General features: G+C 54.4%; 56 protein-coding genes, 3 tRNA genes and 1 pseudogene. 27 read left to right on the forward strand and 33 right to left on the reverse strand.

Features of this window, described 5'->3' with window-relative positions:
- Positions 1 to 532: 532 nt before the first annotated feature.
- Positions 533 to 1,285: a spore cortex-lytic enzyme gene (sleB, locus tag G340_RS0115525; protein ID WP_020074561.1), complete on the forward strand. Its 753-nt coding sequence runs from the start codon at positions 533 to 535 to the stop codon at positions 1,283 to 1,285.
- 258 nt (positions 1,286 to 1,543) lie between these two features.
- Here sleB and G340_RS0115530 read toward each other — a convergent pair whose 3' ends face one another.
- Positions 1,544 to 2,065, reverse strand: coding sequence for a hypothetical protein (locus G340_RS0115530; protein WP_326522427.1), 522 nt, complete (start codon positions 2,063 to 2,065; stop codon positions 1,544 to 1,546).
- Between the two features lie 899 nt (positions 2,066 to 2,964).
- Here G340_RS0115530 and G340_RS0115540 point away from each other — a divergent pair.
- Positions 2,965 to 3,549, forward strand: coding sequence for an MSCRAMM family protein (locus G340_RS0115540; RefSeq protein WP_020074564.1), 585 nt, complete (start codon positions 2,965 to 2,967; stop codon positions 3,547 to 3,549).
- Between the two features lie 41 nt (positions 3,550 to 3,590).
- On the opposite strand, the gene G340_RS0115545 is transcribed toward G340_RS0115540, so the two are convergent.
- The 6 genes from G340_RS0115545 to G340_RS0115570 form a co-directional block, all read right to left on the reverse strand.
- Positions 3,591 to 4,016: an EamA family transporter gene (locus tag G340_RS0115545; RefSeq protein ID WP_020074565.1), complete on the reverse strand. Its 426-nt coding sequence runs from the start codon at positions 4,014 to 4,016 to the stop codon at positions 3,591 to 3,593.
- A 141-nt stretch (positions 4,017 to 4,157) separates the two neighbouring features.
- A complete protein-coding gene (locus G340_RS18130) occupies positions 4,158 to 4,319 on the reverse strand; it encodes a hypothetical protein (protein ID WP_020074566.1) in 162 nt (53 codons plus the stop codon).
- 176 nt (positions 4,320 to 4,495) lie between these two features.
- A complete protein-coding gene (locus tag G340_RS0115555) occupies positions 4,496 to 5,011 on the reverse strand; it encodes a hypothetical protein (protein ID WP_020074567.1) in 516 nt (171 codons plus the stop codon).
- 4 nt (positions 5,012 to 5,015) lie between these two features.
- Positions 5,016 to 5,684: an alpha/beta fold hydrolase gene (locus G340_RS0115560; protein ID WP_177309682.1), complete on the reverse strand. Its 669-nt coding sequence runs from the start codon at positions 5,682 to 5,684 to the stop codon at positions 5,016 to 5,018.
- A 114-nt stretch (positions 5,685 to 5,798) separates the two neighbouring features.
- Positions 5,799 to 6,392 carry a TetR/AcrR family transcriptional regulator gene (locus G340_RS0115565; RefSeq protein ID WP_020074569.1) on the reverse strand — a complete coding sequence of 198 codons (594 nt, stop codon included), beginning with the start codon at positions 6,390 to 6,392 and terminating at the stop codon, positions 5,799 to 5,801.
- Positions 6,393 to 6,573: 181 nt separating this feature from the next.
- Positions 6,574 to 7,248, reverse strand: a complete 675-nt coding sequence (locus tag G340_RS0115570; RefSeq protein WP_020074570.1) for a cyclic nucleotide-binding domain-containing protein — start codon at positions 7,246 to 7,248, stop codon at positions 6,574 to 6,576.
- Between the two features lie 95 nt (positions 7,249 to 7,343).
- Here G340_RS0115570 and G340_RS0115575 point away from each other — a divergent pair, with 95 nt between their 5' ends.
- Both G340_RS0115575 and G340_RS0115580 read left to right on the forward strand, forming a co-directional pair.
- Entirely contained in the window at positions 7,344 to 7,766 is a 423-nt protein-coding gene (locus G340_RS0115575) for a DMT family transporter (protein ID WP_020074571.1), read from the forward strand.
- Between the two features lie 16 nt (positions 7,767 to 7,782).
- Complete coding sequence (locus tag G340_RS0115580; RefSeq protein ID WP_020074572.1) at positions 7,783 to 8,244, forward strand: DMT family transporter; 462 nt, start codon at positions 7,783 to 7,785, stop codon at positions 8,242 to 8,244.
- A 208-nt stretch (positions 8,245 to 8,452) separates the two neighbouring features.
- On the opposite strand, the gene G340_RS0115585 is transcribed toward G340_RS0115580, so the two are convergent.
- From G340_RS0115585 to G340_RS0115630, 11 genes are all read right to left on the reverse strand, one after another.
- The gene (locus G340_RS0115585) at positions 8,453 to 9,040 is read right to left on the reverse strand and encodes a hypothetical protein (protein WP_027104039.1); all 588 of its coding nucleotides are present in this window, start codon (positions 9,038 to 9,040) and stop codon (positions 8,453 to 8,455) included.
- Positions 9,030 to 9,686, reverse strand: coding sequence for an RNA polymerase sigma factor (locus tag G340_RS0115590; protein WP_326522428.1), 657 nt, complete (start codon positions 9,684 to 9,686; stop codon positions 9,030 to 9,032). Before G340_RS0115590 ends, G340_RS0115585 begins: the two co-directional genes overlap by 11 nt.
- Positions 9,687 to 9,866: 180 nt before the next feature.
- Positions 9,867 to 10,160 (reverse strand): hypothetical protein, encoded by a 294-nt coding sequence (locus G340_RS17660; RefSeq protein WP_326522429.1) that lies wholly within the window; start codon positions 10,158 to 10,160, stop codon positions 9,867 to 9,869.
- A 186-nt stretch (positions 10,161 to 10,346) separates the two neighbouring features.
- Positions 10,347 to 10,829 carry a GNAT family N-acetyltransferase gene (locus tag G340_RS0115595; RefSeq protein ID WP_020074575.1) on the reverse strand — a complete coding sequence of 161 codons (483 nt, stop codon included), beginning with the start codon at positions 10,827 to 10,829 and terminating at the stop codon, positions 10,347 to 10,349.
- A 101-nt stretch (positions 10,830 to 10,930) separates the two neighbouring features.
- Positions 10,931 to 11,007, reverse strand: a tRNA-Val gene (locus G340_RS0115600).
- Positions 11,008 to 11,050: 43 nt separating this feature from the next.
- Positions 11,051 to 11,125 (reverse strand) — tRNA-Glu (locus tag G340_RS0115605).
- 2 nt (positions 11,126 to 11,127) lie between these two features.
- Positions 11,128 to 11,204, reverse strand: a tRNA-Met gene (locus G340_RS0115610).
- 98 nt (positions 11,205 to 11,302) lie between these two features.
- Positions 11,303 to 12,031, reverse strand: a complete 729-nt coding sequence (locus G340_RS0115615; RefSeq protein WP_020074576.1) for an acyl-[acyl-carrier-protein] thioesterase — start codon at positions 12,029 to 12,031, stop codon at positions 11,303 to 11,305.
- Positions 12,032 to 12,151: 120 nt separating this feature from the next.
- On the reverse strand, positions 12,152 to 13,444 hold the full coding sequence (gene serS / locus G340_RS0115620) for a serine--tRNA ligase (protein WP_020074577.1): 1,293 nt from the start codon (positions 13,442 to 13,444) through the stop codon (positions 12,152 to 12,154).
- A gap of 46 nt (positions 13,445 to 13,490) precedes the next feature.
- Positions 13,491 to 14,354 carry a ParB/RepB/Spo0J family partition protein gene (locus G340_RS0115625; RefSeq protein ID WP_020074578.1) on the reverse strand — a complete coding sequence of 288 codons (864 nt, stop codon included), beginning with the start codon at positions 14,352 to 14,354 and terminating at the stop codon, positions 13,491 to 13,493.
- A complete protein-coding gene (locus tag G340_RS0115630; RefSeq protein WP_020074579.1) occupies positions 14,351 to 15,133 on the reverse strand; it encodes a ParA family protein in 783 nt (260 codons plus the stop codon). Before G340_RS0115630 ends, G340_RS0115625 begins: the two co-directional genes overlap by 4 nt.
- A 222-nt stretch (positions 15,134 to 15,355) precedes the next feature.
- Between G340_RS0115630 and G340_RS0115640 the strand changes: the two genes are divergently transcribed.
- Complete coding sequence (locus tag G340_RS0115640) at positions 15,356 to 15,787, forward strand: hypothetical protein (protein ID WP_154653248.1); 432 nt, start codon at positions 15,356 to 15,358, stop codon at positions 15,785 to 15,787.
- 555 nt (positions 15,788 to 16,342) lie between these two features.
- On the opposite strand, the gene G340_RS0115645 is transcribed toward G340_RS0115640, so the two are convergent.
- The 9 genes from G340_RS0115645 to rpmH form a co-directional block, all read right to left on the reverse strand.
- Positions 16,343 to 17,167, reverse strand: coding sequence for a ParB/RepB/Spo0J family partition protein (locus G340_RS0115645; protein WP_020074582.1), 825 nt, complete (start codon positions 17,165 to 17,167; stop codon positions 16,343 to 16,345).
- A gap of 109 nt (positions 17,168 to 17,276) precedes the next feature.
- Complete coding sequence (gene rsmG, locus G340_RS0115650; protein WP_020074583.1) at positions 17,277 to 17,990, reverse strand: 16S rRNA (guanine(527)-N(7))-methyltransferase RsmG; 714 nt, start codon at positions 17,988 to 17,990, stop codon at positions 17,277 to 17,279.
- Positions 17,987 to 19,873, reverse strand: coding sequence for a tRNA uridine-5-carboxymethylaminomethyl(34) synthesis enzyme MnmG (mnmG, locus tag G340_RS0115655; protein ID WP_020074584.1), 1,887 nt, complete (start codon positions 19,871 to 19,873; stop codon positions 17,987 to 17,989). Before mnmG ends, rsmG begins: the two co-directional genes overlap by 4 nt.
- A 108-nt stretch (positions 19,874 to 19,981) precedes the next feature.
- Positions 19,982 to 21,367, reverse strand: a complete 1,386-nt coding sequence (gene mnmE / locus G340_RS0115660) for a tRNA uridine-5-carboxymethylaminomethyl(34) synthesis GTPase MnmE (RefSeq protein ID WP_020074585.1) — start codon at positions 21,365 to 21,367, stop codon at positions 19,982 to 19,984.
- Positions 21,368 to 21,444: 77 nt separating this feature from the next.
- Positions 21,445 to 22,317 carry an RNA-binding cell elongation regulator Jag/EloR gene (jag, locus tag G340_RS0115665; RefSeq protein WP_020074586.1) on the reverse strand — a complete coding sequence of 291 codons (873 nt, stop codon included), beginning with the start codon at positions 22,315 to 22,317 and terminating at the stop codon, positions 21,445 to 21,447.
- Positions 22,318 to 22,350: 33 nt separating this feature from the next.
- Positions 22,351 to 23,463: a YidC/Oxa1 family membrane protein insertase gene (locus tag G340_RS0115670; RefSeq protein WP_020074587.1), complete on the reverse strand. Its 1,113-nt coding sequence runs from the start codon at positions 23,461 to 23,463 to the stop codon at positions 22,351 to 22,353.
- 116 nt (positions 23,464 to 23,579) lie between these two features.
- Positions 23,580 to 23,837 carry a membrane protein insertion efficiency factor YidD gene (gene yidD, locus G340_RS0115675; RefSeq protein ID WP_020074588.1) on the reverse strand — a complete coding sequence of 86 codons (258 nt, stop codon included), beginning with the start codon at positions 23,835 to 23,837 and terminating at the stop codon, positions 23,580 to 23,582.
- A complete protein-coding gene (gene rnpA / locus G340_RS0115680) occupies positions 23,834 to 24,169 on the reverse strand; it encodes a ribonuclease P protein component (RefSeq protein ID WP_020074589.1) in 336 nt (111 codons plus the stop codon). Before rnpA ends, yidD begins: the two co-directional genes overlap by 4 nt.
- Before the next feature lie 82 nt (positions 24,170 to 24,251).
- Positions 24,252 to 24,386 carry a 50S ribosomal protein L34 gene (rpmH, locus tag G340_RS0115685; protein WP_020074590.1) on the reverse strand — a complete coding sequence of 45 codons (135 nt, stop codon included), beginning with the start codon at positions 24,384 to 24,386 and terminating at the stop codon, positions 24,252 to 24,254.
- Positions 24,387 to 25,020: 634 nt separating this feature from the next.
- On the opposite strand from rpmH, the gene dnaA reads away from it, so the two are divergent.
- The 12 genes and pseudogenes from dnaA to G340_RS17165 all read left to right on the forward strand — a co-directional run bounded on the left by dnaA (position 25,021) and on the right by G340_RS17165 (position 37,083).
- Positions 25,021 to 26,334 carry a chromosomal replication initiator protein DnaA gene (dnaA, locus tag G340_RS0115695; protein WP_027104041.1) on the forward strand — a complete coding sequence of 438 codons (1,314 nt, stop codon included), beginning with the start codon at positions 25,021 to 25,023 and terminating at the stop codon, positions 26,332 to 26,334.
- 339 nt (positions 26,335 to 26,673) lie between these two features.
- Complete coding sequence (dnaN, locus tag G340_RS0115700) at positions 26,674 to 27,780, forward strand: DNA polymerase III subunit beta (protein WP_020074593.1); 1,107 nt, start codon at positions 26,674 to 26,676, stop codon at positions 27,778 to 27,780.
- Positions 27,781 to 27,796: 16 nt separating this feature from the next.
- Positions 27,797 to 28,009, forward strand: a complete 213-nt coding sequence (locus tag G340_RS0115705) for an RNA-binding S4 domain-containing protein (RefSeq protein ID WP_020074594.1) — start codon at positions 27,797 to 27,799, stop codon at positions 28,007 to 28,009.
- Positions 28,006 to 29,109, forward strand: a complete 1,104-nt coding sequence (gene recF, locus G340_RS0115710) for a DNA replication/repair protein RecF (protein ID WP_020074595.1) — start codon at positions 28,006 to 28,008, stop codon at positions 29,107 to 29,109. Before G340_RS0115705 ends, recF begins: the two co-directional genes overlap by 4 nt.
- 11 nt (positions 29,110 to 29,120) lie before the next feature.
- The gene (remB, locus tag G340_RS0115715; protein ID WP_020074596.1) at positions 29,121 to 29,393 is read left to right on the forward strand and encodes an extracellular matrix regulator RemB; all 273 of its coding nucleotides are present in this window, start codon (positions 29,121 to 29,123) and stop codon (positions 29,391 to 29,393) included.
- A 48-nt stretch (positions 29,394 to 29,441) separates the two neighbouring features.
- Positions 29,442 to 29,852: a hypothetical protein gene (locus tag G340_RS0115720; protein ID WP_020074597.1), complete on the forward strand. Its 411-nt coding sequence runs from the start codon at positions 29,442 to 29,444 to the stop codon at positions 29,850 to 29,852.
- A gap of 36 nt (positions 29,853 to 29,888) precedes the next feature.
- A complete protein-coding gene (gene gyrB, locus G340_RS0115725; protein WP_020074598.1) occupies positions 29,889 to 31,832 on the forward strand; it encodes a DNA topoisomerase (ATP-hydrolyzing) subunit B in 1,944 nt (647 codons plus the stop codon).
- A 56-nt stretch (positions 31,833 to 31,888) separates the two neighbouring features.
- The gene (locus G340_RS0115730; RefSeq protein WP_020074599.1) at positions 31,889 to 32,527 is read left to right on the forward strand and encodes a hypothetical protein; all 639 of its coding nucleotides are present in this window, start codon (positions 31,889 to 31,891) and stop codon (positions 32,525 to 32,527) included.
- Between the two features lie 50 nt (positions 32,528 to 32,577).
- Positions 32,578 to 33,156 (forward strand): YcxB family protein, encoded by a 579-nt coding sequence (locus G340_RS0115735; RefSeq protein ID WP_020074600.1) that lies wholly within the window; start codon positions 32,578 to 32,580, stop codon positions 33,154 to 33,156.
- Entirely contained in the window at positions 33,153 to 33,713 is a 561-nt protein-coding gene (locus G340_RS0115740) for a YcxB family protein (protein ID WP_020074601.1), read from the forward strand. Before G340_RS0115735 ends, G340_RS0115740 begins: the two co-directional genes overlap by 4 nt.
- Complete coding sequence (gyrA, locus tag G340_RS0115745; RefSeq protein ID WP_020074602.1) at positions 33,714 to 36,263, forward strand: DNA gyrase subunit A; 2,550 nt, start codon at positions 33,714 to 33,716, stop codon at positions 36,261 to 36,263. It begins immediately after the preceding gene.
- Between the two features lie 401 nt (positions 36,264 to 36,664).
- Positions 36,665 to 37,083: pseudogene (locus G340_RS17165) on the forward strand (YjdF family protein).
- 36 nt (positions 37,084 to 37,119) lie between these two features.
- Here the strand turns inward: G340_RS17165 and G340_RS0115760 are convergent.
- Positions 37,120 to 37,845: a DUF3870 domain-containing protein gene (locus tag G340_RS0115760; protein ID WP_020074605.1), complete on the reverse strand. Its 726-nt coding sequence runs from the start codon at positions 37,843 to 37,845 to the stop codon at positions 37,120 to 37,122.
- Between the two features lie 766 nt (positions 37,846 to 38,611).
- On the opposite strand from G340_RS0115760, the gene G340_RS0115765 reads away from it, so the two are divergent.
- The 3 genes from G340_RS0115765 (at position 38,612) to G340_RS0115775 (ending at position 43,146) form a co-directional block, all read left to right on the forward strand.
- Positions 38,612 to 40,204 (forward strand): N-acyl-D-amino-acid deacylase family protein, encoded by a 1,593-nt coding sequence (locus tag G340_RS0115765; protein ID WP_020074606.1) that lies wholly within the window; start codon positions 38,612 to 38,614, stop codon positions 40,202 to 40,204.
- A 191-nt stretch (positions 40,205 to 40,395) separates the two neighbouring features.
- Complete coding sequence (locus tag G340_RS0115770) at positions 40,396 to 41,727, forward strand: TRAP transporter large permease subunit (RefSeq protein ID WP_020074607.1); 1,332 nt, start codon at positions 40,396 to 40,398, stop codon at positions 41,725 to 41,727.
- Between the two features lie 273 nt (positions 41,728 to 42,000).
- Positions 42,001 to 43,146, forward strand: a complete 1,146-nt coding sequence (locus G340_RS0115775; RefSeq protein WP_020074608.1) for an aldo/keto reductase — start codon at positions 42,001 to 42,003, stop codon at positions 43,144 to 43,146.
- Between the two features lie 222 nt (positions 43,147 to 43,368).
- Here G340_RS0115775 and G340_RS0115780 read toward each other — a convergent pair whose 3' ends face one another.
- On the reverse strand, positions 43,369 to 43,932 hold the full coding sequence (locus G340_RS0115780) for an NUDIX hydrolase (RefSeq protein WP_020074609.1): 564 nt from the start codon (positions 43,930 to 43,932) through the stop codon (positions 43,369 to 43,371).
- 348 nt (positions 43,933 to 44,280) lie between these two features.
- Between G340_RS0115780 and G340_RS0115790 the strand changes: the two genes are divergently transcribed.
- From G340_RS0115790 to G340_RS18545, 3 genes are all read left to right on the forward strand, one after another.
- A complete protein-coding gene (locus G340_RS0115790) occupies positions 44,281 to 45,123 on the forward strand; it encodes a M14 family metallopeptidase (RefSeq protein ID WP_020074611.1) in 843 nt (280 codons plus the stop codon).
- Between the two features lie 82 nt (positions 45,124 to 45,205).
- Entirely contained in the window at positions 45,206 to 45,364 is a 159-nt protein-coding gene (locus G340_RS18540; protein ID WP_326522430.1) for a hypothetical protein, read from the forward strand.
- 163 nt (positions 45,365 to 45,527) lie between these two features.
- Complete coding sequence (locus tag G340_RS18545) at positions 45,528 to 45,944, forward strand: lysozyme inhibitor LprI family protein (protein ID WP_326522431.1); 417 nt, start codon at positions 45,528 to 45,530, stop codon at positions 45,942 to 45,944.
- Positions 45,945 to 46,194: 250 nt separating this feature from the next.
- On the opposite strand, the gene G340_RS0115800 is transcribed toward G340_RS18545, so the two are convergent.
- From G340_RS0115800 to G340_RS0115815, 4 genes are read right to left on the reverse strand one after another with little or no spacing between them, the layout of a single operon-like run.
- Positions 46,195 to 47,667 carry a DUF4340 domain-containing protein gene (locus G340_RS0115800; RefSeq protein WP_020074613.1) on the reverse strand — a complete coding sequence of 491 codons (1,473 nt, stop codon included), beginning with the start codon at positions 47,665 to 47,667 and terminating at the stop codon, positions 46,195 to 46,197.
- 1 nt (position 47,668) lies between these two features.
- Positions 47,669 to 49,399: a Gldg family protein gene (locus G340_RS0115805; RefSeq protein ID WP_020074614.1), complete on the reverse strand. Its 1,731-nt coding sequence runs from the start codon at positions 49,397 to 49,399 to the stop codon at positions 47,669 to 47,671.
- 16 nt (positions 49,400 to 49,415) lie between these two features.
- On the reverse strand, positions 49,416 to 50,120 hold the full coding sequence (locus G340_RS0115810) for an ABC transporter permease (protein WP_020074615.1): 705 nt from the start codon (positions 50,118 to 50,120) through the stop codon (positions 49,416 to 49,418).
- Positions 50,117 to 51,082 (reverse strand): ABC transporter ATP-binding protein, encoded by a 966-nt coding sequence (locus G340_RS0115815; RefSeq protein ID WP_020074616.1) that lies wholly within the window; start codon positions 51,080 to 51,082, stop codon positions 50,117 to 50,119. Before G340_RS0115815 ends, G340_RS0115810 begins: the two co-directional genes overlap by 4 nt.
- A 338-nt stretch (positions 51,083 to 51,420) precedes the next feature.
- On the opposite strand from G340_RS0115815, the gene G340_RS0115820 reads away from it, so the two are divergent.
- From G340_RS0115820 to G340_RS0115835, 4 genes are all read left to right on the forward strand, one after another.
- Positions 51,421 to 52,695: a DUF1015 domain-containing protein gene (locus tag G340_RS0115820; RefSeq protein ID WP_020074617.1), complete on the forward strand. Its 1,275-nt coding sequence runs from the start codon at positions 51,421 to 51,423 to the stop codon at positions 52,693 to 52,695.
- Positions 52,696 to 52,838: 143 nt separating this feature from the next.
- Entirely contained in the window at positions 52,839 to 53,285 is a 447-nt protein-coding gene (locus G340_RS0115825; RefSeq protein WP_326522432.1) for a winged helix-turn-helix transcriptional regulator, read from the forward strand.
- Positions 53,286 to 53,317: 32 nt separating this feature from the next.
- The gene (locus G340_RS0115830) at positions 53,318 to 53,776 is read left to right on the forward strand and encodes a GNAT family N-acetyltransferase (RefSeq protein WP_326522433.1); all 459 of its coding nucleotides are present in this window, start codon (positions 53,318 to 53,320) and stop codon (positions 53,774 to 53,776) included.
- A gap of 163 nt (positions 53,777 to 53,939) precedes the next feature.
- A complete protein-coding gene (locus tag G340_RS0115835) occupies positions 53,940 to 56,330 on the forward strand; it encodes an anaerobic ribonucleoside triphosphate reductase (RefSeq protein ID WP_020074620.1) in 2,391 nt (796 codons plus the stop codon).
- The last annotated feature ends 19 nt before the right edge of the window (positions 56,331 to 56,349 follow it).

A 56,349-nucleotide genomic window follows, 5' to 3' on the forward strand; every position in this document is an offset into this window, starting at 1 on the left:
CCAGCGTTCGTCCTGAGCCAGGATCAAACTCTCTAAAATATGGTATTAAAACGGCTTGAAGCCGGTCTAAACTATTTTAGAGCATTTTATCTGCTCAATAGTACGCTTTCGCGTTTCTCAGTTTTTATAGAGTTCTGAAAACTCTTATCCGGAAGTACTCACTTCTCGTTTCCAAGAAGCTTTCTCTCAAAAATTACGGGTTCCTTCTTGTCTTTCTCGTTGTTTAATTTTCAAGGTCCTGTCCGATTCTACCGGGCTTTTCGGCCTTTCGTTTCGTGCGCCGTTTCGTAAGGCGCTTGACTATAATACCAAACCATTCCTCTATTGTCAATGCTTTTTTTGAAGTTTTTTCGGTTTTTTTTAAAAATATCTCTTTTTCGACTTGTTTTTTCAGGTTTTAAGCCATTTTTCGACCTTTTCAGGCGAAAAGGAGTTTTACTGTTTCTGAAGAAAGCTTCTTTCGCCGCCGAATAAATCCGTTCTGTATGGGAATTCTTTTCTCAAGGACTGATAGAATGGATTGTGATAACTGATGAAGCATGCCCAAGAAAGAGAGTATAAGGAATTTGGAAAATACATCTGGCGCATTCTAATGATCCTGCTCGTAAATCTGCTGATGATCTCCATTGTCAGCGGCGTAGGCGAGCAGGCCATGATACGCCTGCGTGGAGGCACCTCTCTCGAAACGCTTTCGAGAGTCGGTTCGCGCGGTAACGAGGTCAAGCAGATTCAAACCAAGCTGAAAAACTGGGGCTATTACTCCGGCAGTGTGGATGGGATCTACGGCGAACAGACGAAGCAGGCCGTCATCAAGTTTCAAAAAAAGAACAGACTGACGGCAGACGGCGTCGCCGGGCCGCAAACCCTCAAAGCGATGGGGATCACCACCTCCTCTTCCTCAGGAAGCGCTGGCGGCGGGCAGGGGCAGTATAGCAGCGGCGACGTCGACCTTCTCGCACGCATCATCTCCGCGGAATCGCGCGGTGAACCTTACGCGGGCCAGGTTGCTGTGGGTGCGGTAATCCTCAACCGCATTTCGCACCCTTCGTTCCCCAACACGCTTGCGGGCGTGATCTATCAGCCGGGTGCGTTCTCGTGCCTGAACGACGGCGGCATCAACGCGCCGGTAGCAGATTCTGCCTATAAGGCCGCGCGCGACGCGATCAACGGCTCCGACCCGTCCGGCGGAGCGATATACTATTATAATCCCGCCAAATCGACAAGCAAGTGGATTTTCTCTCGCAAGGTCATTACAACGATCGGCAAGCACCGCTTTGCAATATAAGCTATATATAATAGTATATCAGAAGATCCTCAAAGGCCGGAGTTGTTTCTTTCACAATTCGTTCCCCATTTAATATTTTTGACGGTAACGACGCATTCCCCGGCGCAGAATTTTCACCGCCTCAAGCTGTTGAATTTCAGTATAAAAAAACAATACCTTTACTCTAAAGATGCGATATTACCAAACAGCAAGAGAAATTAAAATAACAGACGCCTCCGTTGTAGTGGAGGCGTCTGTTATTTTAGCACCTATATTGGATTACTTCTGAAAATTCAAAAAAATCTGTTTGACCTCTTCCGCGCGCTTCTCGTGAACCTCTCCGGTCTGCGTGTCGGAATAAACCATCAGGTAATCGCCGTTCAAAGTGGCGGGAACCTGCTTCTCCATAATGGTGAAAGTGCCCTTCTCCTTCACATCTGCCAGAACTTTCTGTGCGGCTTCATTTTGATCGGAAGGATCGTACCGATACAATTCCAGCGTAATGTTATCTTTGCCCTCAAAGCTGCCGCGGTACCTGACGCCTTCCTTGGCGCCAATCAAGCCTGCTTCCATGGAGATGGGCTCACCTTCCGCCACTCCCTTGGCCATCATATACTGCTGCAGGCCTTTCAGGGAGTTTTCATACTTTACCTCAGCCTGGCTGCTCTGCGCCGGCTGAGAAGACGACGCCGCTGCCTGAGACGCCGCCGCCTTGCTGGCCATGTATTCCGCACTGCCAACATCGCCCGCGCCGCATCCCGCAAAAGAAACCGCCATAACCCCGGCGGTTACAATAGCCATCCATTTTTTCATAGGGGATTAACCTCTCTTTTTGTCTATTTACAATGATTATAACAGGATAAAATCCAGAAAATTCCGTTTTGCCGTAATCTTTAAAAAGATCCGAAAGCCTGTCCTGTTTCCATATTCTCCCGGCCGCCGAAAGCGTTGCTTTTCATTGCAGCGTAAGGTTATTATGACAGAACAAAGCCAAGAAGATTCCGCTTTCTCAAAATCCTTTTTTTCAAGACGTAATAGATGTATTATACCGTATCTCTCGAAAAAAAGCAACCGGGCAGCTTGCCCCTCTGCCGCCTGCCCGGCAAAGCCGCGGCCACATATTCCCCGTCTGTCTGCCGCATTTCAAATGAAAAAATCTTGTAAAACAACTTGTCTGTTTGAGATGATATGCAAATTTTAGCTGCGGTATTCGTTGAAAAAAATAAGAGATTTGCTCTGATTTTGAATTCTGCGGGAAGATATAGCCGCACACGCCGCCAAAAGAGCACATATACTGAAACGGAGGTAGTGCTCCCGAAATCAAGAAAAAGGACTGTGCCTTATATGAACCACTGTCGAAATATCGGTTCCCTCAATTTGTATTGTTATACAGAACAGCTGCCGCTTTGCAGGGCCTGCATCTTTCTTACGGATTCCGCCGGAACCTGCGTCGGCAGCGGAATCACAAACAGTTGGGGAATGGTATGTCTCCCTTTTTACCATGACGGATTTTACCGGATTTGGGCAGCGGACAGCAGTCCCTTTCAACCTGTTGCGCAGGGCTTGGGGATTTGCCTGAACACACTCTGCCCCAAGTGCCTGGCTTTCCCATTTCGCACAGCAGGGGAGGGTTCTTTGCTGATCACCCTGCGGGACAAAAACTACCCCGAATATACCTTACCAAAAGGAGTTTTTACTTTATGGCGGATATACTGATTGGCAGCGCCCTGACGAACGAAAACGGACTGGCCGCATTTACAGGTCTGCCGCCCGGAACCTACAAATACGTGCAGGCCAGCGCTCCAACAGGCTATACTCTGGATCCCACGGAATACACGATCACCATTTCCACTGCGACTCCCGTAGAGGAAGATCACACCAATTCGCCGACAGAGACAGGCACCATCACGGTGACGAAGCACGTTGCGGGATTCCCCAATTTTGTGCTGCCGGGTGCAACCTTTAAGCTGGCGGACAGCAACGACAAGCCCCTGGTTTCTGTTTCTTCTCCCACAGACAGCAACGGAGCCATTTCGTTCCCGAACGTGATGACCATTACCGGCACACCTCAGACGTATCACCTGACGGAGGTAGCCGCTCCTGCCGGGTACGAGCCGAATACCACAGAATTTAACGTTGAGGTAGACGTTGGTCAGACTGCGGAACAGAATGTTCCCAATACGCCGTCTGTTCAGGGTGCTCTCGACATTACCCTTACCGATGCAAACTATACGGAATATGGCCTGCAGGGATCAAACTACAACCTGTTTTTGGTCACTCCCTAAGCACAGCGAGAAGGGCCGGCGTTTTGCCGGCCCTTCCTGTTTTATTTGGCTATGAGGAAAATGCCCAGCACACAGACGCCCATCCCGACCAGCTGGCGGGCAGAGAAGCTCTCTTTGAAAAAGGCAAGGCCGACCACAAGCAGCACACACGCAAGCCCTGCGTTCGCCACCAGCGAGCCCATGCCCACCTTCCACCCTGCGCGGTACACAAGCAGATACCCCAGCTCCAGCGCTATAATCGCAAGCCCCAGCGCAAAGCTTGTCCAATTGACCTTATGTACCTCCTGCAGCAGATCTTTATTTTCTCCCACCAGAAAAAACAAAATCAATGAGCCGGCCGCGGCCGTCAGATAGGTAACGGTAAGAGAAGCCAGCGGCTCCACGGTGAGCGGGGTTGATTTTGCGCACACATGGTACAGCGCGTTCGCTCCGATCACCATGAAAATCGGCCAAATATAATTCCACATACATCCTCCTGAAAAAATCGCAAACAAGAAAGATCCTTGTTTGCGATAGGGCTTCAAACGCTTTTCATTTGTTTTGGTCTCTATGAGGTTCTCATTCACAAAGTGTCGGGAAAAAGAGCCCCCCGCCCCCCGCGGCAGATTTTATTCCTTGCCGTGTCTGGTAAGCGCCCAGGCCACCAGGGCAATGACTACGATGATGACTGCAACAGCCGCAATGGCCAAAATACCCAGCATACTCATACCTGTAGGTTCCGAAGACACGATAATAGAGGTTGGGCCGTCCGCACTTCCGATTACTCCCATGTCTGTCGTATCCTTTCTTTTTTTTATTTTATGATTGAAATGATACCATTTCCAGCCATCTTTGTAAAGAGTTCCGCCCGGGCACGGTGTGGGGCTTCGGCGCTTTCCCCCTTGCCAAACGCATCGTATTCTCAATCGCGTCTGAAAGAGATGTTTGAGAGCCGCTTGTTCCGCTCTTACCAGAGCGCGAATTTCAGGACTGCAAAATCGATGGCGGCAAAGGCAAGGGCAAACAGTGTCATATAAATGCACCCTTTCCCAAAACCGACCAGATGAAACCAATAATCCTTATACCCCTTGCAGCCCTCCGTGCCGGGCAAGATAAAGCTCTTCGGGGTAATCGTGCAGAACAGCAGCCAATCCATCACCAGAAGGTCCACCACATTCCAGGACATGCAGATGATCCACAGGTGCAAAAGCACCGTGCCGAACGACACCGGGGCGGCGGCGTAGTGAACCAGCCCCGCCGCGAGCAGCGTACCGATCAAAATGACATAGCAGAATACAGTAAACCGGATTCCGCTCCGGCGCTGTGCGGACGAAGGCTCCGGCAGGCGGGCTGCCGCACGGGCATCCGGCGGATAATCGTGCACCAGGAGCCAGGGATAGCGGTAGAATAAAAACAGCAGCATCATGATCCACAGAGCGGACCAGATTAAACCCTCGAAAACAGCGGACAGTACAGGCGACATCGCTTCATTCCTCCTTCAACAGCTTGGCAAATTCAAGCGGACTTTGCATTAAAAAACCGCAGTGGCCAAAGCCCGGCTTTACCACCAGGGAAAAATCCGGCCGATTCTCCAGATCCTTTTTCCGGTGCTGGTAATTGGGGTCCTCCCCGCCGTAAACCAGAATAATCTTTGTGCCGCCGCCCGGAATATGCCGCGGCAGCTGAGGGCCAAAGCATGTTTCACAGGAGCGGCGGATCGTACCGCGGGTGAGGCTTCGGCAGGAATGCCGCATTTCTGCACCGAATTCCCCGTAGTGCGCATCAAACACATTGGGGGCCTCCGGAGCGGCCTGCACCGCCTGAACCAGCTGCCAAAAGCTCTTCGTATTTTCCGCTGCCTGCACAGCACTCCAGCCAAAAGGCGGACTGTCCAGTACCAGACGGCGAATCGGGAGCCGGCGGCGCTGCCACAGCCCCCAGGCCAGCATGGCGCCCAATGAGCTGCCTGCCGCAGCGGCGAGCTCCCGAACCTGCTTTTCCTTTAAACAGGCCTCAACCCGCTCCAGCTCTTCCCCGGTGCCGGGGTACTCCGTTTTTTCGTCGGGGTCGTACCCGTCCAGTGTGGGGATCACCAGAAAATAATCCTGTGCCAGTGCCGGAATCAGAGCCTCAAACAATCTGCCTGTGGTAAACATGGTGTGCAGCAGCAATATGCATGGCTTTTCTTTGGATCCACAGGTGTTTATTCGCATGGTCGGCCTTCTCTCCTAGTTGGTTTCATGTAACGCAGGTGCAAAGAAAAGAACTTTTCACCTTTCCTCTGTAAAAACGCAGGAAAACAACAGCCCATACATTTTTTGGAGCGTACGCTCCAGCGCGTCGGCATGCAGCTGGGCCTGATTGATCTGGGCCAGCGCCATGATCTTCAGTAGATTTGCCACCAGATGTTCATCCAGATCGGCGCGCACTCCCTCCATTCTCCCGAACAGCCGCATCATCACCTGCGATTCGTGCCGAGCATCCGGAAAGCATTCCGGCGGCAGGGCGGCGCGCAGCTTTTCCTCCTCCTCGGCGGTCAAATACTGGTAGATGCTCCGTTCGCTGAAAATGATTTTTTTCAGGAATTCCTTTGCCTGCGGAATCGGCAGCTTTTCCCGCCCGGCCAAAAGCTGCTGAAAAGAATCCATCAGCTGCGCGCGCAGATATTCCATTATTTCATAGACAAAGCGTTCCTTACTCGGGAAAAAATGATAAAAGGTACTTTTGCCGAGGCCTACGGCAGCCGTCACCTTTTCTACCGACGTATGGGTCATGCCGTACTGCCGGATTAAATCGTAGCCCGCCTCCAGCATCTGAACCCGCACTTCTTCCCGCTCTTGCCAGTCGAATTTTTTCGGCGCCATGGGATCCTCCTTTCTCGGGACTATTTTTCGTAAATAAAATGACCATTATCTATATTTTGGTCGCAAAATGAGAATACCACCATTTCCCCAGCTTGTCAAGACAAACAAAAAAGGCTCCCCGCAGTGCGAAGAGCCCACCGATTTTCTATTCAAACCGGGCAGCAAATATGCGGGTGTGACCTTACTGGCGGTACACATTCCCCGCAATCTTTTCGAGAGCCTCGGTATTTGCCAGCCGGTAGCCGGCCTTTGTCTTTTGCAGCAGGCCCTTATCGCAGAGGCTGCGGAAGGTGCGCAGCAAGTGCCGCAGGCTGCAGCCGAGGGTTTCGGCCAGCAGCGTGTAATTGGCCGAAAAGACCCCGTTTTTCTGCATGACAAGCACATACCCCACCAGCCGCTGCTCCAGCGGGTACAGCAGGTTAATGGCAATATTCGCGTTGTTTCGTTCCGTTTTGGCACAGGTCTGGCGGCACACAAACTGCAAAAAGGAGTTGTCGGCCAACAGCTGCTCCCGCTGGTCCTGAACGAAAGCCGCAAGGCAGTATGTTTCGGTAAGCGCCTGCACATTCGTTTTGGCTACGGGGTCACCAAACAGCTCAAACTCCCCGATCACCTGAATGTCGTCGTAAAGGCACAGCAGCACAGTGCGGCCGTTCTCGAGCGTTTTGAATACCTTGCAGCTGCCGGCGAGCAAAATCAGAAAGCAGCCGGCCTGCTGGCCCTCCGTGTACAAAAGCTCCCCCGCATCGAACCGACATAAGCGAAAGCACCGAAACGCCGCGTCGGACAATTCCGACCGAACGCTGCGCACCTGCTCCATCAATTCCGGCTTTTGCCCAAGCTCCAGATACTTCATCGGATTTCTCCCCTTCTATGACATCTGTCATAACCGCTCCCGCGGATTCTGTGCAATAATAATACCATAAATCTAAGCGCGGAAGGGGCCTTTCGATGAACTTTTTCCTTTTGCTTGTGAGCGGCATCTGTTTGGGGCTGATGGTCAGCCTGAACGGAAGACTCGCCGCCGACTTTAATCTGTTCGAGGTCAGCTTTCTGGTTCACCTGATCGGGGCAGTGATGCTGCTGGCCGCCGCAAAGCTGTTTCAAAAAGAAAAAATTCAGCTTATGGGCGCCCCACGCTATGTGTATTTCGTGGGGTTTATGGGCGTTGCGGTCATCGTGATGACCAGCCTGAGCACCGCGTACATCGGCGCGGCCCTCACCATGGTGCTCTCCATCACCGCGCAGCTGGTGGGCTCCGCCGTTGTAGATCATTTTGGATGGTTCCGCGTTCCGGTCAACAAATTCAACTGGCGGCGGGTTCCCGCCTTTGCGGTGATCCTGACCGGTCTGCTCCTGATGATTTTCTCATAAAAGAAGGAGAAACTATATGCTGTTCTTTGTCCTGCTCGCCGCGGTCAACGGCTTTGTCACCGTTATCAATAAGATGATCAACCTGGAGGCAAAAAAATCCCTTGGCACAATCAACGGAACTCTCATCAATTATTTAGAGGCAACCCTGATTTCCCTTGTGATCGTCCTTCTGCTCGGCGACAGCCGTCTTGCCGACCTCTCTCACTGGTCCGCGGTTCCGCTGGTTCATCTGCTGGGCGGTGTCTTCGGCCTTGTGGCAATGGTGCTGACCGTAATCGCGATGGAACGGGTACGGGTTTCGTACTCAACCATCATCCTGCTGGCCGCCCAGTTGGGCACCGGCTTTGTTCTGGACGCCGTTGCGGCGGGAAAAGTCGTGCCTCTCAAGCTGATTGGCCTGCTCATTGTAATCGCCGGTATCTTCCTCGACCAGATGGCTACCGGTCGGAGTACGGAGACACTCCAGGAGCAGGAGTAAATACGAAAACAGCCGCCCGTTGGCACAGTAAACCTGCCGATAACAACAGGCTGAAAAGGACATGGCTTGCCATTCGGCAAGCCATGTCCTTTGTGTATTTCTCCAGCATCCGGCCTCGGCAGTTTCATATTGGGGCAGACGCTATGCGCTCTCATTCTGCACACGCGGGGAATCGTCAATGATGCGCAGCGCCATCGATGCCGATCCATCAGTTTCCATTGTCTGCGCTGATATAGCGGTTGGGACTGAAAGAATACCCGTCGCGGTATTTTACGGTCAAATACAATTCGTTCCCATCATGAATCAGTTTCACATAACACACACCGTTATCAAATTTATCTGTAATGTCAAGCGCCTGATCATAATAATAAACCCACACCGTACCGTCATCCTGATACGAAACATCGGGTTCATTCAGATGTTCCATTATTTCATCTTCGGTAAGAGGACGCTCTTTGCCGTCTGGCTCGATGGCGACGCCTCCGCCTCCTTCTTCCCGCACCGTTCCATCCTTTTTTTTCTGCGACAGATGGTATGAGCCGTCATCACGAATGTCCAGAATAGCGTCTGTTCGGTCGCCTTCAAACCATATCTGTACGGTTCTTTGAATTCCCCCGACATCCGCCGCATAAGCAACGGAGGCTGTGCCGAGCGCAAGAACAACCGCCAGACATATTGCCACCGCTTTCGGCAACTTAATTTTATGCATTGTATTCATTTGTTTTGCTCCTTTGTAGTAATCCGTAGAGGTATGAACAGCTGAAAACGCCCTTTGGTATCTTTCATTAAGATTCATTGTCCCATTCCTCCTTTAGCATTTCTTTTAAGAGCATTCTTCCTCTGCCAAGCTGACTTTTCACGGTGTTCTCACGCTTTTTCAATATGTCGGCGATTTCCCGAACGGAATATCCTTCGTAATAATACAGATGAATGGCAATCCGATACTTCTGCGGCAGCTGCATCACCGCTTCAAAAAGCCGGCTGTCCTCCGGTTCTTCAAAAACCAAAGTTTCCACATATTCTTCCAGCGTTTCTTTGTGCTTTCTCCAAAATGACAATGTGATATCCTTTGCCCGGTTAATCGTCACACGGATCAGCCACGCTTTCAAATTTGTTTCATCATCAAATTCTTTCTTGGACGAATGATATTTAATGAAAGTATCCTGAACCACGTCATCTGCATCGGCAGGGTTGCGACATATGTTGAATGCAATTCTGAAAAGCCGGTCGCCATACCTTTGCACCGTCTCTTCTGTTGACAATCTCATAAAATGCTCCTTATTGTTTGTCATGAAGGCCTTCAATAATATTACGATTGAGAATGCGGTTTGGTTGCATTTTATCACGACGGGCATAAAAAAAGTACACCAGCCTGAAATGAAAGCTGGTGTACCAATAGGTATGTGTGCTCCGGTATAACATAAAAAATCAGACTGAATCATTTTGCAAGCCACGTTAAATTGGGGTTGTATCCTATTTGTAAGATGTGCATTTGTGCGATCGCGTCCTCAAATAGTATCATCAAGAACTCCAATAAGTATGGTTCTTCCGGTAATGCTCATAATGAGCGCTCAAAATTGTGCCAAGGCTACTTATTTGCATGAATTAGGTTAGTCACACACCTAATTCTCAAAAGGATTACAGCCATCCATTACCTCTTGTATAACCACAACAGGGTCGGATATTAGTCCACATTTGTCATCCTCCGGATATGTCACAGCAACCGAAGGCTGATTTCCTGCATATGCTATCATACTTTGCATTGAGTCCCACTTTGTACACAAGAAGAAATGTGCATATTTACCCTGTTCAACAATTTTCAAATAAGCGCCTCTATTTCCGTTTAACGCCATAGTATCTTTCACGCCTGTCTCATATTCATATTTCTCAAATTCATTTCTATTTTGAATCGGCACAATCCCATGCCATTTCTTGAAATCATAATTCGCACTTTTCCTTTCAGTTGGATAAACAACGGGTAGCTTCCTTCATTTTAACATAGGTAAAACAAAAAGTCATACAGGAGTTGAAATCCTCATGTATGACTTTACTTTGTGTATCAGGTCAAAATAGATGTATCGCGTCCCCCTTTGTTATCAAAGTTATAACGCCAAATACAGGAAACAAGTGTCTGGCACCGGTGTTTCATAATAGGGAGGGGTTTCTATAAACCCCAAACTTTTATAAAGCCCTCTAGCGCTTTCCATCGAAAACAGCGTATCTAACACAATCGACTGATAGCCAATCGCTTTGGCCTCCTGAACCACCTGCTCTGCAAGCAATCTCCCAATATGAAGGCCCCGGAACTGTGTGCGGACATAAAGCCTTTTTATTTCTGCTTTTTGAGTATCCAGTTTGCGTAAACCGATGCAGCCAGCGGCCATTCCGTCCACATACGCAATGTACAACCTACCGTCCGGTTTAGCATACTTTCCGGGCAGACATAAATACTCCTCTGTGTAATTTTGATAGGATAAATCAATACCAAGCCAGGATGTGTATTCTTGAAAAAGCGCTTTGATATCCTTTAAATTACCATAACCTTCTTTTATTTCAATATCCTTAAGCAACCTCGTGTTGTACATGCGATCTAAAATTCAACTGATTTCATCGCTCAGTTTTTTTATTACAACATAAAAACAGGCTGAAACTGATACAATTTCGCATCAATTTCGACCTGTTTTTTTGGTGGACGCAGAGGGACTCGAACCCACGACCTCTCGCGTGTGAGGCGAACGCTCTAACCAGCTGAGCTATGCGTCCGAATAACGATTCCCCCGAAGGAATCGGGGGAATCCTGCTTGTGTGGTGACCCGGACGGGATTCGAACCCGTGAACCCGCCGTGAAAGGGCGGTGTCTTAACCACTTGACGACCGGGCCGCTGGTAGCGGCAAATGGACTTGAACCATCGACACTTCGGGTATGAACCGAATGCTCTAGCCAACTGAGCTATGCCGCCATAGAAACAACGCACAAGCGGAGCGTTATTAATTATATTATATACTTGTCCCTGTTGTCAATACAAAAATCGAAAATATATTTTTATATAGAAAAGAATCACTCCACCCGGCCCACATATTCAAAGCTGACGCCGCGCGGATTCACGCCGCGCATCAAAATCTGCCCGTCGCGCTCGTCGCGCTGAATCTGCAGCACCTCGCCCTCGCGGCTTTCCAGAACATAATGAATCTGGAACTCGCGCAGCGCGCGCCCGTGCATTCCGCCCGGAACGTAATCGCAGAAAATATCGCTGTAAACCGAGTTATTCACATGTCCGTTATAATCCAGATCAGAATATCTCACTTCTCGTTCCCCCACAACGGGCATTTCTTTTGGTAAATTCATGCGATCCAGCTTCTGCCCCGTATTGTCGCCTGCGCCAACCCCGTAATCCAGAAAAGCCTTTGGGCGCAGCAACCTGTGCTCCTGCGTGCTGACAACGACGGAGGCCTGCAAAACCTCCGCCAGATGCTCGTCGCCGCAGTAAAAATTAAAGCTGCGGTAAAACTGCACGCCGACCACCCCGCACGCGCGCGTGACTATAGTGACGGGGTCGTGCTGGCGCGGCCAGCGGTGTACCATTCCGCCTGCGCGGGTAAACACAAAAACAATTCCGTCGCCCTGCATCTTCTCGTGCGTCAGCCCGTAGCAGGCCAGGTGCAACTCACAGACCTCCTGACAGTAGCGCAGCATTGCAGACGGACGCAGGGTATTGTTCGCATCCATATCGTATGTTGTCAGTTTCACCTGCTGTGTGTATTCACTCAATTTTGCATTCAGACCCATCTCTACGCTCCTTTGAAAGAACCGCCCCGGAAGTGCTCCCGGGGCGGATAAAAAGTAACTGTTCCGCCCGTTTCTAAACGGTGATCGGTTCGTTTTACCGGCGGGATAAGGCGCCGCGGCTTATTCCGGGAATTTGATGACATCTACGCCCATGAACGGGCGCAGAACCTCCGGAATCGTGACGCTGCCGTCCTCATTCTGGTAATTTTCCAGAATCGCTGCAACGGTGCGGCCTACTGCCACGCCGGAGCCGTTCAGGGTATGCACCAGCTGTGCCTTGTCGCGCTGAGTTGCCTTAAAGCGAATCTGTGCGCGGCGCGCCTGAAAATCCTCAAAGTTCGAGCAGGAGGATATTTCCACATAGCGGTTGTAGGAGGGCATCCAGACCTCGATGTCGTAGGTTTTGGCGGCGGAGAAGCCCAAGTCGCCGGTGGAGAGACAAACCACACGGTACGGCAGGCCCAAAAGCTGCAAAACGCGCTCGGCGTCGTTTGTGAGGGATTCCAGCTCCTGATAGGAACTGGCGGGGTCGGCGAACTTGACCAGCTCCACCTTGTTGAATTGATGCTGACGGATCAGGCCGCGGGTATCGCGACCGGCGGAACCCGCCTCCGCACGGAAGCAGGCGGAATACGCGCAGTACTTGATCGGCAGGCTGGCGCCCTCCAGAATCTCGCTGCGGTGCATGTTCGTCACCGGCACCTCCGCAGTGGGAATCAAAAAGTAATCCTCGGCGGTATCTTTATTAATCACCTTGTATGCGTCCATCTCGAACTTCGGCAATTGGCCGGTGCCGGTCATGGACGCGCGGTTGACCATGAAGGGCGGGAACACCTCGGTGTACCCGTTTTCAATATGCGTATTCAAAAAGAAGTTGATAATAGCGCGCTCCAAGCGTGCGCCGAGCCCCTTATAAAAGTGGAAGCGCGCGCCCGTGACCTTGGCGGCCGTTTCGGGATCGAGAATTCCAAGCTCTTTGCCCAGGTCCCAGTGAGGTTTCGGTTCAAAATCGAACTGAGTGGGCTCGTGCCAGCGGCGCAGCTCTTTGTTCTCGGTATCGTCCTTACCCAAAGGCACATCCGCCGCCGGAATATTCGGCAGAGTCAGGAGCAGGCCGCGCTGCTTTTCCTCCAGCTCGCCAAGCTGTGCATCCTTTTCTTTGATCTGGTCGGAAAGCTGCTTGAGCCGGGCCATCAGCTCGGCAGTATCTTTCCCCTCTTTTCTCAAGATGGGGATCTGCTTGGTATCCGCATTCTGCTGGGCCTTCAGTGCTTCCGTTTCACCGGTGACGCGGCGGCGGTCCGTATCAATCTGCAAAATGGAATCGATCACCTGATCTGCATCCATATTTCTGCTTTTCATTGCCGCTTTGACTCGATCCGCATTTTCCCGGATTACTTTCATATCCAACATGTGAGTTCTTCTCCTTTATTTTTAGTGCGCGGGACGCCGTGCCGGTTCAGTCTGTGTGAAAGCGCAGACTGTTGACCAGATTCGCCAAATCCTCTTCGCCATAAAATTCAATTTGCAGGATTCCCTTGTTCTTACCGCCTTCCACCTTTACCTTGCGGCCCAGGTGGGTATTGAGTGCAAGCTCAACCTCCTCAAAATAACGGGGCTTCTTTTTCCCGGGCGGGGCCGGCTCCGCCTCCGCTTCATGTGACAGGAACTTCTTTACCATTTTTTCCAATTCCCTGACAGAAATACCATGCTTTACCGTCAGCTGCGCCATTTCGAGCATGTCCTGTGCCGATTCGATCGGCAGCAGCGTCCTCGCGTGCCCGGCGGAAAGCTTTCCCTGCGCAACCAGCTCGCGAACAGCCTGCGGCAGATTCAAAAGCCGCAGAGCGTTTGCCACGGCAGGCCGCGATTTGCCGACGATTTTCGCAATCTCCTCCTGCGTCAGACCGTAGGATTCCATCAGGGTCTGATATCCCTGCGCCTCTTCGAGCGCGGTCAAATCCTCGCGCTGCAAATTTTCGATCAGCGCGAGCTGCATCACCTGCTGGTCGGTCATTTCGCGCACCACGGCGGGCACTTCGGTCAGCCCAGCCATCCGCGCCGCGCGCCAGCGGCGTTCCCCCGCCACAATTTGGTAACCTCCGCTGACGAGCGGCCTGACCAGAAGCGGCTGCAAAATTCCGTGCTGAGAAATAGAATCTGCCAGCTCGGCCAAAGCGCCCTCGTCAAACTGCTTTCTGGGCTGCGAGCGGTTTGGCTCAATTTCCCGCAGAGGCAGCGCGATGGAGGAGTTCTGATTCTCCGTATCGTTTTCTGCAAAGATGGCGTCCAGGCCCTTTCCGAGACCGCCTCTTTTTTTCATTCCGTACGCCCCTCTCCCTGATTATTCTGAATGATTTCCAAAGCCAGCGCTTCATAGGCGGCGGAGCCCTTCGACGCGCGGTCGAAATACAGCACCGGCTTGCCAAAGCTCGGCGCTTCGGATAGCCGCACTGTGCGCGGCACAACGGTGGCGAATACCTTGCGGGGGAAATACCGCTTCACCTCATCCACAACCTGTTGGGTCAGGTTCAGGCGCCCGTCGTACATGGTGAGCAGTACGCCCTCAATATCGAGCTGTTCATTGTACTGCCGCTTGACGCGCCGCACAGAATTCATCAGCTGCGAAAGGCCCTCGAGTGCGTAATATTCGCACTGAACCGGCACCAGCAGCGTATCTGCAAGGCAAAGCGCATTTGTCGTGATGATTCCCAGCGAGGGAGGGCAATCCATAATGATGTAATCGTATTCTCCGCGCAGCGGCAAAATTGCGCGCCGCAGAACAGATTCCCGGTTTTTCATACTGACAAGCTCCAGCTCGGCCGCGGCCAAATCCATACTGGAGGGAATTAAATCCAGATTCTGAAAGCCTGTATGAATCAAAACCTCGCTTGGTTGTGCCTCATCCAAGAGGATTTCGTAAACGGTATTTTTCAGCTTGCGGCGGTCTACCCCCACACCGCTGGAGGAATTCCCCTGCGGATCGATATCGACCAAGAGTGTTTTCTTCCCCAAACTCCCAAGAGAAGCCGCCAAATTAACGGCGGTGGTTGTCTTCCCCACACCGCCCTTTTGGTTTGCGATCGCAATGATTTTTCCCATACCACTCGTTCCCCGCTTCTCTTACATGATTTATAAAATCGACACAGAAATCGGATGTCTCAGAACCGCTAAAAGGTCTTTCCTTCGGATACCGATGGTCTGTGCTCTATCAGCCGCCAAAAGCTGCACTGTGGAATATTATAGCACTCTTTTTTTATGAGATAAAGTGTTTTTGGGTAAAAAGTGCTTGTTTCACGTGGAACAACGGCTTGTTCTGCTGGTATGGGACGTTCTCCACATTTTCAACCGGTTTTCCACTTTGCTGTGGAAAACCGGTTGATGTTAAAAGAGTTTTTGTATGCTGCTTTCCCCGCAAGAAAAAGTGGAAAATTCTTGCAGTGTAAAGTGCACTCTATGGCACTCTGCTTTTATGTTGTAAATACTTCTGCTCCTGACTTAAAAAAATCGGGTATGTATTCCGGCCCATCTTTCGCTGCGGGGGATTTTTTCGGTGCGTTTTGTTTCTCAGGCCGAAGCAGCTATCTTCTTTTTATTTTCCGTATGAAAGTGCAAGTTTTCAGCGGATGCCTCCGCGTAGGATTCCGCTTGCACGGGCTTCCCCCTTGGCGGACGCTACCTTTCGTGAAAGAACGAAAAGCAGCAAAGGCCTTCCAAAGGACACCTTTGGAATTCGTGTTGGAAACGGCGCCCTAACTGTGAAAACGATATGTTACTGAAAAGGCGTTTTCATTGAAAACGCCCACTCTCCGAGTTAGTTCTGGAATCAGGCGCAGCTGTCTCGACTGTTGGCGGGCATTTTTAGAGTGCTCTCGTTGGCTCGCTGTTTTTTCGTGCGGCTTTGCCGCATTTTAGATTGTGAGTAACTTATTCTCTTTTGCGAAGCTTTTGAAAAAGCAAACCGAACAAAATCTAACGACTATTTCTATTTCGCTAAACGAAAACGGAATTCCATCTGTTTTCTCTTGTCAGGCGAATGGGCGCTTTTCATACAACTCTTATCCAGTCGTTTTAATGCGTTTTGGGGCCGTTCTCAAAAATGGATTTTCAAAAGGTCCTTGAGCGAATCTCAGCTTTCTATCTTTTTGTGGAAACACGCGCGAGTGAAAAGCCATACATGCGCCGCGTAAAAATACTTTCTAACGCCCAAACCCTTTCCCGAATACAGCAAACGGACGGAGCTTTCGCTCCGCCCGTTTGCTGTGGAAAATAAATAAGGGAATGGGGAAATTCCTTGTAAGCTGAATTCATTCAGGCAGGCCTGCGCTTATTCGCAACCACCTGCTCCTTCGGAATGCGCACCACATACTCGATAAACTCCTCTGTTTCGCGGTTCTGTTCTACCGCGTCGATTCCAGACTGGCGCATGGTGTCTACCGCGTGCCGAATTGTATTCAGAAACAGCCGTACATCCTTAATCACAAATGTGCGCTTGTTTTTCACTGTCTGCGGCTGTGTGCTGCACTCCATTTCATCATTCACGAGCTCTTCCGTTTGGCGAACGTTCAGATTCTCATTGATTATTTTATGCAGCAGCCGGGTGCGAACCTCTTCTCCTTCAATTCGCAGCAGCGCACGCGCGTGGCGCTCAGTCAGGCCCGCGTGAGAGATCATGGCGCGCTCGGTTTCTGAAAGGCGGAGCAGCCGGAGCTTGTTCGCAATTGCAGACTGGCTCTTCCCCAGCCGGGATGCCGCTTCCTCCTGCGTGACGCCCCACTCTTCGATCAACCGGCGGATTCCTTCGGCTTCTTCAAAGATTTGCAGATCCTGGCGCTGCAGATTTTCAAGAATGGCGTAAATTGCGGACTGCTGCTCATCGCACTCCACCAGAATGCACGGCGCGGTTTTCATCCCGGCCATAAAACAGGCGCGCAGCCGGCGCTCCCCGGCGATCAGCTCGTAACCGCCCGCCACCCTGCGTACCGTCAGCGGCTGCAGAAGACCGTTGGCCCTGATACTGTCGGAAAGCTCCTGCAGCTCCCGCGGCGCGAAAAAACGGCGCGGCTGTGACGGATTGGACCGGATTTGATTGAGTGGGATTTCATTTACCCGCTTCTTTTCCTGAAAGAAGAACAAAACGCCGCCCCCCTGCTTGTCTGTTTTTTTCAGAATAACACAGGAGGCGGCGAATGTTCTGTTGAATTATGACTTGTACAAATCATTTTTTTATCCGGATTTATGGCTGTTAAAGGGGAGATTTCGCAATTTTTGAGCCGTGGCGCGGATATTTGTCGGACGTAGCCGCTGTTTTGCGGCAAATAATAATATTCCGTTCGCTGCCGTCCGGCAAAGCAAACGACCGCGTACTCTCCGCGTGCGCGCCCAAAATCGAAATCGCTTTTTTTGCGGCAGCCGATTCCTCCGTGGCACCCGGGCCCTTCATTGCCGCAAAAACACCGCCGGGCCGCACAAACGGCAGGCAGTATTCACACAAAACCGGCAGTGGCGCAACAGCGCGCGCGCACGCCAAATCAAACTGCCCGCGCAGCTTCGGCTGACGCCCGCCCTCCTCCGCCCTCGCGTGAATCAGCTCGGCGGAAAGACCCAACGCGTCGCACACAGCCTGTAAAAAATTCAGACGCTTCTGCAGGCTGTCGAGCAGGGTCAGACGAACATCCGGCCGGTACAGCAGCAGGGGAATCCCAGGAAAGCCGGCGCCGGTTCCGACGTCGATCACCTTTGCCTGCTCGGGAATCTCAACGGCCTTCAGGAGCAACAGGCTGTCCAGAAAATGCTTTTCCACCACCTGCTGCAGTTCCGTGATGGCAGTCAGGTTCATTTTTTGATTCCATTCCAGCAGCAGCTCCATGTAAGTTTGAAAGGCCTTCGCCTGCTGCTCGTTGATGGAAAGCCCATATCGCGCGGCAAGCTCGATCAAATTCTGTTCTATATTCGTCACAGAACGGCTTCCTCCTTCCCTTCCTGCCGGGCCAGCCAGATCAGCAGCACCGAAATATCTGCCGGGCTCACGCCGGAAATACGGGAGGCCTGCCCTATGCTTGCCGGCCGGATTTTTTGCAGCTTTTCCCGTGCTTCAAGCCGAAGGCCGGTGATGCCGGTATAGTCCAGGCCCTTCGGGAGCAAGCGCTGCTCCAGCCGGCGCATTTCCGCAATATCGGTTTTCTGGCGGCGGATATATCCCTCATACTTGATCTCAATCTCCACATTTTCGAGCACGGCGGCAGGCAGCGAGGGCCGTCCGGAATCCACCGGGGCCAGTACCTCATAGTTCAGTTCCGGGCGGCGCAGCAGATCAATCAGGTGTACGCCGGTGGAAACCGGTGTTGTTCCACGTGAAACAAGAATCCGGTTCAACTCCTCCGTGGGAGAAAGCACCGTTTGCTCGGCGCGTTTTCGCTCCTGCTCCTTCATTGCCTGCTTTTTCTGAAAGCGCGCAAAGCGCTCGTCGCTGATCAACCCCAGTTCATGTCCCAACGGCGTCATACGCTCGTCCGCGTTATCCTGCCGCAGCACCAGGCGGTATTCCGAACGCGAGGTCATCATACGGTAAGGGTCGCTGACACCCTTGGTGACAAGGTCGTCTACCAGCGTGCCGATGTATGATCCCGCGCGGTCGAGGATAATCTGTTCTTTCTGCCGTGCGCGCCGCGCTGCGTTGATTCCCGCCAAGAGGCCCTGCGCGGCGGCCTCCTCATAACCGGAGCTGCCGTTGAACTGCCCCGCGCCGTAGAGGCCGGGCAAATCCTGAAATTCAAGCGTGGGGTCGAGCTGCAGGGGGTCGACGCAGTCGTACTCGATGGCATAGGCGCAGCGCATGATCTCCACGCGCTCAAGGCCGGCAATCGTGCGGTAAAAGGCAAGCTGCACCTCCTCCGGTAAAGAGGATGACATCCCCTGTAAATAGAGCTCCTCGGTATCCATGCCGCAGGGCTCAATGAACAGCTGGTGGCGCTTCTTATCGGTAAAGCGCATGATTTTATCCTCAAAGCTGGGGCAGTAGCGCGGCCCCACGCCCTCAATCTTCCCCGCGTAGAGCGGCGAGCGATGTATGTTCTTCAGAATAATCTCCTTGGTAGCGTCATTTGTCCACGCAATATGGCACACCGCCCGATTCTTTGGGGGCTCGGCGGTATCGTAGGAAAACGGGACAACCGGCTCGTCTCCCTCCTGCACCTCCAGGCCGGAAAGATCAATGCTCGAGCGCAGCACACGCGCGGGCGTTCCTGTTTTAAAGCGGCGCAGGCTCACCCCCAGCTTTCGCAGCGGTTCCGACAAAAACGACGCCGGGAACAGGCCGTCCGGCCCGCTCTCATAGGCGACATCTCCCACGTAGATTTTGCCGCTGAGATAGGTGCCCGTAGCGAGCACCACGCATTTTGCGGTATAGCCCGCACCCATGCGCGTCACTGCCTGCCAGGAGCTGTCTTCATTGCGGAACAGGTCCACAATCTCACCCTGCTTGAGCTGCAGATTCGGCTCGAGCTCGAGCTTATGCTTCATGATTTTGGAATATTCCCGCCGATCGATCTGCGCGCGCAGGGAATGCACTGCCGGGCCCTTGCCCAGATTCAGCATTCGGCTCTGAATGGTGCAGGCGTCCGCCGTCTTACCCATTTCGCCGCCAAGCGCGTCAATCTCACGCACAAGGTGGCCCTTCGCCGTTCCCCCAATGGAGGGATTGCACGGGCAGTTGCCCACCGCGTCGAGATTGATGGTGAAGACCACCGTGCGGCAGCCGAGCCGCGCGGAAGCCAGGGCCGCTTCAATTCCGGCGTGGCCCGCGCCGATTACAATCACATCGTATTGATCTGCCTGATACATCGTTATTTTGCACCTGATTCCTTTCCGCCCCACAGGCGGTTACCTGATAATTTTTCCATCCCTCTGGCGAACTCACTTTCAATGCGGCAAGTTCGTCCAGCCCATTCTTTATTTGCCGACACAGAAATGGGCAAATACCGCGTCCACAATCTCATTGGTCGCACGCTCTCCGGTCAGCTCCAGCAAAGCGGAAACCGCGCTCTCCACCGAAACGGTCACCGCGTCAAGCGTCATACCCACGGTTAACGCGTCCATCGCCTCTTTCAGGCATTCCCTGGCGCGGCGGGCGGTATCGCGCTGGCGTTCGGTGAACAGGATTCCCTCGGAGGGATTCAAATCTGCCGTATGAAGAAGCTGTTCCACCGCCTGACGAAGCTCGGCAAGTCCATCTCCGCTTTTCGCAGAAATATATACATATTGTTGAAATCGTCTTGTTATATACTCAGTGTCTATTTTTTGTTGCAAATCACTCTTATTGATTACCGCGATCGCGGGCGTTCCGGACAAACGGGAAATCATCTCCCGATCCTCCTGCGTCAGCGGCGAAGAGGAATCGAAGACCGCCAGCACCAGCTGCGCAGTGCTCAGGCGGTCTTTGGCACGGCCAACCCCAATGCTCTCCACCGGGTCGTCCGTTTCGCGCAGGCCCGCCGTATCCGCCAGACGCAGAGGAACGCCGCCGAGCAGCACCGTTTCCTCCACAATGTCGCGCGTGGTGCCGGCGTACTCCGTCACAATGGAGCGCTCACACCCCGCCAACAGGTTCATCAGCGTCGATTTTCCGACGTTCGGGCGGCCGACAATCACCGTATCGACCCCCTCGCGCAGCACCCTCCCGGCATCGAACTGGTCGAGCAGGCGCGTGAAGTCGTCCTGCACGCCCTGCAGGGAATCCCTGAGATTCGACTCGTCCAGCTGCGGAATATCCTCCTCCGGGTAATCCGCCCACGCAGAGAGATGGGCCGCGATGGCAAGCAGCTGCTCCCGGCTTCCCTGAATCCGACGGTAGAGCGCGCCCTCGCGGGCCGCGCGCGCGGTACGAAGCGCCTGCGCGCCCTGCGCGCCGATCAGCTGCATCACTGATTCGGCCTGCGTCAAATCCATCTTTCCGTTCAGGAAAGCGCGGCGGGTAAATTCGCCCGGCCCGGCCGGGGAAGCGCCCGCCGCCAGAACGGAATCGAGCACGCGGCGCAGAAGGTACAGCCCGCCGTGGCACGAAAGCTCCACCACATCCTCGCCGGTGTAGCTGTGGGGCGCTATAAACACAGTGGCCACCGCTTCGTCGAGCCGCTCTTCCGGCTGACTGCCAAAGCGGCAAACCCAGCCATACAGGGCGGTATAGCCCGCAACCTCCTCAATGTTCTGTCCTCTGGCCGAAACGAACACGCGGCCCGCAATCTGTCGCGCGCCGGGGCCGGAGATCCGGATGACGCCAATTCCGCCGGGGGCCTGTGCAGTCGAAATCGCCGCAATGGCGGAAGCATTCTGTTTCATGATTCTCTCCTTTTATACCACAAAAAGCGGCTCGTTTTACGAACCGCTTTTCTTTCGTTCTTATCCTAGCGAAAAAGTCACTCTTCCTTTTTCGTTTCCACTTTGCTGTACAGAGGGCTGTTGCCCTTTTTTACCGGGCGGCCGTCTGCGGGCTGCGAATAAGAGTCCCTCTGATCCTGTGCGGGCCGTCTGTCTCTGAAATCTCGCGAAGGGGAACGGCCGCCAAAGTTTTTATTTCCGCCCTGCGGCCGTGCGCCACGATCCTTGTGGAAGTCCCTTCCGCCGCGCGATCGGTCGTTCGGCCGGCGGAACGCGGGGCGCTCGCCGCCCTCGGGGCCGATCACCACATGGCGCGCCAGATCCTCTCCCTCACTCCAGGATTTCACGCCCTCAACCTCCTGCACCGCCGTGTGAATAATGCGGCGCTCGTAAGGGTTCATGGGCTCAAGAGAGCAGTTGCGCTGGGTTTTGAGTGCTTTTGCAGCCATCTTTTTGCCGAGCGCTTCGAGCGTTTCTTTTCGCTTCTCCCGGTAATTGCCGATATCGAGCGTGATTCTGTAATAGGAATCCTCCACATGATTCGCCACCAGACCGGAAAGATACTGAAGAGAATCGAGGGTTTCTCCCCTGTGGCCGATGATAAAGCCGATGTCGTCGCCGGTGAGGGTCAACAGGGCACCATTCTCCTGCTCGGCGATGGCAATCTCTACCGAGGGAATGCCCATCTGCCTCAAAACCTGTTTGAGGTAATCCGCGGCCGCCTCTGCGGGTCCGGATTTAATAAACGCGCGTACTTTCGCGGGTGCGCCGCCAAAAAGGCCGAATTTCTTTTTCTCGGGAAGCTCCAAAATCTCAAATTCCGCTTCGTGTGATTCTACTCCGAGCAGCTTGCAGGCCTCTTCAAACGCCTGCTCTACGGAATCTCCCGTTGCAATCGCTTCTTTAACCACCTTCGCACCTCCAAATATTGAATCAGAAAACCGCTATTTTTTCTTTCCAAGGTAGCTGTCTTGGCCACCTGTGGATTTTCCGCTCTTCTTTTTCTGGCCGGATTCTTTTTTCACCGCAGGCTGCTCGTCCTTCCGGCTCTCCTGCAAATCGGATTTTCCCGCAGAAAACTGGCGAAGATGCGACGGCAGCGGCTCTTTTGCCGCTTCCTCCAGCTCCAGCAGCGCAACACGCTGCGCCTCCGCCTTTGCGGTAAGGGATGCCGGACTGAAAAACGCATGAACCAAAAGCACCTGAATCAGGCTGGTGAGGGTAGAAATAATCCAGTAAAAGCCCACCGCCGCGGGGACGGACATGGCAAACACGGCAGAAATGGCCGGCAGGCCGTACAGCATCCACTTCATACAGCCCTGCTGCTGCTGCTGCATTGCGGGCTGTAAACGGGTTGTAATTATCTGAGTTACGATAGAGGAGACAAGGCACAAAACGGGAATCAGCCACAGATTGGTCTGGAACATGGATACGAGCTTCCCAAAAAAGCTGGTAACCGAGGTGTCTGTGGGAGTGCCGAGAAGGTTCAGCCCCAAAAAGTTGAAGCCGGAGCTGAGTGACTGTATTTTTGAAAGCTCGTCGTCCGTGAACATCGTCAGATAAGGGCGAAGCACGGAGAAATGACGAACAATTTCCATTTCATTGTAAAAGCCGTTCTGGTACGTGAACGAACCGCTGATGCCGGGAACGGTCTGCAAAATTGAAACGGCCTGGGTTACAGCCTCTTTCCCAAGGTGCAGCGCGTTGGAGAGAGGATTGATCACCGTGTAGTACAAACCGATCATGATTGGAAAAGGAATCAGCATGGGCAAGCAGCCGCTGGCGGGGTTGTACCCCTCTTTTTCATACAGCTTCTGCATTTCTTCGTTCATCTTTATCCGGTCGTTGCCATATTTCTTCTGCAGCTCTTTTTGCTTTGCAGAAAGCTTCGTATTGGCCGCCATCGATTTTTGCTGATTGATGGAGAACGGGAACATCACGATTTTCAAAACAACGGTAAACAAGATGATGGCTACACCGTAATTTTTAAAAATCTGATAAAATATCCACAGCAGATACCCCAGAAAACTGCCGAAAAAATTGCCTATCGCTACCATATAAAAACCTCTCTGTATCAAATTTCAATCCGCGCTCCCCGTGCGGGAGCAACACGTGATGGAGCTATACGAAAGGCAAACAGCAAAATCGCGCGAAGCAACACTGCGGCACGCTGTTATTTTCCTTTGCTGAAAAGCCTGCCGAGCAGGCTTTCTCCCCGCTCCGGAACGGGATCGTATCCCCCGGGGTGAAACGGATTGCAGCGAAGAATGCGCCAAACGGCAAGCAGCGTTCCGCGAATTGCGCCAAACCGTTCAATCGCCTGAATCGCGTAGGTGCTGCAGGTGGGAACAAAACGGCAGCTTGGCTGCCTTTTCATCGGCGAAATCCATTTCTGGTACCCACGTATCATTGCAATAAAAATGCGTCTCATTTTAAAACACCGGCCTGAGATAAATGCTTTCGCATATCGCAGAGGATGTCCGTACTTTTGACAAACGGTGTTTTTGCCCGCGCCACAAAGACCAGATCGTATCCGCCCGAAAGCTCCGGCAGCAGCTGCCGGGCCGCTTCGCGGATGATGCGGCGGGAACGGTTGCGCTTTACGGCGTTTCCCGTTTTTTTGCTGGTGGTAATGCCCACCCGAATACAGTGCGCGCGGTTTTTCAGAACATAGGTGACCAGAATCGGCGACACAAAGGACTTGCCCCTCGCGTAAGCACGGCGAAAGCTGCTGTTTTCACAAATCGGGACTATTTCGCTCATTGTGAAACCTCAACCTCCCCTATCCGGCCCTTCTGAAAAACAAAACAAAGAAAGGCCACACTGCGGTGGCCCTTTCAAAGCTTCAGTAAGACAAACGCGCTCTTCCTTTGGCCCTGCGGCGCGCCAAAACTTTGCGGCCGTTTTTATCGGACATTCTCTTTCTGAACCCATGCTCTTTTTTTCTGTGGAGCTTCTTAGGCTGATAAGTTCTCAGCATGAAAAACCCTCCTTTCGGGTACAAACCTTGCAATTTAGCATTATAGCCTAATCACAGGCAAACTGTCAATAAAAAAATACAAATCCGCCCGATTTCGCTTTTGCACCATCATACCATACAACAGCCCAAAAAGAAAGCGATTTTGCCATAAATTTTCATGGTATTTTTTTTTCGACCTTTTTCCTTCTCCGCTGCGGCCCCGTACCGATGCGGCGTCAATGCAGGGGGCGCCCTTTGCAACAATGTTCTGGCCGGCTCACCGTGCAAAAAAACAGGCGCAAAAAACGCAAAATGAGTCAAAAAATGGAAACCCTATTGATACTGCGCCTCCTCCCGTCCGAAAATATCCTCCTGCCTGTTCTTTCCAGTGAATTTTAAAAAACAAAAATATCCACAGTCCCTCAACATATTGTGAAAAGCCAGAGGCGGCGCCAATATTTTCGCAAAGTTTTTCACAATCCTGTTGATAAGGTGTTTAAAATGATTTGAAAATTTTTGATCTTTATGCTATTATTATGTTAATTATCCGTGTATAACCGAGTTTGCATTTCGCACGTCGTGTTTGTCTGATCCGTTCAGGCGGCAGCTCGGTTTTTCTTTATTTTTTATCTCACCGAAAGGTATGATTGTTTTTATGGAATCCTTTACCGAAGCCTGGGGCCTTGTCTGCGATTTCTGCAAAGCCCGCATCACAGAGGTGGCCTACACCACCTGGATCCACCGGATCCGCCCTGTCAGCCTGGATTTTAACAAGGGAATTGCCGTGCTGGAGGTTCCGAATGAATTTCACCTTCAAACCCTTACCCGGTGCTACACTTCTCTTCTTCAGGAAGCATTCAACGAAATCTTCGGCGAAGGCATTCAGATCCAGCTCTGCACCCCCGAGCAGCTGGTGCAGAACAAAAAGCCGGACGCCGTGCCGCTTTCAAAAGACGACTACGAGTACACCTTCGACACGTTCATCGTAGGCCCATCCAACAAATTCGCGCACGCGGCCTCCATGGCGGTGGCGACGAAGCCCGCAGTGCTGTACAACCCCCTGTTCATTTACGGAAACTCGGGCCTTGGCAAAACGCACCTGCTGTACGCCATTTGCAACGAGATTTCAAAGAATTACCCCCAGATGAATATTATCTATATTAAGGGAGACGAATTCACCAACGAGCTGATTGAAGCGATCCGCCGCGGTACCACCGTCGAATTCCACCAGCGCTACCGCAAGGCGGACATCCTTCTCGTGGATGATATTCAGTTCATCGCGGGCAAGGATTCAACGCAGGAGGAATTCTTTCATACCTTTAATACGCTGTATGAGGCGAAAAAGCAGATCGTGCTCACATCCGACCGGCCGCCGAAGGATATCGCCACGCTGGAGGAACGGCTGCTGACCCGCTTTGAGTGGGGCCTGACCGCCGACGTGCAGCCGCCGGATTTTGAAACGCGCATCGCAATCATCAAAAGGAAGGCGGAGCTGCTCGAAATTGATCTGCCCGACAACGTAGCCGAATATATCGCGAACCGCCTCAAAAACAACATCCGTCAGCTCGAGGGCGCCGTCAAAAAGATGAAGGCGTACTATCTGCTGGCCGGCGAAGCGCTGAGCGTCTCCACCGCGCAGGCGGCGATCAGCGATATCATCAACAATCACCAGCCCGCGCCGATGACGATCGAAAAGATCATCGAAGAGGTGGCCCGCACGTTCGGCACCTCCCCCGAAGACATCCGCTCCCCCAAGCGCTCTGCCAATATCTCCTCCGCGCGGCAGATCGCCATGTATGTGGTGCGCGAGATCACCCAGCTGCCCATGACCTCCATCGGCGAGGCGTTCGGCGGCCGCGATCACTCCACCGTGGTCTACGCGATTCAGCAGGTGGAGAAGAATATCGGCCGCGATCCGAAAACGCGCGACACCGTTCAGGACATCATCAAAAATATCCGCGATCGGTAACGGCGTGATTACTCACTGTATTATTACAAATAGTATAATTTAAAAAGTGGAGAACGCCTCCACTTTTCCACAAATCAGGGGAAAACCCGATTTTTCTCTGTGAATTCTTTTAAACTTCTTTTCAACATTCCCCACAGAGTTTTCAACAGCCTGTTAAAACTCAAAAAATCTCTCTATACTCTCAACAAATACTCCACAATGGGTTCTGGAAAACAAAATGCTCCCCACACCTTGGTGCTCCTCACTTCTCACAGCTTTTCCACTTTTCAGAATCCCCTACTACTACCGCTAAATCATATCTACCCTTTCTACTCTAAATAACGTAAGGTGGTAAGAACGATGAAGATACTATGCGACCGCAAGGAATTGGTGGAAGCAGTGTTGAATATTCAGCGGGCCGTTTCCTCCAAATCCTCCATTCCCGCTTTGGAAGGAATCCTTTTGCAGACAAAAGGATCGGATTTGTTTCTGTGCGGCTATGACCTGGAGATGGGCATGACCACGACGCTGCCGGCCAAAGTGGAGCAGGCGGGCAGTGTTGTGCTCTCCGCCCGTCTGTTCGGCGATATCGTGCGTCGCCTGCCGGGCGACGATGTTTCGCTCTCGGTCGACGAAAAGAATGTGGCTTCGATTCTCAGTGGGGCCAGCGAATTTTCCATTGCGGGCATTCCAGCGGAGGAATACCCCGAGCTGCCTTCCGTTTCGGGTGAAACCTCAATCGAGGTGCCGAACGGGATTCTGAAAAGCATGATCCGCCAGACTCTGTTCGCCGTTTCTGAAAGCGATATGAAGCCGGTACATACCGGAACGCTGTTCGAGCTGAGTGAAAATCGACTCTGCCTGATTTCTGTGGACGGTTACCGCCTCGCGGTTCGCGAGGAGCCGATCGCGTGCGATCAGGACACCAGCTTCGTTGTTCCGGGAAAAACCCTATCGGAGGTATTAAAGCTCCTCCCTGATAATGAAGAAAATCTGGCGCTGTCGATCGGCCGCAGGCATATCCTGTTCCAGATCGGCAGCTATACGCTGATTTCGCGCCTGCTCGAGGGAGATTTTCTCGATTACCGAGCGGCGATTCCGGCTTCTCACACAACAGAAATTCTGGTAAAAACCAGAACCTTTATTGAAAGCGTGGAGCGCGTTTCGCTCCTGATTACAGACCGCCTGAAAAGTCCGCTACGCTGCGTATTCGACGACAACCGGATTCAGCTCTCCTGCTCCACGGCGATCGGCCGTGCCAGCGATGAGCTGGAAGCGCAGAGCACCGGCGGAACGATCGAAATGGGCTTCAACAACCGCTATCTTTTGGATGCGCTGCGCAACACCGAATGCGACGAGGTGAAAATACAGCTCAGCGGAGCGCTCAGCCCCATGAAGGTTGTCCCGAAGGACGGCGGCAGCTTTTTGTTTCTGGTTTTGCCGGTTCGGTTGAAGAGCGGCGTTTGAGCGCGTAGGAGGAATTATGGAAATCATTTCAATTGATACGGAATTCATCCGTCTGGATGCGCTACTGAAGTTGGCAGGCGCGGTGGAAACCGGCGGCCATGCCAAGCTGGCCATTCAGAACGGAGACGTTCTGGTCAACGGCCAGGTTTGCACCATGCGCGGCAAAAAGATGCGCGGTGGCGACCGGGCGGAATATCAGGGCAGAATCTACGAGGTGAAAACCCTGTGATCGTCAGCCGGCTTTCGTTTTTACACTACCGCAATCTGCACGAGGGGGAGTTTCTGCCGGATCCGCGCATGAATGTGATCTTCGGGCAGAATGCGCAGGGCAAAACCAATTTGCTTGAGGCGCTGTGGCTGTTTACGGGCGGCCGGTCGTTTCGCGGCTCGCGCGACAGCGAGCTGATCGCCTTTGGGCAGGACGCGGCGCGGCTGCAGATTGCTTTTTTCAGTGAAGAGCGCGACCAGAGCGCGGTTCTGACGATTCAGAACAAAAAACGCTCCGCCGCCGTTAACGGCGTGCCGTATGGCGGCGTGATGGAACTGGTGGGGAAATTCCGGGCGGTGATCTTTTCGCCGGAACATTTGTCGCTGGTAAAGGACGGCCCTGCTTTGCGCCGCTCCTTTCTGGACGGCGCGCTTTGCCAGCTCCGCCCGGTGTATGCAAAGCTATTGTTTCAGTATAACCGGGTATTGCAGCAGAGAAACGCGCTGCTGAAGGATATTCCCCGCCACGCCGAGCTGCTAGACACGCTCGAAATCTGGGACGAAAAGCTCGCCCAGCGCGGCGCGCGGCTGATTTTGGAACGGAGCGAATATGTGCGCCTGCTTTCGGAGCCGGCTCGGCGGGTTTACGAGGGAATTTCGGGTGCACGGGAGCAGTTTTCCGTTTGCTACCGCACGGTTTCCGGCGGAGAGCCGCAGACGGAGGAGCAGTGGTGCCGGCATTTACTCGGTCTGCTTGGCAGCTCCCGCAGGGAGGATCTTTCCGCGGGCTTTACGACGGTTGGCCCGCACCGGGACGATCTGGAGATTCTGGTGGACGAACGGCAGGCGAGAAGCTTTGGCTCGCAGGGCCAGCAGCGCTCCTGCGTACTGGCGTTAAAACTGGCGGAGGCGGAGCTTTTGCAGACCCTTTCCGGCGAGGCGCCGGTGATCCTGCTCGACGACGTGATGAGTGAGCTCGATTCCGGCCGACAGGATTTTCTCTTGCATCAGCTTGGAGAAAAGCAGGTGTTTTTAACGTGCTGCGACCCCGAAACGGCAGCCCGCTATTCCGGCGGAGGAAGATTTGAGATGGAGCAGGGACGGCTAACCGTCCGGCAGTAAGGATGTGTTTTATGTATCTCCACCTGGGGCAGGACACCGTCATTCAGACAAAAGACATCATCGGGATTTTCGATCTGGAAAATTCCACGATTTCAAAATATACCCGCGAATACCTTGCAAAAGCGGAACGGAGCGGCAGAGTGATCAATGTCAGTATGGAAATGCCGAAATCCTTTGTGCTTTGCTGTGACAAATCGGAACAAATAACGGTCTATATTTCGCAGATTTCTTCCACCACGCTGCTTAAACGGAGCAGGTTTATGGAAAACCTTTCCAATGTGTAGCGAAGTGCCGAACGGCGGAAGAAAACAGGAAAGGAATGGCGAAGGCCTATGAAGCTGCAATTGCCGGTTTGCCCCCACTGTGGGCAGAAGGTCGGTTATGTGAGAGCTTGGTTTTTAAAGCAGGAGGGCGAATATCGCTGCCCAAACTGCGGCGGATTTTCCGGTGTGTTTTTGAGTACCGCGGCGCCGATGTTCGGTTCCGTCGCGGTTGTGATATCGGTTGTGATATTTCTGTTGCTCCGCCTTCTTACCGGCGGTCTGCCGTTCTACGGAGTGCTGCTCATGTCGCTCCCCTACGCCCTGTTCTTTCTCGCTGCCCCGTTCCTCGTCCGGCTGAGAAAGCCGGGCGTGCGCAAACGGCCCCCGGCTCCGCCGCGGCCCGGTACACCGCCGCCGCATCCTCCGGGCAGCCGCCCCGGCCAGGGCCCCGACGCAAACCATTCGTTCAGACGCTTTTAATTGATTACAATCTGTTGATATATAGGAGGGTTCTACTTGGAGTTTAGTGAAATCACGCAAACTGACCAAAATTACGATGAAAATCAAATACAGGTTCTCGAAGGCCTTGAAGCAGTGCGGAAACGCCCCGGTATGTACATTGGTTCCACCGGGCCGCGCGGTCTGCATCACCTGGTGTACGAAATCGTGGACAACGCCATCGACGAAACGCTGGCCGGATTCTGTGACCGCATTGTGGTCAAGATTCTGCCAGGCAACATCATCAGCGTGGAGGATAACGGCCGCGGTATTCCTGTGGGAATTGAGCACAAAACGGGCATCCCCGCGGTCACGGTCGTATTTACCATCCTGCATGCCGGCGGTAAGTTCGGCGGCGGCGGATACAAGGTGTCCGGTGGTCTGCACGGCGTTGGCGCGTCGGTGGTCAACGCGCTTTCCGAATGGCTGGAGGTAGAGGTTTTCACCGAAGACGGCGTTTACAGCCAGCGCTTTGAGCGCGGCGTGGCCGTAACACAGCTGACGAGAACGGGCGACAGCGACCACACCGGCACCGTAGTGCGCTTTCGGCCGGATGCGGAGATTTTTCAGGAAAGCACCGAGTTTGAATACGATATTCTGCAAAACCGCCTGAGAGAACAGGCGTTTCTGAATGCGGGCGTTCACATTGAGCTCGACGACGAGCGTAACCCGGAGCATCTCGTTCACAACGTGTACCAGTATGAGGGCGGCATTCGCAGCTTTGTCGAATACCTGAACAAAAAGCGTTCCCTTGAGGTCATTCACGAGGATGTGATCTATTTTGACGCCGTCGCGGCCGACGACAGCGCCACCGCTGAGGTTGCGATGCAGTACAACAGCAGCTACAACGAGCTGATGCTGTCGTTTGCGAACAATATTCACACCACCGACGGCGGCACGCATGAGGACGGCTTTAAGCGCGCCTTAACCAGAATCATGAACGACTACGCCCGTAAATATAATATTCTGAAAGAAAACGATAAAAATCTTTCCGGTGAGGATGTGCGCGAGGGTCTGACGGTCATCATCAGCGTCAAGCTGAAGGAGGCCCAGTTTGAGGGCCAGACAAAGGCGCGCCTCGGCAATACGGAAATCGCCGGCCTCGTTTCGCAGATGATGAGCGACAAGCTGACGACCTACCTCGAAGAGAATCCCTCCGTCGCGCGCGCGATTTTCGATAAGGCGCTATCCGCCGCCCGGGCGCGTGAGGCTGCCAAAAAGGCGAGGGAGCTGGTTCGCCGCAAATCGGCGCTCGAATCCGCCGCGCTCCCCGGTAAGCTTGCGGACTGTCAGTCCCGCAACCCGGAGGAAACCGAAATCTATATCGTTGAGGGAGATTCCGCGGGCGGCTCCGCCAAGGGCGGGCGCGACCGCAAATTTCAGGCGATCCTGCCCCTTTGGGGAAAAATGCTCAACGTGGAGAAGGCCCGCCTCGACAAGGTGTACGGCAACGAAAAGCTGATGCCGGTCGTCACCGCGCTCGGCTGCGGCCTTGGCGAGGAATTCGACCTGAGCAAGCTTCGCTACGGCAAGATCATCATTATGGCCGATGCCGATGTCGACGGCTCGCATATCCGCACGCTGCTGCTCACGTTCTTCTTCCGCTTTATGCGGCCGCTGGTGGAGCAGGGGCACATTTACCTGGCGCAGCCGCCGCTGTATCGTATTACCCGGGGAAAAATTCACCGGTATGCATATTCCGACAAACAGCGCGACACCATTATGGCGGAGCTGGGCGGCACCAATTACGACATTCAGCGCTATAAGGGCCTTGGTGAAATGGACGCCCAGCAGCTTTGGGAGACCACCATGGACCCGGCGACCCGCACCATGCTCAAGGTGGAGCTGGAGGATGCCGCGGCGGCGGACGAAACCTTTACCATCCTGATGGGCGACAAGGTGGAGCCCCGCAGACTTTTTATTGAGCAAAACGCCAGGTTTGTTTCAAATCTGGATATTTAACCCGCCGACGCCTGGTTTGGGCGCCGACCAAACAACAATCGGGAGGAAAATCAGAAATGGATGACAATCATCGAACCCGGTCCAATGAGATCGACCAGGCGGAACAGGAAGAAACCGCGGAACCTCCGCAGTCGGGCCATTCCCAAACGCTGAATCTGGTGGCGGACGAAGACGCCGCCGAATATGAGGAGCAGCAGACGGGCGTACGTTTTTCGTTTGTGCTTCGGCGCGAGGAATTCTACGAGGCGCTCAGGCGGCAGGAAAGCCACAGCCCCGCTTACAAAAAGAAGGTTCGCTGGCTGATGCTGGTCGGCGCCGTGGTTGTGGTCTGCCTGATTCTTGGAATCGCCATGCCGCAGGAGGGCGGACGGCTGCTGCGGGTTGCGCTTCTGGGCGCGCTGGCAGGCTTTTTCGTGTGGGTTTCGCCGCGCTTGCGTATAAACGGAATGGCAAAACAGCTGACGACGGGGGAAGAGATCAATGTGGCCGTTTACCCGGATGAGGTTGCGATTGCGGTGGGAACCAACCACTGGAACATACCGCTGGACGATACGGCAAAGATGGATTTGACCCAGCAGCTGATTCTGCTGCACAGCGAAGGGCGCAGCCTGGTGATCCCGCAGCGCAGCATTGACCCGGCGATTCGGGCGGATGTGCTCGCGATCCTCACGGCAGGCACGCAGAAATATGAATGAGCAAAAGAGTCGGGCCAAAGAGGTAACTTTCGGAAAAGGAGGCGGCGAAAATGGCGGAGCTTTCACGCGAAGCCCCGGTTTTGGTTCTGGAGCAGCAGCTCAGTGCGGAAGATTATGCACAGGCGGCTTTGCTGTATGAAAATACGCTGTTCCCTTTTCGCCGGTACTGGGTGCGGGCGGGAATCTGCGTCTGCGCGGCCGTGCTGGTAGCGTCGGCAATCCCGTGGTATTTGTCACAGTTCGCCACGGCGGTTGTTCCGATTTGTGCGGTGGTATTCTTTCTGGCGCTCGCACTGTATTTCTGGCGGGATCAGCCGCGCCGGCGTCTTCACGGCGCGGTGCTGCAGTTCTGCAGCAGCAGGCTGCTGTGCCTTCCTGGCAAAATTTCGGTTTATCAAAACGGAATTGTGCTGGAAAACGACGCGGAAATGCTGAGTGAATTCTGGACCGATTTTTCCGGCTGTGTGGAAGGGCACGCATATTATGTGCTTTGGGGCGGCATTTCCCGCCCGCTGCTCATTCTGAAAAAGAGTGTGCTTTCCTCCGAGCAGAAAGAGCGCCTGAGCGCTCACCTGAGGAGTACGTTTGCCGGGCGCTGCCGCCTGGCAAACGGCGGGAGATTCCGATGACCCGGCGGGAGCAGGGCGGCCACCAGGCGGTGGTCAGCTTTCTTCTGACCCGAGAGGATTATGTAAACAGCAAACAGGCCGCGGCGCGAGCGGCCTGCCGCCCGGCGGAAATTCATTTTCTTCGCTGGGCCGGATTCCTTTTGGTGGTTACCGGCATTGTACTGCGCGTCTTTTTCGCGGTAAACGGCTACAGCCGGGTTCTCTCTACCCTGACGGTACTGCTGGGCACGGCGATCGGCTTCGCCATCGATAGCTGGCAGCCCGCGCTGATCCGGTATCAGGCGCAGCGGTACTACGACACGCACGGGGAGCGAATGCTGGCCCAGACAATGATATTTGACGAAGAAACCATGTCCATCCAAACGGACCGATATCGGGTGCAGCTGCCCTATTCGCACCTGTACCGGGTGTATGAGGATGGAAAGATGTTTTTATTATATACGGCACAAAACGAGCTTTGGGCTCTGCCCAAGCGGGCGCTGCCCCCCTGGGACCTGGTAAAGGTTCGGGAGCTTTTGAAACGGAACGAAAATTACAAGCGGGAAGGTGTCCGATAAATGGAGGAAATGCAAACAAACCGGGTGATTAACGTTGACCTGGAAAAAGAGATGAAACAATCCTTTCTGGATTATTCCATGTCGGTAATTATATCGCGCGCGCTGCCCGATGTGCGCGACGGCCTCAAGCCGGTACACAGAAGAATTCTGTACACCATGTTTGAAAACGGCCTGATGCCGGAAAAGGGCTACCGCAAATGCGCGGATACGGTCGGCGCCGTGCTGGCCCGGTATCACCCGCATGGTGACGCGTCGGTTTACGACGCTCTGGTGCGTTTGGCACAGGATTTTTCGATGCGCTATATGCTGGTGGACGGCCACGGCAACTTCGGTTCTGTGGACGGCGACCCGCCTGCCGCCTACCGTTATACCGAGGCGCGTCTCGGCAAGCCCGCCGTGCGCATGCTCACCGATATTGAAAAGGACACGGTCGATTTTCGCCCGAACTACGACGACCGTTTGAAAGAGCCTGTGGTTCTGCCGGTTCGGTTCCCGAATATTCTGGTCAACGGCTCTACCGGCATCGCCGTGGGCATGGCGACGAACATTCCGCCGCACAACATGGGCGAGGTGATCGACGGCCTGTGCGCGCTGATCGACAATCCCGACGCGACGATGGAAGAGCTCATGGAGCACATCAAGGGGCCGGATTTTCCCACCGGCGGCATCATCATGGGCCGCAGCGGAATCCGCGCGGCATACGGTACCGGCCGCGGCCGCATCATCGTGCGCGCCCGCGCCGAAATCGAAGAGGAAAAGAACGGCCGTTTCAAGATTGTTATTTCCGAGCTGCCGTACCAGGTGAATAAGGCCCGGCTGATTGAAACCATTGCCGATCTGGTAAAGGACAAGCGGATCGAAGGAATCTCGAATATTGAGGATCACTCTGACCGCAACGGCATGCACGTCGTCATCGACATCAAGCGCGACGCATCGCCGCAGATTGTGCTGAACCACCTGTATACCTACACCCAAATGCAAACCACCTTCGGCGTCATCATGCTCGCGATTGTGGACGGCGAGCCGAAAACTCTGACACTGAGGGAAATTCTGCAGGAGTATATCCGTTTTCAGGAGAGTGTTATCGTTCGCCGCACGCAGTTCGAGCTGCGCAAGGCGCAGGAGCGCGCCCATATTCTGCGCGGTCTGCAGATCGCGATCGATAATATCGACGAGGTGATTTCCATCATCCGCAGCTCCAAGTCCATCCCGATAGCGAAAGAACGCCTGACCGAGCGCTTTGAGCTGGACGACATTCAGACCCAGGCGATCGTACAGATGCCGCTGGGCCGCCTGACCGGCCTCGAGCGCCAGAAGCTGGAGGACGAGCTTGCCGCGCTGATGGTCAAGATTGCCGATCTGGAAGATATTCTCGCCAATGTTCCCCGCCAGCTCGCCATCATCAAGGAAGAGGCTCTGGCGGTCAAGGCCGAGTTCGGCGACGAACGCCGCACCGAAATCGCGACGATCAGCGGCGAGGTCGATATTGAGGACCTGATCCCGCAGGAAGAGTGTGTTCTGACCATGACGAACTTCGGCTACGTCAAGCGCCAGAAGGTGGATACGTACCACATTCAGCGCCGCGGCGGCCGCGGTGTGTCGGGCATGACACGCCGTGAGGAGGATGTGGCGACCGAAATGTTTGTCATCAACAGCCACGATTACGTGCTGTTCTTCTCGAATCTGGGCCGTGTGTACCGCCTGAAATGCTACGAGGTGCCGGAGGGCTCCCGCACCAGCAAGGGCATTAATATTGCGAATCTGCTGCCGCTTTCCTCCGGAGAAAGTGTCACCTCCATGGTTCGCGTGCCGGAGTTCGACGAGGAAAGCTACCTTGTCATGGTTACGAAAAACGGCATCATCAAGCGCACCGCGCTCAGTGCCTACAATACGGCCCGCAAGGGCGGCGTGATCGCCATCGATCTCGACGAGGGCGATTCGCTGTGCTGGGTTCGCCGCACCGACGGCAACCGCGAAATGCTTGTGGCGACGAAAAAGGGTATGTGCATTCGCTTCCGCGAAACGGATGTGCGTGCGATGGGCCGTACGGCCCGCGGCGTAAAGGCCATTACGCTCAAGGAAGGCGACTGCGTTACCGGGCTTTCCACCATCCGCGAGGGCGGGATGGTGCTCACTGTATCCGAAACCGGCTACGGGCGTCTTTCCCCCATCACCGATTACCGCACGCAGTCCCGCGGCGGTAAGGGGCTGCTGAACTACCACGTGGAAAAATACGGCGACGTGGCGTCCATCAAGGTGGTTGACCCCGACGACGACGTGATCATCATTTCTTCCGACGGCGTCATCATCCGCATTCATGCGGCGTCAATCCGCGTTTGTGCCCGCCCGAGCAAGGGCGTGCGCGTCATGCGTGTGAATGGCGTGGAGAACCGCGTGGTCACTCTGGCCAGAGCACCGCACGACGACGAGGAAGAAACCGACGACTCCCTGATTGAGGACGACGGCTCTGCCGAAAGCGCCGAAGACCTGGTGGAAGAAGAGGTTCTCGACGAGGCGGTACCCGAGGATGGGGAGGCTCCCGAGGAATAACCCTGCACTGCCCCGTTTTCCAGCAGCTTTCTGCACTTTCTGAAAAAACAGCGCCTGTTTCCGGCGGTTTGCCGGAGCGGGCGCTGTGTTTTTTGTTATTCAGGAAAGTGTTTTTTACCGCGGAGGACACAGAGAAGTTTTTTTATCAATTTCACCCACGGAGCAGAGAAAAAAAGCAACCCCGGACAGAAAAGCAAACTGGCGAAAAATAAAATTCTGTGCGGCCTCGCCGCACAGGCCGTAAAGAAAAGCCTTTGACATTCTCCACCGCCAACGCTACAATAAAACTGCAAAGATAAAAACACAGTCCCGGTTGGTAGTCCGGGCGCGGCGAGAGCCGTCAGTAACCTGCCTCCTTGGTTGTCCGTTCTTTGCAGGGCACAATAAAAGGAGGATGTACGATGGAACGGATTTTTTCCAGGCTGACCGTGTATTTTGAGAACCCCTTCTGGGTGGGAGTTTACGAACGGGAATGCGGAGACGCGTACGAGGTGTGCAAAATCACGTTCGGGACAGAGCCAAAGGACTATGAGGTATATGACTTTCTGCTCAAAAGCTATCCCCGGCTTTTGTTCGGCCTGCGCCGACCGCGGAGGCGGTTTCTGAAAAAATCAGGAACCCGAAACGGATGCAGAGAGAAATCAGCCGGCAGCTTCGCCCGGCCGGGGTGGGAACAAAGGCGCAGCAGGCATTGCAGCAGGCCAGGGAAGAAATGAAAACGAAACGCAGAGCCGTCTCTGCCGAACAGCGGGAAGCTGAAAAAAATCAACGGTATGAGCAGCGAAAGAAAAATCGCAAAGAAAAGCACAGGGACCACTGAGCTCCTGTGCTTTCTGTATGGCGGCATCTTTGCGGTTTATGGATTCTGCGCGTTCTTTTTCTTTTCGTTTTCCAGCTTCCAGTTGAGCACTTTATTGTTTGCGTCCCGCAGAATCGTAATCACCGCGCGGTTGGAATCCTCCCAGTACTGATCCTGAATCCGCCGTATCATCTCGTCCAGCTCCGTATAAAAGCTCAGGCCCAGAATCAGGTGCGATAAAAATTCGGAGGTTTTGGGGCAGATGGTGTTGAACTGCATGTCCAGAATCTCACCAGTGGTTGTTTTGATCAGGAACGAGCCGATCAGCAGCTGGTTGCCGATGACAATGGGGTTTTTATTGACCGCTTTGGAAAAGCCCACCACGCAGATCGTATCTTCTTTGTGTCGCACAACCGTTCCTCCCTTTTTATGGGTTTCTTTGATAAGATTCTCACGGCCCATTTGCCGCAGCCGATCGGTCACCTTTGCCAGCGCATCCTTCATGCACACGATCAGCGCGCGGCGGGAAAGGCCCCAGTAGCGGCTTTGAATATTTTCCATAATCTGAGGGATGTCCGAATATAAACAGTAGCCCACCAGCAGGCTTTTTATAAAGTTGCGGGTGGTACTGCAAATCATGTTTACCTCTGCGTCCACAATCTCACCGGTCTCCGGCTCAAAGATCAAAATGACCAGAAGCCGGTCGTAATTAACGGCAATCGGATTGTCCGGCGTAGGTCTTGCCACACCGGTTACATACACCAGACCGCTGTTTTTTTTCATCCTGTTCCCTGCCTTTCCATTGACCGCCCGCAAAGCGCTTTACAGGCTCAAACTGCTTTTAGGGTAGCATAGGAAAGGCGCAAAGTCAATCGCCGTACAGAGCATTTTGAAAGGCACTGTCACCATATGAAATGAAAGTTATAGAAATGTAAAATTCATTCATAAATTGGTCATAAAGTTAGTTGCGGTTAATAATATTGATTTTTTTAGAGAATATGTGTTATATTTTGAAGATTTATTATAATTTATTGATACTTCATACGAAATAGCGGATTAAGTATTGACGGCGCGATTCAACTGTGGTATTAATATATGCAAGACTTCTATTAAAAAATTTTTTCCAAGCTTCTGCCGCCCGTTCGGAAAAGGGCATCCGAAACAACCTTTTCGGATTGAGCTTTACCGAATGGACGGCAAACCACACACAATGAAATCATGACTGACAAAGGCAAATGATTTGATTTACAGAGACCGGGTCTCCCCCGGTTTCAAAGTAAAAAGGATCCTAATGCGTTGCAATTTATTTTGTGACTGTTAGGGTCCTTTTGCGTTCCTATAGGGCGATTCTCTCGCACTGCCGTGCCAACGGAATGAACCTGACGGAAAAGATGAAATCTGTGCTTTCAATGCCTAAGACAAAAACAGTCAACTGACCGGGCAAGGAATAGACTTTCACATGTTTTAATATGCTTGCCCGTAAGGGACGGTACGACGGGCGCGCGGTGCGAAAGCCCGGCGCCAAATATTAACGGGAGGTGTTTTGGTTTTGTATGATCTGGTGATCAAGAACGGAATACTGGCAGACGGTACGCGCGCCAAACGAAAGCGGGCGGATCTCTGCATTGAGGGCGGAATAATCGCCGCTGTCTGTGAGCGGTTTGAGGGGGAAGCAGGGCAGGTGCTGGATGCGCACGGGCAAATCGTCGCGCCCGGGTTTATCGATATTCACACGCACTCCGACGCAAGCCCTCTGATTCAGGATTTTGAGCCGCAGGCAAAGCTGTTTCAGGGAGTTACGCTCGAAATTACCGGCAATTGCGGGGTTTCCACCATTCCGAGCAACGACCGGTACCGCAAAGAAATCAACCGCTATTATCAGGGGACGCTGGCGATTCCGATGGGGGCTCTTGAGCTGCGCGAGGACTCTGTTTCAGATGTGGCCAAACGGGCCAAACTGGCGCCGCCGTCGACCCATTACGGCATGCTGGTTGGCCACGGCACGCTGCGCGGCAGTGTGATGGGCTTTGGTCTGCGCGACCCCGAGCCGGCGGAGCTGGAGCAGATGGAGCAGGTGCTCGACCGCGAGATGAAACGGGGCGCGTTTGGCATGTCGCTGGGGCTGATTTACCCGCCGAGCAGCTTCGGCAAGGTAGACGAAATAGCGGCGCTGGCCAAGGTGGTAAAGCGGCATAACGGCATTGTTTCGGTACATATGCGCAGCGAGGGCCCGCGGATCTTCGAGGCCGTGGACGAGATGCTCGAGGTGACCCGCCGCTCCGGTGTACACCTGCAAATTTCGCATTTAAAGCTGATGGGCAGGCCGCAGTGGGGGCGTGCGGAAGAGCTGCTGCAAAAACTGGAGGACGCTCGCGCCGAGGGACTCACCATCACCTGCGACCAGTACCCGTATACGGCTACCTCCACCAGTCTGACGGCGCTTTGCCCAAAATGGGCGTTCGACGGCGGATTGCAAAAGCTGGTGGAACGGCTCGAGGAGCCGACGCCTCGGCTCCTTTCCGAAATCCGCGCCGAAATGGAGAACCGGGGCGGAGCCGAGGCGGTGATGATCGTCTCCACCATGGACCATATGCCCGAGGCCAACGGCAGAAATCTGGCGGAGCTGTCAGAGCTTTTGGGCTGCCCGCCCGAAGAAGCGGCGGCCCGGTGCCTGGTAAAGAGCCAGGGCTCTGTGGCCTGCAACTATTTCTGCCTGAATCAGGAGGATATGCTGCGCCTCATGAAGGATATGCGCATTGCGGTGGGCAGTGACGGCGTCAACTACCCGTTTGACAGCGCTGTGATGGATGTAGAGGTGCACCCGCGCAGCTACGGTACCTTCCCCCGTTTCCTCCAAACGGTGCGTGAGCACCGGCTGATGCCGCTGGAGGACGCGGTATATAAGATGACCGGACTGCCTGCGGAGATTCTCGGCCTTACCGACCGCGGCGTAATCGCGCCGGGCAAAGCGGCGGATCTTACCGTATTTGACGAAAACGCCGTGGAGGATCGCTGCACCTATCTCGATTCCAACCAAAAGCCGGCGGGGATTACCCATGTGATTGTCGGAGGGGTTCCTGCCCTGAAAAATGGGGAACGCACCGCTTCCAAAACCGGAAAAATTCTTCTGCACACAACATAAATATGGTATTGCGGCAAAGAAGCGTTCCGTTTGCTTCAGAATGCTTTTCATTGTTGAGAGTGGCCGTCCTGCTTTTTCTTATTTTTTCATTGCCAATAGGGCGTTCTCTTGCAGGTGGGAACAGAACTGAGATTGGGTTTCTCACGCCGTCCATTGCCGGTATGGCATCAGAATAGAAGGAGGTATATTTTATGGAAATGGGTAGCTGGGCACTGTTTTCCGCCCCATCCCTGCTGGCACTGCTTCCCCTGGTCGTTTACATCGTAATGGTGTTTATGGGGAAAGACAACACCTCTGGCATCATCGTGGGTATCGCCATCGCGGCGATCATGATGGGCCAGAACCTGAAAATGCTGGCCGCGGCCTTCGCGCAAAGCCTTGGCTCCACCACGGCGCTGATCGGTGTCATTATTATGACCGGCGCCGGGCTCGGTGTGCTGATGACGGAAACCAGAGTCACCCACACGCTGGTGTACTGGATCGTCAAGGGCATCGGCGTGAACACGCAGACAAAGGCAAAAATTGCCCTGATTGTCTGTTCCATTCTCATCTGCGGCCTGCTGGGAACGCTTGGCGGGGGGAATGCGGTCATCGCCCCCATCATGATCCCGGTTATGGCGTCGCTCGGCATCACCCCTACCGTGGTGGCGGCCCTGTTTAAGGTATCCGGTGAAATCGGCCTGATCTTGGGGCCGCTGACCGGCGTGACCCTCATCACGATGGAAGTGACAAAGCTATCTTACAGCCAGCTGATGCTCGGCGCTGCGCTGCCGTTTTCCCTCTTCTGGCTGGGCGGCATGTGGTTCGCGGTAAAGCGTACCCAAAAGCGCACCGAGGGCAAAGAGAAATATGAGCTCGGCGACGGCATCACGAATCTGGACGATATCGTGATCACCCCGAAGGAGCGCCTGACCACCATCGCGTTTTTGGCCTCCTTTGTGCTGCTGGTCGCGTATGGAATCATGACCAAGCAGGGCACCAACTACGCTTTGATCGTGATGATCCTGCTGGCGGTTGTCATCAGCCTGTTTGCGCGAATCAACATCGACCATGCCGTCAGCTCTTTGTGCAAGGGAATCGCTAGCCAGGCGCATATGTTTGTTGTGTTCGTCACCATCGACGTTCTGCTGAATCTGATAACTCTTGGCGGCGGTTTCGAAGCGCTTTCCAATTTGCTGGGCAACGTTGCGGGCGACAGCCCCACCGCGGTCATGCTGATCGCGTCGGTTGTCGGCGGCTTCGGCATTGAGGCGGCGGCCGTGGCTGAAATCAAGATCATTGCCGAGATGTTCGGCGCGGCGGCAGTTTCTGCGGGCCTGCCGATGAGCATGTTCGCAATTTCGATTCTGGCTGCGACGCGCCTGACCGGCTCCGTGTACCCCACCACCAATATGATCGGCCAGCTCGGCATCGCGCACTCCAACAACACCAAAGAGATGCTTCAGGCCTCGTGGATCGCTTCGGGAACCGTTGTGGTGTTCATCCTGATCTGGGCATTTATCGGGCCGATGATTCTAACATAAGCCGATTCCTTTTCATGGCTCAAAACAGCCATAACAGAAAATTCTCCTACAGAAAGGGCTGCGGGATCATTCCCGCGGCCCTTTCGTCTGCCGCTGCGCAACGGGCATACCAGCCCTGCCCGCCGCTAAATTCCTTTTCTTTGGCACTTGACTTAGAGTCCACTCTATATAGTATACTGAGACTACAATTATAAAAACAGGCGGAAGACAGGCACGGAGTTCCCGCGCGCCTTCGGCTCCGGAATCAGAAAATTAAGAGGGGGTTGTGTTCGTATGGCTACAAAAAAACTGGGCTTTGGATTCATGCGCTTGCCGCTGAAAGACCAAAACGATCCGGCCAGCATCGACCTGGACGCTGTGAAGCAGATGGTGGACGCCTTTCTGGAGAGAGGCTTTACTTATTTTGATACGGCCTATATGTATCATGGCGGGCAGAGCGAAAGGGCAATTCGCGAAGCGCTGGTGAAGCGGCACGACAGAGACAGCTTTACGCTTGCGACAAAGCTGCCTTCCATGTTCCTGAAAAACGAGGGCGACCAGGAGCGTATTTTTGAGGAGCAGATGGAAAAGTGCGGCGTGGAGTATTTTGATTACTATTTGCTGCACAATTTGAACACATCGTACTATGAGGCGGTCAAACGGTTCGACAGCTTCGCGTTTGTCCAAAAGAAAAAGGAGGAGGGGAAAATCCGCCATATGGGCTTTTCGTTCCATGATACGCCGGAGCTGCTGGATGAAATTTTAACCGCGCACCCCGAAACAGAGTTTGTTCAGCTGCAGATCAATTATATGGACTGGGAAAGCCAGAGCATTCAGTCGCGCCGCTGCTGGGAGGTAGCGCGAAAGCACGGCAAGCCGGTCGTCGTCATGGAGCCTGTGAAGGGCGGAATGCTCGCCGCGCTGCCGGAAAAAGCGGAGCAGCTTTTGAAGGAGCACCAGCCGGAGCGGTCGCTGCCGTCGTGGGCCATCCGCTTTGCCGCCGGTCTGGAGGGCGTGATGATGGTGCTCAGCGGAATGTCCGGCATGGAGCAGCTGCTCGACAACACGGGCTACATGCAGAATTTCGAGCCGCTGAGCGGGGATGAGCAGGCGCTTTTGCAGCAGGTGGTACAATCCATCAACGAAACGATTGCAATCCCCTGTACCGCCTGCGAATACTGCGTCAAGGGGTGCCCAAAGAACATCGCGATTCCCAAATACTTTTCCATGTATAATATGGATAACCGCGAGAAGCTCAGAACGGGAGACCCCAACCGGTGGACGATCAACGAGCTGTACTATGCCAACATGGCCAAAACCTTTGGCAAAGCGTCGGACTGCATCGGGTGCAGAAAGTGCGAGCAGAGCTGTCCACAGCATATCGAGATCACAAAGTGGCTGCGCAAGGTAGCCGATGTGTTTGAAACGCAGCCTGCTTAACTGCGTCACACAAGCTCCGGGGGCCGATTCCCAATCGTTTTTTCGGCGGCGGCAGTCAAATCCAACAGATAAAAGCAAAAAAGTTTTCCACGAATTGCCTGGGTTTCGTGGAAAACTTTTTTGTTTGGGAAAGCGCCTGCTGTCAAAGCATGGAATCAGAAATCGTCTGTTTCCCCCGTCGGGGACAAGGGGAAAACGAATCCGGTCTTTTGGCCCTCCGCTTTAGAGGTTGGATTGGAGGGGCAGCCTTCCGGCGCGCAGCAGCGCGTCGATCTTTAAAATAATGGTCTGGGTTTTCGCGTCGGGCAGCTTGTTTTCCAGTACCAGCCGCACCGCCCGCTCCAGCGGAATGCGCCCCGCCTCCAGAAACTCACCCTCATCCGGGCAGCTCTGCCCCACGGTGTCCACACGGCAGAAATAAAGCCGAATAATTTCGTCGCAGTAGCCCGGCGACGGGTATAAATCACCCAAAAACTGGTAATCCTTTCCAATAACTCCCGTTTCCTCCAGCAGCTCCCGTTTCCCGGCCTCCAGAGGATCTTCCCCGCGCTCCAGCTTCCCGGCGGGGAGCTCCGTGACCACCTCTCCGTAAGGGTAACGGAACTGCCGCACGAACAGCAGCTCGTTTTTCTCTGTCAGCGCGCCGACGCACACGCCTCCCGGGTGCTCTACTACCTCGCGCAGCGCCGTGGCGCCGTTTTCGAGCAGAGCCTGATCAATCCGCAGATTGACGATTTTGCCCCGGTAACGATATTCCTGCTGCAAGGTTTTTTCTGAAAGCTTCATCGGTGAATCCCTCCATAGCCTGTTTGGCGCCCGTGTATTTTAGAAACGATGGCATGATACGGTCCATTCCCTTGAACACCGTCCGGTTTTCAGGCTGCGGCCTGCACAGCGAACCCTTCCGGTGCGAATCGACCAGCGGCGGCTCCCTGTGTGCGTTAAAACGGCTTCGTTTTAAAAGCAATTTCACACAGGTGCTTACCATTTTTCTCTCCCGCCGCGCCGCGAAAAGCGTTCTTCTTAATTATAGCGGATCTTTTGCGCAGAATCAAATCCGATCGGCCTGCCTGCGACAAAGTTTTTGACGGAGCGTCGCTTATACTGGGATTACCAGAAAAAGGGGGTTATGCGATGGAACAGCGGATTATGCCGCCGGATTATTGTATTCTAAAGCAGCAAATGCAGGAGCTGGGGAGATTTTCGTTCGCGAGAATCGGCTCGATTGGGTGCAGCGTGTGCAGCCGGCAGATTTTTTCATTTTCGGTCGGCGCCTCTGCGGAGCGGGTGCTGTTTGCGGGTGCGTTTCACGGGATGGAATGGATCACCACGCTGATTTTGCTGCGGTTCGCCCGCAGGCTGTGCGAGGCGCTGCGCGACCGCACAATGCTGGCCGGCGAGGACGTGACGGCGCTGCTGCAAAAGCGGGGGCTTTGCATGATCCCCTGCGTGAATCCTGACGGAGTGGCGATTCAGCTGTGCAATCCCGAAAAGCGGTGGCAGGCCAACGCCCGCGGTGTAGATATCAACCACAATTTTGACGCCGGGTGGTGTGAGCTGCGCGAGCTGGAGATCGAATCCGGAATCACAGGCCCCGGCTCCACGCGCTACGGCGGCCCCTGCCCGGAGAGCGAGCCCGAAACCGCCGCGATGACCCGCCTGTGCCGACGGCACTGTTTTTGCCAGGCACTGGCGTTCCACAGCCAGGGTGAAGTGATCTATTATGATTTTGGAGAACATACCCCGCCCTGCTCGCTGGAGATGGCGCAGAGGCTGGCAGATGCAGCGGGATACCAGGTGGCGAAGCCGGAGGGCCTGGCGGTGGGAGGCGGCTTTAAGGACTGGTTCATCGAGTGCCTGCGGCGCCCCGCGTTCACGGTGGAGGTTGGCATGGGCGAGAACCCGCTGCCGATTGAGCAATTTGAGCCGATCTATCGGCAGCTGGAGCCGATGCTGGTTTTGGCTTTGCACCTGTGATGGAGTCAGGCGGAAACGGGAATCCTGCTGTTTCAGAGAATGGTCTTAAGATTCTAGTAAGATTTTTTTCAGGTTTGTGTGATTGAAAGACAGAGGATGTTATGGTAAAGTAAATTTGCCACCAAAACGAGAAGCGTTTGGAAATTTACTTTGGAAAGGATGTCATGGTGATGAAGAAAATGAAAACAGCATCATTGCTGATCGCTTCAATAATGGTTTTTTCGGTGTTTTTTGGGTGTAATAAAACCCCGGAGGACACGTCGTCCCTCGTGTCGGAGCCGGCACTGTCCGCGCCGGAATCTCAGGCGCCGTCAAAAGCGCCGTCCAGTTCCCCGTCGGCGGCGCCCTCATCGTCCGGCACATCGTCCGCGGCGGCGTCCGGCCCGGATGACAAGGCGACCTCTTTGAAGAATATCGTTACAAGCAACAAGGACTTCAACAAGCTGTTTGTGAACAACCCGATCGACAAGGCGTATCTGGCCGAGATGGAAAAAGCCACCTCTACCGCCGACATGATCAAGGTCAATGAAAAGTACACAAAGCTCTGGCAGACAGAGATCGATTCCGGCTACAAAAAGCTGCTGGCGAAGGCACCGGAATCCAAAAAGAAGAGCTACCAGAAACGCCAGGAAAGATGGGTTAAGGGTACGCCCGATGATTTGAAAAAGATTGCGGAAAAGGCACAAAGCGCGGGGGCGATGGCACAGCTGGAGGCTTCCGGCGAGACCATGGAATTCTACAGGGAGCGGGCCGCCGCAATCTATAAGAACCTGTTTACACACGATCCCAAATTCACTTACGCCTATTCCGCGAAGAAGTAATTGCTCTTCTTACTTTTAATAAAATAAAAAACCGGCCCGCGGGGAAAGAACCGCAGGCCGGTTTTTTTGTGGACTGGAGCCAAGTATATCAGCAGAAGCTTTTTGCGAAAGGGCGGCGGGATAAGCATTTTGTATTACAAAGCAAACGCATAAAGGTCGAAGCTATCGATGTCTTTGATACCTCACTGCTGGTAAAGCCCGTCCCGCATCCAAGCTCTCCGAAAGGGACGGAACGGTCTGTTTTGCGAACTTACAGCCCCGCCTGCACTGCGCCGTTTTCGGCAACGGTGGCGGTGTCCGCGATCAGGCCGGTGATGTTCGTCCCGGTCACAAGCCCCTGGGGCACTTGATCCACCACCGCCAGGTACCGACGGTCGCCGACGATATAATACTGCACCGTAACCGGCTTTCGGGCGGCGTCGTAGAAGCGGAAGCGCACCGTGAAGGCCGGCTGTCCGCTCATGGCGGTCGCCACCCCGTCAGAATCCGCGTTGGCCTCCTCCAGCAGCTGCACTGCCACAATGTTCTGGTAATACTTCTGAAAATTCGGCTCGTACGTGACCGCCTTGCCGTTGCAGGTGACGGTATAATCGTAAACCTCGCTGTCCTTGGTGGATTTTGAGGCGTTTTTCGTGCGGGCTTTTTCAAACGTGTACGTCTTGTCGTCCGCCGTTACGTCCAGCCCGCTGACATCGATAATGTTGGGGATCTGCACAAATTTGCTGCGCAGGCTGAACAGAGTCGCCGTGGCCCAAACAGAGGAGGTCTCCTCCTTGATGCCGAAGATGGCGTCGATGCTGTCGGCCATGATATACCGCATCCCGTTTTCCGTGTTGCCGGCCTTGAGCGTATGCGAGTGCTTGTCGGCGGTAAAGGACAGCGTCATGGAGGGTGTATCCAGTCCGTACTGCTTGATCTGCTCTGCCGTGGGGTGAATGGCGGTCACCTCATCGGCCGTTACGGTCGAAATGGCGGTGGCCAGGGTGGAATACTGGGTATCGTCCACCAATACGCTCTGCTTGCCGTCCGAAACGGTGACCGAGTTATTTTGGCTGGTGACGGTCAGCTGTTCGCCCAGGTGGGGGCTGCTGAGAGAGATAAAGTCAATGGCGGGGGTTTCCTGCCCGCTGCTGGCGTTTGTAAGGGAGTACAGCTCCTTCTGCACAAAATCCTTGACGCCGTTGAACATGCCGCCGTCCACAGAGACCACATACACGTTGTCGGAGCCTTTTCCGGCCATGTAGTAGCCGTCGGAGCCGGCCGCCTCGTTGCCCAGCAGGTAATCAAAGCTCGTGCCGTCTTTAAAATTCACCTGTACCTCGGCGGAGGGGTTATCCAGTCCGTAGTCCTTCAGGCTGCTTACAGAACCCACATTTTTGGACGCGACCAGGCTGAAGCCGTCTTTTACCACATTTTCCGCCGCGGTTTCATACAGTGGAAGGCCCTCCAGCCCCTGCACCGTATAGGTGGTGTGGGTGGAGCCGCCGGAGGCGGCGCTTTCAGCCGTCGTTTTGGGTACGATTACAAAGCCGCCGTTTTTATTTTTGACCTGCATCGACTGCACGTCCTCAATTTGCTTGGAGAGCAGGCTGATCGCGGTATCGTCGGCAGCGGAGGAAGCCGTTTGCGGCTCCTTCTCGGTCAGCTTCAAAGCGGCGAAGGCGCCGCCGAGCACGACGAGCGCCGCGGCCGCCGCCAGTAAATTTCTGGTAGAGTGTTTCATATTACAGGTGCCTCCTCTTCAGGAAAACGACGAAGCCCGCCGCCAGAACGCAGAGGGGGATCAAAACGGTAAACACGCCGAAGCCGAGAATCACGCTCGCGGCCTGTGAAAGGTTAATATCCACCTGATTCGTCTGCACCGGCATGACGAGAATGCCGGTGTTGGAGTCGGTTTCTCCCGTGGCGTAGCGAGCCAGATCGGTGACATATTTGCCGTTGCCGTAGGCCGAGGCGTTAATGACCCCCTCGGCAAACATGGGCGAGCTGCCCGCGACGATCACGTTCTGCTTGTAGACCGTTCCGTCCAGCGACAGATTCTTCTGTGCCAGCGCCACTGTGGTGTAAGCCTGCTGCTTCGCATTTTTCACGCTTTCCTCCGTGGAGCCGGAGTCCACCAAATACGAGGTGTCGTACGACTGCGCCAGCGCGTGGGTGGTAACGCCGCCGCGCGAGGTGAACAGCAGGTTAATCGGGCTGGATTGCGGCATCACCACGTTGTCGTACTGAGTGGAGTCGGAATTCAGGGTGATGGTGGAATCCACATTGGTCTTCGTCAGGATGAAGGAAGCGTCGGACTGCGCGACGCGGCTCTGGTCGCGCTCGACGACCACCGCGCGCGGAACCTCAATCCCCCATTCCTTTAAAAAGGAGGAAAGGTTCGGCAAAGCCTCTTGGCTGGGGTAGAAGGTGATCAGCAGGGAGCGGTCTGCGGCAAGCTTGCTGTTTTCGAGGAACGCATCCAGCTTTTTCAGCTCCTGCGGGGTGTAGTCGGTCGCGGGCGACGCCAGCATCACCATCTGGGCGTTCGCAGGAATCTCCTGCGTCAGGATATTAAAGCTTACGGTTTCAAAGCTGGCGTTTTTCAGCACGCTCTGCAGCGCCGTGGTGTCGTAAATTTCCTCATGGCCCGTTGCAAAGGCGATGACCGGCAGCTTCTCGCTGTTCACCTGACTGATTGCCGAGGCGAGTGCGGTGCCCACCATGGAATAGGTGCTGGCGGCCCCTGTGGTGTAATCAGTTTGTTGACTGAACAAATCGGTAATTTGCAGCACGCGGTGGCGCTTTTCGGTGCTGACGACAACGCAGCCGGCCGTCAGGTTCGTTTCGCCAAGCTCCGAGGCATAGGTCGGGTTCTTGTCCAGGTCAACGTATTTGACGGTGATGTTGGAGTTGCGCTCCTTGATCTTGTCGGACAAAACGGCGACCTGGCTGTAATTGAAGCCGTAGCCGGAATACAGCACGTTGTCGCGCACATCGGTCTCCGGCCCCAGAATCGTGATGGTGGTGGGCAGCTTGACCGCATCCACCACCTTCAGCGCATCCTGTGTCAAAGAGTTGGTTTTTTGCGCGGAAAGATCGAGGTTGATGGAGGGGAACCGCGAGCTCAGCATCGATACGACCACGTTGAGCAGGATGACCGCCGCGAGGAACACGGCGGTAAACACGGTGGAAATGCCGCGGCGGCGCAGCTTCTGCGACGAAAGCACGCTGCCGAAGGTGTGCCGCGGGGATTTGTTCGGCTCCCTTTCTGCGGAAAGGGAATCTTCTTCGGGTTCCGCTTCGTTTTCGGCCGCATCCTCTGCCACGGCTGCTTCCGCCGTTTGCTCTTCCGGCAGCCACTCCGCTTTCGGGGCGGTTTCGGCCTCCTGTGCGGGAAGCTGCGCGCCCTCCGCGGGTGCACTCGGCTCTATGGGTTTCTCCGCGCCCTGCGGAGTCTTTTTTTCTTCACTCATTCCGGTCGGCCTCCCTTCAGTTCCAGCGGCGGCTTTCGAGGCGCCGTGCGGTAAAGAACAAAAATACCGCCGCGACGCTCAGGAAAAACACAATGCTGGATACATTAAATACCCCTGTGGTAAAGGGGGTGTATCTGCTGTTAAACGAAATCCAGCCGATCAGCTTGGCGATGGCCGCGTTTGAAACGGAGCCGGAAAGCTGGTCGATGATCAGCAGAAACATCGAGGCGGCAAACGTGCCGATGGCGGAGATGATCTGGCTTTGGGTCAGGCTCGAGATGAACACACCGATCGAAATCATGGCGGCGCCGTACAGCAGCGCGCCGAATACCGTGCCGAGCACCGTGACCCAGTTGAGCGACGACACAAATGATATGACGAGGGCGGGCAGCAGGCTGCCGAGCAGCGCAATGCCGAACACGCTCACGCAGGCCAGAAATTTGCCCATCACAATGCCCGCCACGCCCACGGGGGCGGTCAGCAGCGCCTGGTCGGTTTTATTACGGCGATCCTCGCTCATGGAGCGCATCGTCAGGATCGGGACGATCATCATGCACCAAATGAACATGGTGCCGTAAACACTGGTAATGTAGGAGGTGGAGCGGGAATTCATTACCATGGCGTAATAAAACCCGAACAGCGCGAGAAGCACCGCCACACACACATAGCCGATGGGAGAAGAAAAGTACGATTTCAGCTCCCGCTTGAAAATTGCTTTCATGCGCTTTCTCCCTCCTTCTGTGCGGGCGCGGCCTGTCCGTCGGTCAGGCGCAGGAAGACCTCCTCGAGGGTCAGGTCGTTCGTGCGCAGCGAAAGGATCGGCCAGCCCTTGCGGGAGGCCAGTGCGAACAGGTCACGCCGCAGGTCGGCCCCCGGCTCGCCCTCTACGGTAAATTCAAACACGCCGGGCTCTTTTTCGCCCAGCGGCTGAACCTCTTTGGCCTTGTGCAGGGTTTTCAGGCCCTGATTCAGCTCGGCCTCGCGGCCCTCCAGGCGAACCAGCAGCTTGTGGTTGCCGGTCATCTGGTGCGAAAGCGTGTCGGGTGAGCCGTCCGCCACAATGCGGCCCTGGTTGATGACCAGAATGCGCTCGCACACGGCCTGCACCTCAGAAAGAATGTGTGAGCTCAGAATGACGGTGTGGTGGTCGCCCAGCTTTTTGATCAGGTTGCGAATCTCAATGATCTGCTTGGGGTCGAGCCCGACGGTGGGTTCGTCCAGAATCAGAACGGGAGGGTTCCCCAATAGTGCCTGCGCAATGCCCACTCTCTGGCGGTAGCCCTTCGACAGGTTGCCGAGCAGCCGGGAATACACATCCTCAATTTTTACCAGTGCACAAATTTCTTTGATGTGCTTTTCGCGCGGCAGAGAAACCTTTTTCAGCTCGTACATAAAATTCAGGTATTCTTTGACGGTCATATCCAGATACAGCGGGGGCAGCTCCGGCAGATACCCGATTTTTTTCTTTACCTCGTTGGGGTAATCGAGAATGTTCTGTCCATCTACGGTCACCTCGCCGCCGCTGGCGGAAAGATAGCCGGTAATAATATTCATGGTGGTGGATTTGCCGGCGCCGTTCGGCCCCAGAAAGCCCAGAATGGTACCTTCCTCCACGGTAAAGCTGACGTGGCTGAGCACCGTTTTGGAACCATACCGTTTCGTGAGGTCTTTCACCTCTATCATAACAAACGTCCCTCCTTCAGACCGCAGTGAAAAACAAAAGCAGCGCCCGGCCGCCCTGTTTTTTCAGAAAAGTCATTAACCCTATCATATCAATGCGGTACTCCTAAAATGTAAACAAAGTTTTAAGATTTATGCGGTTTCCCATGAAAATGAAAATTCGTCACAATTCGGCAGTTGGTTTGATTCGCTTGACGAAGCGGTGCGAAAGCCCTACAATAAAAGCAATTCCCAGGAGGATGCTCTGCGCCTTGAACGGCGGAGCGGAACAGGGACGATTTAGAAGATCCTTTCAAGGCAGATTTTCATCTGACAGTAAATTGAAAACAGGAGTGGTATTTGTGGCAGAAATCAAAGCATTCCGCGCGCTGCGCTTTTGCACCGAACAGGCCGGCAATATCTCCGAGCTTACCTGCCCGCCCTACGATATCATCAGCGAGGAGGAGCGGCTCGCTTTTCTGGAGAAAAACCCGCACAACATCATCCGATTGGAGCTGCCTCGCGGCGAAGCTCCCTATGTCAAAGCGAGGGAAACGCTTTCGGAGTGGCTTTCGCAGGGCATTCTGCGCCGCGATACCGACCCCGGCCTCTATCTTTATGAGGAGGAGTTTGAGGCCTACGGCGAAACGCACCGCCTGAAGGGCTTTATCTCGCTGGTGCGCCTCGAGGAGTTTTCCGCCGGGGTGGTGCTGCCGCATGAGGAGACCCTCAGCAAGGCCAAGGCCGACCGCTTTGAGCTGATGAAGGCCACCAACTGCAATTTCAGCCAAATCTACTGCCTGTACATGGATGAGGAGCACCGCACGCTTGCGCGGATCGACGCTCTGTCGAAAGACACGCCCCGCTATGAATTCAGCGACGGCACCGTGACGCACCGCCTGTGGCTTGTGAACGATCCCGTTGCGATCCGCGCCATCTGCGAGGACTTTGCGGACCGCAGGCTGTATATTGCCGACGGCCACCACCGCTACGAAACGGCGCTCAACTACCGCAACGCCTGCCGCGAAAACGGCACGGCGAACCCCGCGCAGGACTACGTGATGATGATGCTGGTGGATATGCAGCACCCGGGGCTGGTGGTATTCCCCACGCACCGGCTGATCCGCGGCCTTGCGGATTTTGACTCCGCCGCTCTGCTGGAGCGCTGCCGCGGGCAGTTCGACGTGCGGGCCATGCAACGCAGGGAAGACATCGAGGCCGTCCTTTCAGAGCAGTATGCCCAGGGAAAAAAGGCGTTCGCCTTTTACGACGGCGGCGAGGGATGGCACCTTCTGGTGCTGCGTGAGCTCTCCGTCATGGCGCAGCTGCTGCCCGATAAGAGCGCCGCTTCTCAGGGGCTGGACGTCACCGTGCTGCACAGCCTGGTTCTGGAGCGAATGCTCGGCATCGATAAAGAAAATATGGCGCAGCAGATCAATCTGACGTATACCCGCTCCCTGCCGCAGGCTCTGGCTTCGGTGCAGTCGGGGGAAGCTCAGTGCGCTTTTCTGCTGAACCCCACCCGCGTGGAGGAAATCCGCGATGTTGCCGCCGCAGGTGAGAAAATGCCGCAGAAATCCACATATTTTTATCCCAAGCTGATCACCGGGCTGGTGATGAACCAGCTCGCAGACTGAGTTGAAAAGCGCCTGAGAGAGCCGCGAAGCTGGTCGCGGCAGCCGCGCGTTTTGGAAGGGCCGCGAGTTGGTTTTCGCGGCTCTTGTTTTGCTTTGGCAGGCAGGAGCACGCCGCCGATTTTTCTTGAACTCGCCTGTCATCTGTGCTACACTCGGTAGTGATGAGAGCCGCAAAGGAAGGGATTCCCGTGAAGAAGGAAAAAGAAAAAAAGAAGAAACGCACCCGTACGGCGGAGGAGCCGGAACATGCGGAGCCGTCCGGTCTGCCGCAGACTCCGGAGCCGGACGGCGTGCAGGATTCCCTTGAGCCGCTTCACCGAAAGCTGGGCGGAAAATGGAAGCCCCGCATCCTGTGGGTGCTGCGGGGCGGCGATAGCCTGCGCTACCGCGAGATTAAGGCCGGGGTCGCCGGGATTACGGACATGATGCTCAGCCAGAGCCTGCGTGAGCTCAGTGAAGAGGGGCTGGTGGAACGCCGCCAGTTTCAGGAGATTCCCCCGCGGGTGGAATACCGGATCACCTCGGTCGGCGCGGGCGCGCTGCCGGGGCTGGAGCTTTTGGCCAAATGGATCAAAAATAATTTTGAGTGAGGGAAAACACAATGCACAGCTATTGGTTTTTGATGGAGCAGGGTCTGGACAAGCTGGAGGACGCAAGGGCGGTTCGCCAGACTGTTTTTGTGGAGGAACAGGGGTTCCGCGACGAATTTGATGAAATCGACCCCATTGCGCACCATCTGGTGGTGTATATTGAGAATACGCCGGTTGCGACAGGACGTGTGTTTCCCGGCACGGGAGGGGAATACATCATTGGCCGCATTGCGGTCATCCGCCCCTACCGCGGCGAAGGCTTTGGCCGCATTGTGATGGAAAATCTGGAGAATCAGGCCCGTGCGCTCGGCGCGATGGCGATTACCCTTGCGGCACAAACGCAGGCCCGCGGCTTCTATGAATCGCTGGGCTATCAGGCGGACGGCGAGGTTTTTCTGGAGGAACACTGCCCTCACATCACGATGAAAAAGTCTTTGCTTCACGCAGATTCCGGAACAGATTCCCTTGACAACATACAGCATACGGTGTAGAATTGAACTTGCGATTCTATATATAGTAATTCTTCTTTAAAACAGCGCCTGGCTTAATCCCTGCCGCGAGCGGGGATTAACCGCCGTACCGGCATGAGGCAGTTTTAAAGGGAATTGGAAATATAGTGATTTTCCAAAAACCGAAAGATGAGAGGGAACGAAAATGGCTGTGTCGAAAAAATCGAAAAAGGTGATTGATCCCGGAACTTTTTCTTCCATTATCAAACGCAACGGAGTCACTGCGCCGTTTGACCCGCAAAAGATCCGCAACGCGATCTTTAAGGCAAATATTCAGATTGCGGACGAACGCATCAGCGACGACGCGCTGAACAAGCTGACAAGCTCTGTGATTGCCTCCATGCCTGCCGGAGAGATCCCCACGGTGGAGCAGATTCAGGATAAGGTGGAAGAAAAGCTGATTGCCGCGGGCTACGCCAAAACGGCGAAGGCTTATATCATCTACCGCGCGGAGCACACCAAAATCCGCGAGATGGATCAGAATCTGATGAAGATTTATGAGGATTTGACCTTTAAGCCGTCCGCGGAGGCGGATTTAAAGCGCGAAAACGCGAATATCGATGCAGACACCGCGATGGGCACGATGCTGAAATATGGCTCCGAGGGTGCGAAGTGCTTCTACAATACATATGTACTGCCCCCGGATATTGCGCAGGCGCACCGCAGCGGCGACATCCACATCCACGACATGGACTTCTACGCGCTGACGGAAACCTGCTGTCAGATCGACCTGATCAAGCTGTTCCACGACGGGTTTTCCACCGGTCACGGTTTTCTGCGCGAGCCCAACGATATCCGCAGCTATGCGGCGCTGGCCTGCATTGCGATTCAGGCCAACCAGAACGAAATGCACGGCGGCCAGAGCGTGCCGAACTTTGATTACGCAATGGGAATGGGTGTGGCCAAAACGTTCCGCAAGGCTTATTTTCGCGCCCTGATCCAGTACCTGCACATCAAAATGGAGCTCTCTCTGGAGGATGCTTCTCTGCTGGTGGATGAAATCAAGCATACACTCACAGAGCCGGTCACGCTTGGCAACATGAACAATTACCGTGAGGTGATCAGCAGCTGGCTGCCGGAGCACCAGAGAAGCCATGGGTACCAGGAGATCAGCTGGGTGGCCGCGGCCGCGGCGCATGATTACGCCCGCGAGGTGGCGACCCGCGAGACGAACGAAGCCACCTACCAGGCCATGGAGGCGCTGATCCATAACCTGAACACCATGAATTCCCGCGCGGGTGCGCAGGTGCCGTTCTCCTCCGTCAACTATGGAACCGATACTTCCCCCGAGGGACGCATGGCGATGCGCAACATGCTGCTGGCAACAGAGCGCGGCCTTGGCGAGGGCGAAACTGCCATCTTCCCCATTCAGATTTTCAAGGTCAAGGAGGGCGTCAATTACAGCGAGGGCGATCCCAATTACGATCTGTTCCAGCTGGCCTGCCGCGTTTCGGCCAAGCGGCTGTTCCCGAACTTTAGCTTTATCGATGCGCCGTACAACCTGCAGTACTATAAGCCCGGCCGCCCCGAGACGGAGATTGCCTATATGGGCTGCCGTACCCGCGTGATCGGCAACGTGCATGATGAGGAGCGCCAGGTGGTAAACGGGCGCGGAAACCTGAGCTTTACTTCGATCAACCTGCCCCGCCTCGGGATTCTGGCGGAAGGCAATCTCGATAAATTCTATGAGCTGCTCGACGACCGCATCGATCTGGTCATGCGCCAGCTGCTGCACCGCTTTAAGATTCAGTGCGGCAAAAAGGTATATAACTACCCCTTCCTGATGGGCCAGGGCGTCTGGATCGATTCTGACAAGCTCGACGTAACCGACAGCATTGCAGAGGTGCTCAAGCACGGTACCCTTTCCATCGGCTTCATCGGCCTTGCCGAAACGCTCGTCGCGCTGATCGGCAAGCATCACGGCGAAAGCGAGGAGGCCCAGAAGCTGGGTCTGGAGATCATCGGCTATATGCGCAAGCGCATGGATGACGAATCGGAACGTACCAAGCTCAACTGGAGCCTGCTGGCTACCCCCGCGGAGGGGCTCTCCGGCCGTTTTGTCAAGATTGACCAGAAGCGTTTCGGCAAGCTGCCCGGCATCACTGACCGCGCTTATTATACCAACAGCTTTCACGTGCCGGTGTACTACCCCATCTCGGCCTACAAGAAGATTCAGCTGGAGGCCCCCTATCACGCGCTCACGAACGCGGGGCACATCAGCTATGTGGAGATGGACGGGGACACCTGCAAGAACCTGGAGGCCTTCGAGTCCGTCATCCGCTGTATGAAGGAGGCGGGCATCGGCTACGGTTCGATCAATCACCCGGTAGACCGCGACCCCGTGTGCGGCTTTAACGGCATTATCGACAACGAGTGCCCCAAGTGCCACCGGCAGGAGGAGGAGGGTGTACAGTTTGAGCGCATCCGCCGCATTACCGGGTACCTGGTAGGCACCACAGACCGCTGGAACAACGCCAAGCGTGCGGAAGAGCACGACCGCGTAAAGCACAGCTGCGGCTGCACAGAGGGACATTGAACAAAAGGGAGCGACAGAA

Origin of the sequence: Faecalispora sporosphaeroides DSM 1294 (assembly GCA_000383295.1) — a bacterium.
GTDB classification, from domain to species: Bacteria; Bacillota; Clostridia; order Oscillospirales; family Acutalibacteraceae; genus Faecalispora; species Faecalispora sporosphaeroides.

What these genes read in the sequence shown, in the direction of transcription:
- sleB (WP_020074561.1), top strand. Translation starts at nt 533, where the DNA reads ATGAAGCATGCCCAAGAAAGAGAGTATAAGGAATTTGGAAAATACATC.
- G340_RS0115530 (WP_326522427.1), bottom strand. Translation starts at nt 2,065, where the DNA reads ATGGCTATTGTAACCGCCGGGGTTATGGCGGTTTCTTTTGCGGGATGC.
- G340_RS0115540 (WP_020074564.1), top strand. Translation starts at nt 2,965, where the DNA reads ATGGCGGATATACTGATTGGCAGCGCCCTGACGAACGAAAACGGACTG.
- G340_RS0115545 (WP_020074565.1), bottom strand. Translation starts at nt 4,016, where the DNA reads ATGTGGAATTATATTTGGCCGATTTTCATGGTGATCGGAGCGAACGCG.
- G340_RS18130 (WP_020074566.1), bottom strand. Translation starts at nt 4,319, where the DNA reads ATGGGAGTAATCGGAAGTGCGGACGGCCCAACCTCTATTATCGTGTCT.
- G340_RS0115555 (WP_020074567.1), bottom strand. Translation starts at nt 5,011, where the DNA reads ATGTCGCCTGTACTGTCCGCTGTTTTCGAGGGTTTAATCTGGTCCGCT.
- G340_RS0115560 (WP_177309682.1), bottom strand. Translation starts at nt 5,684, where the DNA reads ATGTTTACCACAGGCAGATTGTTTGAGGCTCTGATTCCGGCACTGGCA.
- G340_RS0115565 (WP_020074569.1), bottom strand. Translation starts at nt 6,392, where the DNA reads ATGGCGCCGAAAAAATTCGACTGGCAAGAGCGGGAAGAAGTGCGGGTT.
- G340_RS0115570 (WP_020074570.1), bottom strand. Translation starts at nt 7,248, where the DNA reads ATGAAGTATCTGGAGCTTGGGCAAAAGCCGGAATTGATGGAGCAGGTG.
- G340_RS0115575 (WP_020074571.1), top strand. Translation starts at nt 7,344, where the DNA reads ATGAACTTTTTCCTTTTGCTTGTGAGCGGCATCTGTTTGGGGCTGATG.
- G340_RS0115580 (WP_020074572.1), top strand. Translation starts at nt 7,783, where the DNA reads ATGCTGTTCTTTGTCCTGCTCGCCGCGGTCAACGGCTTTGTCACCGTT.
- G340_RS0115585 (WP_027104039.1), bottom strand. Translation starts at nt 9,040, where the DNA reads ATGAATCTTAATGAAAGATACCAAAGGGCGTTTTCAGCTGTTCATACC.
- G340_RS0115590 (WP_326522428.1), bottom strand. Translation starts at nt 9,686, where the DNA reads ATGATTCAGTCTGATTTTTTATGTTATACCGGAGCACACATACCTATT.
- G340_RS0115595 (WP_020074575.1), bottom strand. Translation starts at nt 10,829, where the DNA reads ATGTACAACACGAGGTTGCTTAAGGATATTGAAATAAAAGAAGGTTAT.
- G340_RS0115615 (WP_020074576.1), bottom strand. Translation starts at nt 12,031, where the DNA reads ATGGGTCTGAATGCAAAATTGAGTGAATACACACAGCAGGTGAAACTG.
- serS (WP_020074577.1), bottom strand. Translation starts at nt 13,444, where the DNA reads ATGTTGGATATGAAAGTAATCCGGGAAAATGCGGATCGAGTCAAAGCG.
- G340_RS0115625 (WP_020074578.1), bottom strand. Translation starts at nt 14,354, where the DNA reads ATGAAAAAAAGAGGCGGTCTCGGAAAGGGCCTGGACGCCATCTTTGCA.
- G340_RS0115630 (WP_020074579.1), bottom strand. Translation starts at nt 15,133, where the DNA reads ATGGGAAAAATCATTGCGATCGCAAACCAAAAGGGCGGTGTGGGGAAG.
- G340_RS0115640 (WP_154653248.1), top strand. Translation starts at nt 15,356, where the DNA reads ATGGGACGTTCTCCACATTTTCAACCGGTTTTCCACTTTGCTGTGGAA.
- mnmG (WP_020074584.1), bottom strand. Translation starts at nt 19,873, where the DNA reads ATGTATCAGGCAGATCAATACGATGTGATTGTAATCGGCGCGGGCCAC.
- mnmE (WP_020074585.1), bottom strand. Translation starts at nt 21,367, where the DNA reads ATGAAACAGAATGCTTCCGCCATTGCGGCGATTTCGACTGCACAGGCC.
- G340_RS0115670 (WP_020074587.1), bottom strand. Translation starts at nt 23,463, where the DNA reads ATGGTAGCGATAGGCAATTTTTTCGGCAGTTTTCTGGGGTATCTGCTG.
- yidD (WP_020074588.1), bottom strand. Translation starts at nt 23,837, where the DNA reads ATGAGACGCATTTTTATTGCAATGATACGTGGGTACCAGAAATGGATT.
- rnpA (WP_020074589.1), bottom strand. Translation starts at nt 24,169, where the DNA reads ATGAGCGAAATAGTCCCGATTTGTGAAAACAGCAGCTTTCGCCGTGCT.
- rpmH (WP_020074590.1), bottom strand. Translation starts at nt 24,386, where the DNA reads ATGCTGAGAACTTATCAGCCTAAGAAGCTCCACAGAAAAAAAGAGCAT.
- dnaA (WP_027104041.1), top strand. Translation starts at nt 25,021, where the DNA reads ATGGAATCCTTTACCGAAGCCTGGGGCCTTGTCTGCGATTTCTGCAAA.
- dnaN (WP_020074593.1), top strand. Translation starts at nt 26,674, where the DNA reads ATGAAGATACTATGCGACCGCAAGGAATTGGTGGAAGCAGTGTTGAAT.
- G340_RS0115705 (WP_020074594.1), top strand. Translation starts at nt 27,797, where the DNA reads ATGGAAATCATTTCAATTGATACGGAATTCATCCGTCTGGATGCGCTA.
- remB (WP_020074596.1), top strand. Translation starts at nt 29,121, where the DNA reads ATGTATCTCCACCTGGGGCAGGACACCGTCATTCAGACAAAAGACATC.
- G340_RS0115720 (WP_020074597.1), top strand. Translation starts at nt 29,442, where the DNA reads ATGAAGCTGCAATTGCCGGTTTGCCCCCACTGTGGGCAGAAGGTCGGT.
- G340_RS0115730 (WP_020074599.1), top strand. Translation starts at nt 31,889, where the DNA reads ATGGATGACAATCATCGAACCCGGTCCAATGAGATCGACCAGGCGGAA.
- G340_RS0115735 (WP_020074600.1), top strand. Translation starts at nt 32,578, where the DNA reads ATGGCGGAGCTTTCACGCGAAGCCCCGGTTTTGGTTCTGGAGCAGCAG.
- G340_RS0115740 (WP_020074601.1), top strand. Translation starts at nt 33,153, where the DNA reads ATGACCCGGCGGGAGCAGGGCGGCCACCAGGCGGTGGTCAGCTTTCTT.
- gyrA (WP_020074602.1), top strand. Translation starts at nt 33,714, where the DNA reads ATGGAGGAAATGCAAACAAACCGGGTGATTAACGTTGACCTGGAAAAA.
- G340_RS0115760 (WP_020074605.1), bottom strand. Translation starts at nt 37,845, where the DNA reads ATGAAAAAAAACAGCGGTCTGGTGTATGTAACCGGTGTGGCAAGACCT.
- G340_RS0115770 (WP_020074607.1), top strand. Translation starts at nt 40,396, where the DNA reads ATGGAAATGGGTAGCTGGGCACTGTTTTCCGCCCCATCCCTGCTGGCA.
- G340_RS0115775 (WP_020074608.1), top strand. Translation starts at nt 42,001, where the DNA reads ATGGCTACAAAAAAACTGGGCTTTGGATTCATGCGCTTGCCGCTGAAA.
- G340_RS0115780 (WP_020074609.1), bottom strand. Translation starts at nt 43,932, where the DNA reads ATGAAGCTTTCAGAAAAAACCTTGCAGCAGGAATATCGTTACCGGGGC.
- G340_RS0115790 (WP_020074611.1), top strand. Translation starts at nt 44,281, where the DNA reads ATGGAACAGCGGATTATGCCGCCGGATTATTGTATTCTAAAGCAGCAA.
- G340_RS0115800 (WP_020074613.1), bottom strand. Translation starts at nt 47,667, where the DNA reads ATGAAACACTCTACCAGAAATTTACTGGCGGCGGCCGCGGCGCTCGTC.
- G340_RS0115805 (WP_020074614.1), bottom strand. Translation starts at nt 49,399, where the DNA reads ATGAGTGAAGAAAAAAAGACTCCGCAGGGCGCGGAGAAACCCATAGAG.
- G340_RS0115810 (WP_020074615.1), bottom strand. Translation starts at nt 50,120, where the DNA reads ATGAAAGCAATTTTCAAGCGGGAGCTGAAATCGTACTTTTCTTCTCCC.
- G340_RS0115815 (WP_020074616.1), bottom strand. Translation starts at nt 51,082, where the DNA reads ATGATAGAGGTGAAAGACCTCACGAAACGGTATGGTTCCAAAACGGTG.
- G340_RS0115830 (WP_326522433.1), top strand. Translation starts at nt 53,318, where the DNA reads ATGGAGCAGGGTCTGGACAAGCTGGAGGACGCAAGGGCGGTTCGCCAG.
- G340_RS0115835 (WP_020074620.1), top strand. Translation starts at nt 53,940, where the DNA reads ATGGCTGTGTCGAAAAAATCGAAAAAGGTGATTGATCCCGGAACTTTT.